Annotated in this window: 56 protein-coding genes and 1 tRNA gene (2 of these 57 running past the window's edge); 20 read left to right on the top strand and 37 right to left on the bottom strand. The window is 64.4% G+C overall.

From position 1 onward, the window contains the following. Together PF049_13560 and ubiB are read left to right on the top strand one after the other, a co-directional pair. Positions 1-616: the 3' portion of a class I SAM-dependent methyltransferase gene (locus PF049_13560; GenBank protein ID WBY16590.1), read on the top strand. It extends 128 nt beyond the left edge of the window; the window shows 616 of its 744 coding nt (coding positions 129-744); the start codon falls outside the window, past its left edge; it ends in the stop codon at positions 614-616. 4 nt (positions 617-620) lie between these two features. Next, a complete protein-coding gene (gene ubiB / locus PF049_13555) occupies positions 621-2,183 on the top strand; it encodes a 2-polyprenylphenol 6-hydroxylase (GenBank protein WBY16589.1) in 1,563 nt (520 codons plus the stop codon). Here ubiB and PF049_13550 read toward each other — a convergent pair. Next, positions 2,180-2,599 (bottom strand): DUF4345 family protein, encoded by a 420-nt coding sequence (locus PF049_13550; protein WBY16588.1) that lies wholly within the window; start codon positions 2,597-2,599, stop codon positions 2,180-2,182. The two genes, ubiB and PF049_13550, sit on opposite strands and share 4 nt — an antisense overlap. A 170-nt stretch (positions 2,600-2,769) precedes the next feature. Here PF049_13550 and PF049_13545 point away from each other — a divergent pair, with 170 nt between their 5' ends. Continuing rightward, the gene (locus tag PF049_13545) at positions 2,770-4,497 is read left to right on the top strand and encodes a bifunctional phosphopantothenoylcysteine decarboxylase/phosphopantothenate synthase (GenBank protein ID WBY17935.1); all 1,728 of its coding nucleotides are present in this window, start codon (positions 2,770-2,772) and stop codon (positions 4,495-4,497) included. After that, a complete protein-coding gene (gene dut, locus PF049_13540; GenBank protein WBY16587.1) occupies positions 4,490-4,948 on the top strand; it encodes a dUTP diphosphatase in 459 nt (152 codons plus the stop codon). The genes PF049_13545 and dut overlap by 8 nt, the downstream gene beginning before the upstream one ends. Positions 4,949-5,056: 108 nt before the next feature. Here the strand turns inward: dut and PF049_13535 are convergent, their stop codons facing one another. From PF049_13535 to secB, 4 genes are all read right to left on the bottom strand, one after another. Beyond that, positions 5,057-5,755: a DUF4136 domain-containing protein gene (locus PF049_13535; protein WBY16586.1), complete on the bottom strand. Its 699-nt coding sequence runs from the start codon at positions 5,753-5,755 to the stop codon at positions 5,057-5,059. Positions 5,756-5,929: 174 nt separating this feature from the next. Continuing rightward, positions 5,930-6,961, bottom strand: a complete 1,032-nt coding sequence (gene trpS / locus PF049_13530) for a tryptophan--tRNA ligase (protein WBY17934.1) — start codon at positions 6,959-6,961, stop codon at positions 5,930-5,932. A 41-nt stretch (positions 6,962-7,002) separates the two neighbouring features. Next, a complete protein-coding gene (murJ, locus tag PF049_13525; GenBank protein WBY16585.1) occupies positions 7,003-8,574 on the bottom strand; it encodes a murein biosynthesis integral membrane protein MurJ in 1,572 nt (523 codons plus the stop codon). 59 nt (positions 8,575-8,633) lie between these two features. Continuing rightward, positions 8,634-9,173, bottom strand: a complete 540-nt coding sequence (secB, locus tag PF049_13520; protein WBY16584.1) for a protein-export chaperone SecB — start codon at positions 9,171-9,173, stop codon at positions 8,634-8,636. A 264-nt stretch (positions 9,174-9,437) separates the two neighbouring features. On the opposite strand from secB, the gene PF049_13515 reads away from it, so the two are divergent. Genes PF049_13515 through PF049_13505 form a run of 3 tightly spaced genes read left to right on the top strand, consistent with a single transcriptional unit; the run spans position 9,438 to position 11,944 of the window. Next, positions 9,438-10,094, top strand: coding sequence for a Tim44/TimA family putative adaptor protein (locus PF049_13515; GenBank protein ID WBY16583.1), 657 nt, complete (start codon positions 9,438-9,440; stop codon positions 10,092-10,094). Between the two features lie 52 nt (positions 10,095-10,146). Continuing rightward, the gene (locus PF049_13510) at positions 10,147-11,343 is read left to right on the top strand and encodes a murein transglycosylase A (protein ID WBY16582.1); all 1,197 of its coding nucleotides are present in this window, start codon (positions 10,147-10,149) and stop codon (positions 11,341-11,343) included. A 10-nt stretch (positions 11,344-11,353) separates the two neighbouring features. Then, entirely contained in the window at positions 11,354-11,944 is a 591-nt protein-coding gene (locus PF049_13505; protein WBY16581.1) for a Smr/MutS family protein, read from the top strand. 4 nt (positions 11,945-11,948) lie between these two features. Here the strand turns inward: PF049_13505 and PF049_13500 are convergent, their stop codons facing one another. The 5 genes from PF049_13500 to aroC form a co-directional block, all read right to left on the bottom strand. Next, entirely contained in the window at positions 11,949-13,502 is a 1,554-nt protein-coding gene (locus tag PF049_13500; GenBank protein ID WBY16580.1) for a catalase, read from the bottom strand. A 136-nt stretch (positions 13,503-13,638) separates the two neighbouring features. Then, complete coding sequence (katG, locus tag PF049_13495; GenBank protein ID WBY16579.1) at positions 13,639-15,840, bottom strand: catalase/peroxidase HPI; 2,202 nt, start codon at positions 15,838-15,840, stop codon at positions 13,639-13,641. A 176-nt stretch (positions 15,841-16,016) separates the two neighbouring features. Next, positions 16,017-17,606, bottom strand: coding sequence for an alkyl hydroperoxide reductase subunit F (gene ahpF, locus PF049_13490; GenBank protein WBY16578.1), 1,590 nt, complete (start codon positions 17,604-17,606; stop codon positions 16,017-16,019). A gap of 100 nt (positions 17,607-17,706) precedes the next feature. Then, positions 17,707-18,273, bottom strand: a complete 567-nt coding sequence (gene ahpC / locus PF049_13485) for an alkyl hydroperoxide reductase subunit C (protein ID WBY16577.1) — start codon at positions 18,271-18,273, stop codon at positions 17,707-17,709. A 201-nt stretch (positions 18,274-18,474) separates the two neighbouring features. Continuing rightward, positions 18,475-19,557 (bottom strand): chorismate synthase, encoded by a 1,083-nt coding sequence (gene aroC / locus PF049_13480; protein ID WBY16576.1) that lies wholly within the window; start codon positions 19,555-19,557, stop codon positions 18,475-18,477. Between the two features lie 111 nt (positions 19,558-19,668). Here aroC and ruvA point away from each other — a divergent pair, with 111 nt between their 5' ends. Genes ruvA through ruvB form a run of 3 tightly spaced genes read left to right on the top strand, consistent with a single transcriptional unit; the run spans position 19,669 to position 21,873 of the window. Continuing rightward, positions 19,669-20,265 carry a Holliday junction branch migration protein RuvA gene (ruvA, locus tag PF049_13475; GenBank protein ID WBY16575.1) on the top strand — a complete coding sequence of 199 codons (597 nt, stop codon included), beginning with the start codon at positions 19,669-19,671 and terminating at the stop codon, positions 20,263-20,265. A 4-nt stretch (positions 20,266-20,269) separates the two neighbouring features. After that, positions 20,270-20,821: a DsrE family protein gene (locus PF049_13470; protein ID WBY16574.1), complete on the top strand. Its 552-nt coding sequence runs from the start codon at positions 20,270-20,272 to the stop codon at positions 20,819-20,821. Beyond that, a complete protein-coding gene (ruvB, locus tag PF049_13465) occupies positions 20,821-21,873 on the top strand; it encodes a Holliday junction branch migration DNA helicase RuvB (protein WBY16573.1) in 1,053 nt (350 codons plus the stop codon). Before PF049_13470 ends, ruvB begins: the two co-directional genes overlap by 1 nt. Before the next feature lie 602 nt (positions 21,874-22,475). On the opposite strand, the gene PF049_13460 is transcribed toward ruvB, so the two are convergent. From PF049_13460 to PF049_13445, 4 genes are all read right to left on the bottom strand, one after another. Next, a complete protein-coding gene (locus PF049_13460) occupies positions 22,476-23,597 on the bottom strand; it encodes a hypothetical protein (protein WBY16572.1) in 1,122 nt (373 codons plus the stop codon). A gap of 232 nt (positions 23,598-23,829) precedes the next feature. Next, complete coding sequence (locus tag PF049_13455) at positions 23,830-24,252, bottom strand: rhodanese-like domain-containing protein (GenBank protein WBY16571.1); 423 nt, start codon at positions 24,250-24,252, stop codon at positions 23,830-23,832. Between the two features lie 26 nt (positions 24,253-24,278). Then, the gene (gene acnA / locus PF049_13450; protein ID WBY16570.1) at positions 24,279-26,954 is read right to left on the bottom strand and encodes an aconitate hydratase AcnA; all 2,676 of its coding nucleotides are present in this window, start codon (positions 26,952-26,954) and stop codon (positions 24,279-24,281) included. A gap of 125 nt (positions 26,955-27,079) precedes the next feature. Continuing rightward, positions 27,080-27,952, bottom strand: coding sequence for a DMT family transporter (locus PF049_13445; GenBank protein WBY16569.1), 873 nt, complete (start codon positions 27,950-27,952; stop codon positions 27,080-27,082). 159 nt (positions 27,953-28,111) lie between these two features. Here PF049_13445 and PF049_13440 point away from each other — a divergent pair, with 159 nt between their 5' ends. Further along, positions 28,112-29,512: a L,D-transpeptidase family protein gene (locus PF049_13440; GenBank protein ID WBY16568.1), complete on the top strand. Its 1,401-nt coding sequence runs from the start codon at positions 28,112-28,114 to the stop codon at positions 29,510-29,512. 106 nt (positions 29,513-29,618) lie between these two features. On the opposite strand, the gene PF049_13435 is transcribed toward PF049_13440, so the two are convergent. After that, a complete protein-coding gene (locus tag PF049_13435; GenBank protein ID WBY16567.1) occupies positions 29,619-30,293 on the bottom strand; it encodes a murein L,D-transpeptidase catalytic domain family protein in 675 nt (224 codons plus the stop codon). Positions 30,294-30,368: 75 nt separating this feature from the next. On the opposite strand from PF049_13435, the gene PF049_13430 reads away from it, so the two are divergent. Continuing rightward, positions 30,369-30,899, top strand: coding sequence for a hypothetical protein (locus PF049_13430; GenBank protein ID WBY16566.1), 531 nt, complete (start codon positions 30,369-30,371; stop codon positions 30,897-30,899). A 38-nt stretch (positions 30,900-30,937) separates the two neighbouring features. Here PF049_13430 and PF049_13425 read toward each other — a convergent pair whose 3' ends face one another. From PF049_13425 to PF049_13380, 10 genes are all read right to left on the bottom strand, one after another. Beyond that, positions 30,938-31,471, bottom strand: a complete 534-nt coding sequence (locus PF049_13425) for a retropepsin-like aspartic protease (GenBank protein WBY16565.1) — start codon at positions 31,469-31,471, stop codon at positions 30,938-30,940. Between the two features lie 34 nt (positions 31,472-31,505). Then, complete coding sequence (locus tag PF049_13420) at positions 31,506-32,387, bottom strand: histone deacetylase (GenBank protein ID WBY16564.1); 882 nt, start codon at positions 32,385-32,387, stop codon at positions 31,506-31,508. 33 nt (positions 32,388-32,420) lie between these two features. Beyond that, the gene (locus tag PF049_13415) at positions 32,421-32,897 is read right to left on the bottom strand and encodes a thioredoxin family protein (protein WBY16563.1); all 477 of its coding nucleotides are present in this window, start codon (positions 32,895-32,897) and stop codon (positions 32,421-32,423) included. 20 nt (positions 32,898-32,917) lie between these two features. Then, entirely contained in the window at positions 32,918-34,066 is a 1,149-nt protein-coding gene (gene ispG / locus PF049_13410) for a flavodoxin-dependent (E)-4-hydroxy-3-methylbut-2-enyl-diphosphate synthase (GenBank protein ID WBY16562.1), read from the bottom strand. Positions 34,067-34,133: 67 nt separating this feature from the next. Next, positions 34,134-34,409 (bottom strand): hypothetical protein, encoded by a 276-nt coding sequence (locus PF049_13405; GenBank protein WBY16561.1) that lies wholly within the window; start codon positions 34,407-34,409, stop codon positions 34,134-34,136. Between the two features lie 65 nt (positions 34,410-34,474). Next, the gene (locus PF049_13400; protein ID WBY16560.1) at positions 34,475-35,122 is read right to left on the bottom strand and encodes an NrsF family protein; all 648 of its coding nucleotides are present in this window, start codon (positions 35,120-35,122) and stop codon (positions 34,475-34,477) included. Continuing rightward, positions 35,119-35,649, bottom strand: coding sequence for a sigma-70 family RNA polymerase sigma factor (locus PF049_13395; GenBank protein WBY16559.1), 531 nt, complete (start codon positions 35,647-35,649; stop codon positions 35,119-35,121). The genes PF049_13400 and PF049_13395 overlap by 4 nt, the downstream gene beginning before the upstream one ends. A 117-nt stretch (positions 35,650-35,766) precedes the next feature. Further along, the gene (locus PF049_13390) at positions 35,767-36,735 is read right to left on the bottom strand and encodes an SDR family NAD(P)-dependent oxidoreductase (GenBank protein WBY16558.1); all 969 of its coding nucleotides are present in this window, start codon (positions 36,733-36,735) and stop codon (positions 35,767-35,769) included. 24 nt (positions 36,736-36,759) lie between these two features. Further along, positions 36,760-37,308 carry a GNAT family N-acetyltransferase gene (locus tag PF049_13385; GenBank protein WBY16557.1) on the bottom strand — a complete coding sequence of 183 codons (549 nt, stop codon included), beginning with the start codon at positions 37,306-37,308 and terminating at the stop codon, positions 36,760-36,762. A gap of 58 nt (positions 37,309-37,366) precedes the next feature. Continuing rightward, on the bottom strand, positions 37,367-38,533 hold the full coding sequence (locus tag PF049_13380; GenBank protein ID WBY16556.1) for a mechanosensitive ion channel: 1,167 nt from the start codon (positions 38,531-38,533) through the stop codon (positions 37,367-37,369). A gap of 137 nt (positions 38,534-38,670) precedes the next feature. Here PF049_13380 and PF049_13375 point away from each other — a divergent pair, with 137 nt between their 5' ends. Further along, positions 38,671-39,786 carry an isoaspartyl peptidase/L-asparaginase gene (locus PF049_13375; GenBank protein ID WBY16555.1) on the top strand — a complete coding sequence of 372 codons (1,116 nt, stop codon included), beginning with the start codon at positions 38,671-38,673 and terminating at the stop codon, positions 39,784-39,786. A 26-nt stretch (positions 39,787-39,812) separates the two neighbouring features. On the opposite strand, the gene PF049_13370 is transcribed toward PF049_13375, so the two are convergent. After that, positions 39,813-40,715, bottom strand: coding sequence for a prephenate dehydratase (locus PF049_13370; protein WBY16554.1), 903 nt, complete (start codon positions 40,713-40,715; stop codon positions 39,813-39,815). Positions 40,716-40,911: 196 nt separating this feature from the next. Here PF049_13370 and PF049_13365 point away from each other — a divergent pair, with 196 nt between their 5' ends. Then, complete coding sequence (locus PF049_13365; GenBank protein ID WBY16553.1) at positions 40,912-41,604, top strand: cytochrome c family protein; 693 nt, start codon at positions 40,912-40,914, stop codon at positions 41,602-41,604. A gap of 37 nt (positions 41,605-41,641) precedes the next feature. Here PF049_13365 and PF049_13360 read toward each other — a convergent pair whose 3' ends face one another. Both PF049_13360 and PF049_13355 read right to left on the bottom strand, forming a co-directional pair. Then, positions 41,642-42,307 (bottom strand): RlmE family RNA methyltransferase, encoded by a 666-nt coding sequence (locus tag PF049_13360; protein WBY16552.1) that lies wholly within the window; start codon positions 42,305-42,307, stop codon positions 41,642-41,644. Next, the gene (locus tag PF049_13355; protein WBY16551.1) at positions 42,304-43,539 is read right to left on the bottom strand and encodes a Ppx/GppA phosphatase family protein; all 1,236 of its coding nucleotides are present in this window, start codon (positions 43,537-43,539) and stop codon (positions 42,304-42,306) included. The genes PF049_13360 and PF049_13355 overlap by 4 nt, the downstream gene beginning before the upstream one ends. A gap of 218 nt (positions 43,540-43,757) precedes the next feature. On the opposite strand from PF049_13355, the gene PF049_13350 reads away from it, so the two are divergent. Then, positions 43,758-43,831, top strand: a tRNA-Gln gene (locus tag PF049_13350). Here PF049_13350 and PF049_13345 read toward each other — a convergent pair. Then, the gene (locus PF049_13345) at positions 43,818-44,738 is read right to left on the bottom strand and encodes a LysR family transcriptional regulator (GenBank protein ID WBY17933.1); all 921 of its coding nucleotides are present in this window, start codon (positions 44,736-44,738) and stop codon (positions 43,818-43,820) included. The genes PF049_13350 and PF049_13345 overlap by 14 nt on opposite strands. A 96-nt stretch (positions 44,739-44,834) precedes the next feature. Between PF049_13345 and PF049_13340 the strand changes: the two genes are divergently transcribed. Further along, on the top strand, positions 44,835-45,332 hold the full coding sequence (locus PF049_13340; protein ID WBY16550.1) for a lactoylglutathione lyase family protein: 498 nt from the start codon (positions 44,835-44,837) through the stop codon (positions 45,330-45,332). 182 nt (positions 45,333-45,514) lie between these two features. Here PF049_13340 and PF049_13335 read toward each other — a convergent pair whose 3' ends face one another. Then, the gene (locus tag PF049_13335) at positions 45,515-46,372 is read right to left on the bottom strand and encodes a DMT family transporter (GenBank protein WBY16549.1); all 858 of its coding nucleotides are present in this window, start codon (positions 46,370-46,372) and stop codon (positions 45,515-45,517) included. 175 nt (positions 46,373-46,547) lie between these two features. On the opposite strand from PF049_13335, the gene PF049_13330 reads away from it, so the two are divergent. Continuing rightward, positions 46,548-47,420 carry an LOG family protein gene (locus PF049_13330; GenBank protein WBY16548.1) on the top strand — a complete coding sequence of 291 codons (873 nt, stop codon included), beginning with the start codon at positions 46,548-46,550 and terminating at the stop codon, positions 47,418-47,420. A gap of 51 nt (positions 47,421-47,471) precedes the next feature. Here PF049_13330 and thiD read toward each other — a convergent pair whose 3' ends face one another. The 3 genes from thiD to glmM are packed head-to-tail and all read right to left on the bottom strand — an operon-like array spanning position 47,472 to position 49,869. After that, a complete protein-coding gene (gene thiD / locus PF049_13325) occupies positions 47,472-48,311 on the bottom strand; it encodes a bifunctional hydroxymethylpyrimidine kinase/phosphomethylpyrimidine kinase (protein ID WBY16547.1) in 840 nt (279 codons plus the stop codon). After that, positions 48,308-48,532, bottom strand: coding sequence for a DUF1272 domain-containing protein (locus PF049_13320; GenBank protein ID WBY16546.1), 225 nt, complete (start codon positions 48,530-48,532; stop codon positions 48,308-48,310). Before PF049_13320 ends, thiD begins: the two co-directional genes overlap by 4 nt. After that, entirely contained in the window at positions 48,532-49,869 is a 1,338-nt protein-coding gene (gene glmM / locus PF049_13315; GenBank protein WBY16545.1) for a phosphoglucosamine mutase, read from the bottom strand. Before glmM ends, PF049_13320 begins: the two co-directional genes overlap by 1 nt. Before the next feature lie 192 nt (positions 49,870-50,061). Between glmM and PF049_13310 the strand changes: the two genes are divergently transcribed. Together PF049_13310 and PF049_13305 are read left to right on the top strand one after the other, a co-directional pair. Further along, positions 50,062-51,306 (top strand): cation:dicarboxylase symporter family transporter, encoded by a 1,245-nt coding sequence (locus PF049_13310; GenBank protein ID WBY17932.1) that lies wholly within the window; start codon positions 50,062-50,064, stop codon positions 51,304-51,306. A gap of 96 nt (positions 51,307-51,402) precedes the next feature. Further along, on the top strand, positions 51,403-52,017 hold the full coding sequence (locus PF049_13305) for a superoxide dismutase (GenBank protein ID WBY16544.1): 615 nt from the start codon (positions 51,403-51,405) through the stop codon (positions 52,015-52,017). Between the two features lie 109 nt (positions 52,018-52,126). Here the strand turns inward: PF049_13305 and PF049_13300 are convergent, their stop codons facing one another. From PF049_13300 to PF049_13290, 3 genes are read right to left on the bottom strand one after another with little or no spacing between them, the layout of a single operon-like run. Then, positions 52,127-53,317: an AI-2E family transporter gene (locus tag PF049_13300; protein WBY16543.1), complete on the bottom strand. Its 1,191-nt coding sequence runs from the start codon at positions 53,315-53,317 to the stop codon at positions 52,127-52,129. Between the two features lie 48 nt (positions 53,318-53,365). Next, entirely contained in the window at positions 53,366-53,977 is a 612-nt protein-coding gene (locus PF049_13295; protein ID WBY16542.1) for a sigma-70 family RNA polymerase sigma factor, read from the bottom strand. Next, complete coding sequence (locus PF049_13290; GenBank protein WBY16541.1) at positions 53,974-54,141, bottom strand: NepR family anti-sigma factor; 168 nt, start codon at positions 54,139-54,141, stop codon at positions 53,974-53,976. Before PF049_13290 ends, PF049_13295 begins: the two co-directional genes overlap by 4 nt. Before the next feature lie 224 nt (positions 54,142-54,365). On the opposite strand from PF049_13290, the gene PF049_13285 reads away from it, so the two are divergent. Beyond that, positions 54,366-56,036: a CHASE domain-containing protein gene (locus tag PF049_13285; protein WBY16540.1), complete on the top strand. Its 1,671-nt coding sequence runs from the start codon at positions 54,366-54,368 to the stop codon at positions 56,034-56,036. Positions 56,037-56,136: 100 nt separating this feature from the next. Here the strand turns inward: PF049_13285 and PF049_13280 are convergent, their stop codons facing one another. Next, positions 56,137-56,537, bottom strand: the 3' portion of a protein-coding gene (locus tag PF049_13280; protein WBY16539.1) for a response regulator. The gene runs 406 nt beyond the window's last position; 401 of the gene's 807 nt are visible here — the last part of the coding sequence; its start codon lies beyond the right edge, outside the window — the gene reads right to left on this strand; it ends in the stop codon at positions 56,137-56,139.

Here is a 56,537-nt window from a genome sequence, read left to right as displayed (position 1 = left end):
GTCGGGCGGGATGCACCGGCTGTGGAAGGACCGCTTCGTGCGCCGCGTGAAGCCGCAGCCGGGCGAAGCCATCCTCGACATGGCGGGCGGGACGGGCGACATCGCCTTCCGAATGGCGGCGAAGGGGGCGGACATCACCGTCGCCGACATCAACCAGGAAATGCTGGACGTGGGGGTCGAGCGGGCGATGGACCGGGGTATCTCGGGCCTCGTCTGGTCGCGGCAGGATGCCGAGCAACTGGCCTATGGCGACCGGCAGTTCGATGCCTACACCATCGCCTTCGGCATCAGGAACGTGACCCGTATCGACCGTGCGCTGGCCGAGGCATACCGTGTCCTGAAGCATGGCGGGCGCTTCTATTGCCTCGAATTCAACGGCACGAAATGGCCGGGCTTCAAGGAAATCTACGATGCCTATTCGCATCGCCTGATGCCCAAGATCGGCAAGGTCATCGCCGATGACGAGGACAGTTACCGTTATCTCGCCGAATCGATCCGCCGTTTCCCCTCGATGGAGGCGTTCGAGGGCATGATCCGCGATGCCGGTTTCGCGCAAACGCGGGTGGAACCGATCCTGGGCGGGGCGGTCGCAATCCATTCCGGCTGGAAGATCTGACCGGGTGACACGGCCAGCGACCCATATTTGGCGGCTCCTGAAATGGGGCCGGACCGCCGCGCGGCACGGCGCCCTGCGCGGTATCGAGAGCGATCCCAACACGCCCGATCCGGTTCGCCGGCTGACCCGCATCGCGCGGCTCGGGACGATCCAACCCAAATCGCCCGACTATGCCGGGGCGTTCCGCGAGATCGGACCCGCCGCGATCAAGCTGGGCCAGTCCCTCGCGACGCGGCCCGACCTGGTGGGGGACGAGGCGGCGCAGAACCTGCTTTCGCTGCAGGACAATCTGCCACCTGTTCCCTTTTCCGAAATCGAGGCTGCCGTGGCAGCCACGTTCGAGCAGCCGCTGGACACGCTGTTTTCCGAGATCGATCCCGATCCCGTGGGCGCAGCCTCCATCGCGCAGGTCCACCGCGCGGTGACGAGCGACGGGCGGCAGGTCGCGCTCAAAGTGCTGCGGCCCGGCATCCGCGAGAAATTCGCCCGCGATATCGCGACCTACGAATGGGCGGCGGCGCATCTGGAGGCGATGGGCGGCGAAGCCGCGCGCCTGCGCCCGGCGCTGACCATCGCCAATTTCAAGCGCTGGACCAATTCGGAACTCGACCTGCGGCGCGAGGCTGCCTCCGCCAGCGAACTGGCCGAAGCGATGCACGGTTTCGAAGGCTTTCGCGTGCCCGCGATCGACTGGGATCGCACCAATGGCCGGGTGATGACGGTCGAGTGGATCGACGGTATCAAGATATCCCGGCGCGAAGACCTTATCGCCGCCGGTCACGATCCCGCCGAACTGGCAGAACGGCTGGTGCTGGCCTTCCTGACGCAGGCCATCAGCGGCGGTTTCTTCCACGCCGACATGCACCAGGGCAATCTGTTCGTGCAGGCCGACGGTACCATTGCTGCGATCGATTTCGGGATCATGGGCCGCATCGACCGGCGTGCCCGGCAATGGCTGGCGGAGATCCTCTATGGCCTGACGACGGGCAATTACCGCCGGGTCGCGGAAATCCATTTCGAGGCACAATACGTGCCCAGCCACCACGATGTCGGCGAATTTGCGACCGCCCTTCGCGCGGTGGGCGAACCGATGCGCGGCAAGCCGGTGAGCGAGTTGTCGGTTGGCCAGATGCTGGACGGACTGTTCGCCATCACCCGCGATTTCGACATGCAGACGCAGCCGCATCTGCTGCTCTTGCAGAAGACGATGGTGATGGTCGAAGGCATCGCGACCTCGCTCAACCCGCAGATCAACATGTGGGACGTCAGCGCGCCCTATGTCCGCAGCTGGATCCGCGACGAACTGGGGCCGGAGGCGGCGCTGGCCGATGCGGTGAAGGAAAACCTGTCGACCCTGCTGCGATTGCCGGACCTGGTGCGGCGGGTGGAAGATCGCTTCCCGCCCCGTGGCGGCGCGCCCGAGGCGGCGCCCCTGCCCGAGATCGAGCTCATCTGGGAACGGCGGCAACGTGAGGCCAGGTCGCGCGGCTGGGCCGGCTACATCGTATCAGCCGCGCTGGGCGCAGGCGCCGTTGCCGGCGCGCTGGCACTGGGCTGGGTCGGCTAGAACCCGGACCGGTCCTGACGCAGCAGGTCGCCCGCCGGTTTGCGATCGGGAAGGATCCACCACGCCGCCAGACAGACGACGACGGTCACCAGTTCGATCAGCATCGGTCCCGTCCATGCAGGGTAGGGTCCGTCCGCGAAATAGCTGACGAGGCGACCGATGAAGGCGATGGCGAACAGGGCCGCCGAAACCAGCAACGGGTCGCCGCGCCGTTTCCATGCGCCCCAGATCATGGCACCGCCCCCGACATAGAAGAAGGCGGTCATGTCGGCCCTCATGGTCGAGAGGCCTTTCGCGCCATCGCCGGTCAGTCCGAAATCGATGCCGGCCGCGACCGGATTGACGATGAATCCGGCGCCCACGAAAAGGTAGAACAGCCCCATCACGAACAGGACAGCGGACAGTATCAAACGCATCGTTCCCCCCTTTATCGCGGACTGTTCTAAAGCTTCGGATGGGACCATGCTAGGCAAATCGTAACCATTGGAAGGGCAGGCCTTCCCCCGAATGCGCGCTGCCGCTAGGCATGGACGGCAAGACTGACAAAGGGGGCGGTCCCGCCGTGGACCCGGACAATGACATTGGAATGGCGACCATGACCGGGGCGGGGCCCCGCATCCTGCTGGTGATCGGCGGAGGCATCGCGGCGTATAAATCGTGCGAGCTGGTGCGCCTGATCCGCAAGAATGGCGGCCATGTCACCTGCGTCCTGACAGAAGGCGGGGCGCAGTTCGTGACCCCGATGGCCCTCGCCGCCCTCAGCGAGAACGAGGTCCATACCACGCTGTGGGACCTCAAAAACGAAGTCGAGATGGGGCATATCCAGCTCAGTCGGGAAGCAGACCTGGTAGTGGTGTGCCCCGCCACCGCGAACATGCTTGCAAAGATGAGTGCCGGGATTGCCGACGATCTGGCCACCACGCTGATCCTTGCGACCGACAAGCCGGTGCTGGCCGTGCCGGCCATGAACGTGCGGATGTGGCAGCACGAGGCGACACAGCGCAATATCGGGTGGCTGCGCGAGGCGGGCGTGGCCGTGATGGAGCCGGACACGGGCGCCATGGCCTGCGGCGAATTCGGCCCCGGACGCCTGCCGGAACCGGTCGATGTCTGGCGGGAAATCGCGCGCCAGCTGGATATGGAGCCGGGCGATGGTCCGGCCCTGCAAGAGGTTTACGAAGTCGAGGCGCTGGAGCCGGAGCCGGAAGTCGAGCCACCGGCGCGGGGCGGCCTGGGCGGATTGCTGTCTTCCATCATCCCGCGCACGACCCGCAGGCGCTCTGCCGAGGAAATCGAGGCCGACTGGGAACAGCCGGCCGAGCACGAAGCGGCGGACGTGCCGGACCCCGACGAACAGGACGAGGGCGTGGTCGAAGAGCCGCCGGTTCCGGCCCCCGATCCGGTCCCGGCCCCCGATCAGGCCCCGGGAGCGCTGCTACTCGCGACCAAGGGCAAGGCGCTGTCCGCACCGCCGACGGACCGGCATGCCATCAATCACGAGGTCGCGACCGGCACCGGTGGCCAGGCACCGCAGCCATTTTCGGCGGAAGGTCCATCGCTCGAGGGGCCGCTGGTCGAGGAAACGCCGCTGGAAGCGGACCCGCTGGCCGGGCAACCCGATTTCGAGGCCGAACCGGATCATCGCCCGCTTTTCGGCCGGCATGTCCTCATCACGGCAGGCCCCACGCGCGAGGCCATCGATCCGGTCCGCTACATCGCCAACCGGTCGAGCGGGAAGCAGGGCTTTGCCATTGCAGCCGCCGCCGCCGCGGCAGGGGCCCGGGTCACTCTGGTGGCAGGCCCGGTGCATCTCGAGACGCCTCCTGGCGTCGACCGGATCGATGTCGAATCCGCGCGGGAAATGAACGACGCGGTGCGCAGCTCCCTGCCGTGCGATGTCGCGGTTATGGTTGCTGCCGTGGCCGACTGGCGCACGCGGGATGTCGCGGGGGAGAAGATGAAAAAGCGCGGATCCGCGCCGCCCGCCCTGCTGCTGGAAGAAAATCCCGACATCCTAGCCAACCTGGCCGCGCACAAGCAGCGCCCCGAATTGCTGATCGGCTTCGCCGCCGAAACCAACGACGTGATCCAGAACGCGAAGGCCAAGCGCAAGCGCAAGGGCGTGGACTGGATCGTGGCCAACGACGTGTCCGGTCCCGTCGGGAAAAGCGTCATGGGGGGGAGCCACAATGCCGTCCACATCGTGCGCGGGCAGGGGGTGGAGGCTCTGCCCGAAATGCCGAAGGACGAGGTCGCCCGGCAACTGGTCGATCGCATAGCTAAGACATTGGAAGGAGATGCGGGCAATGACTGACGCCGTACCTGTCCGGATCAAGCGCCTGCCCCACGGGGAAGGGTTGGACCTGCCCGCTTATGCCACGGACGGTGCAGCCGGCATGGACGTGGTGTCGGCCGAGACGGTCGCACTTGCCCCCGGCCACCGGCACGCCGTGGCAACCGGCCTGTCCATCGCCATCCCTGCCGGATACGAAATACAGGTTCGCCCACGTTCCGGCCTGGCTCTGAAACACGGTATCAGCGTGCCCAATGCGCCCGGCACGGTCGATTCCGATTACCGGGGGGAAGTGAAGGTCATCGTGATCAATCACGGGGAAGAGGTCTTCAATGTCGAGCGCGGCGACCGGATCGCGCAGCTCGTGCTGGCACCTGTCACGCGCGCCGCTTGGAAAGAGGTCGAAAGCCTGGACGATACGGCGCGGGGGACGGGCGGCTTCGGTTCGACCGGCGGTTCGTCAGCGCTCTGATCGCTACGGAACAGCCCGCCAGAAAGGGTAAGAGCGGGCCCATCTTGCGATGGACCCGCTCCCCCTAACGCTTAGGTGCGACCCGAAGCGCTCAAGTTCCGCCTTGTCTCAATCGACGCGGCGAACCTTTGTCTCTTCCGGCTTTATCGAAATACGAAGCGTTTCGCCAGAGCGGCCGGGAAAATCTGTGAACATCGCCTCGACGAGGTTCGGGACCAGGTATTGCAGGCGGTTGCTGGTCGACAGGGCCTGCGCTTTGCCTTCGAACAGGCGTTCGCCGCTGCCGGTATCGTCGATCTTCATGTCGATACCGCTGGTATAGACGGTGTAGCTGCGAACATCGTTCGCGCCGAACCACGGATCGTAATACCCGTAACCCCATGCTGCGGTCGGGCGATAGAAGCCGCGATGGCGATAGAGACGGGTGCGGTAATAGGGGCTGTACCCGTACCACGGATCGAAGAACGGATCGCGTGCGAAGCCGGTGGAGCGAACCCGCTCCCGCCCGTTATCGACACCGTAGTCGAACCGGACCAGAAGACTGGCGGTTTCCGGCGATGCTGCAGGGGTATAACCCAGTGCACTCATCTCCTCGCCCACGAGAGACGCGTATTGCGAGAACTCGAGGCCGCCGGCGAGCGACGGATCGTCCGCCACGACCGCATAGGTCTGTCCCTGCGGCGCGGGGAGCTGGGTGGCGAAGCGCGAAACATCGGCATTGAAGCCGGTCGCACAGGCGGACAGGCCGGCCAGCATCAGGGGTGCGGCGGCAAACTGCATCAGGCGTTTTCTGGATATCGAATTCATCACACGGCCCTCGAAAAAGAAACAGGCAGGACGCCTGGACTTCCCCCCGCCCGGCGTCGACTTACCCTTGAACTGGTAACGGTCTACGCGAAGCGGCCTGAACCCCCATTGAACCCGCCGCCTATCAAATGTTTCCCAAGGTCCCGGAAATACAAGCAATTTCAGTGACGTGAATCAGGGGCGAAGCAGACCCAGCGCATCATAGGCCGCCGACAGCGTAGGCGCAGCGGCCTCGCGGGCGCGGGCGGCACCGCGGGCGAGGATCGCATCGAGCGCTTCTCGGTCGTCCAGCAGGTCGTTGAGCCTGCCCGAAATGGGCTTCAGCGTCTCGACCATCAATTCGCCCAGGGCAGGCTTGAACTTGCCGAAACCTTCGCCGCCGAAATCCGCCAGGACACCTTCGGGCGTCGTATCGGCGAGTGCGGCGTAGATCGTGACGAGGTTCAGCGCCTCGGGCCGATCGGCAAGGCCACCCAGTTCGGACGGCAACGGTTCCGGATCGGTCTTGGCCTTCTTCACCTTCTTCATGACGGTGTCGGCATCGTCGACCAGCTCGATCCGGCTCATTTCCGAGACGTCGGACTTGCTCATCTTCTTCGAGCCGTCGCGCAGGCTCATGATCCGGGCGGCCTGCGGCGGGTTGATCGGTTCGGGTAGGGTAAAGACCGGGGCCTCGTTCCCGTCCGCATCGCGCGGTGCGAAGTCGTGATTGAACTTGGCCGCGATATCGCGCGCCAGTTCCAGATGCTGCTTCTGGTCCTCGCCCACCGGCACGTGGGTCGCCTGGTACAGCAGCACGTCGGCCGCCTGCAGCACCGGATAGGTGAACAGGGCCGCGCTCGCCCCTTCGCGGTTCTTGCCGCTCTTGTCCTTGAACTGCGTCATGCGGTTGAGCCAGCCCATCCGCGCGGTGCCGTTCAGCAGCCATTGCAGCTCTGCATGGGCAGGCACCTGCGCCTGGTTGAACAGGGTGGAGCGGGCCGGATCGATACCGCAGGCCACCAGCGCGGCGGCCATTTCCAGCGTGCCTCTTTTCAACTCTGCCGGGTCGTGCGGCATGCTGATGGCGTGCAGGTCGGCGAGGAAGAAAAAGCATTCCTGCCCGTCCTCCAGCTCGTCCTGCATCCGCACCCAGTTGCGGATCGCGCCGAGATAGTTTCCGAGATGCAGATTGCCGGTGGGCTGGATGCCGGAGACAACTCGCATTGTGGGGCGCATAAAAAATCCGTTCGAAGGGCTGTTTGGGGTCAGGTCTGCCGGCGCATTAGGCGCAGGACCGTCGCCTTGTCGAGAACGCGCAGGGCCGCAGCCGCCAGTACGAAGCTGACGAGGCCGACCAGCATGATGCCGATGATGGCGCCCGCACGTTCCAGCGCGGAGCCTGTGAACAGGCCTTCGCCATAGGGCATGGCGAACCAAAGGACGACGCCCATTGCCAGCGCCGACAGCGCGATGCGGGCCAGTCGCCAGAGGATCATCGGCTGGAGGCGGAAGAAGCCGCGCCTGGCGAGGATAGCGTAAAGCAGGGCGACGTTCACCCACGCCCCGATAGAGCCTGCGACGGCCAGCGCCAGCACGCCGATGCGGGGCACGAGATAGATGTTGAGGGCGATTGTCACGACCAGCGATGCAGCCGCCGTATAGACCGGTGTGCGCGTATCCTTGCGCGCGAAGAAATTCGGCGTCAGCACCTTTACCAGCACATAGGCCGGCAGCCCGATGACGAGGCCGGAGACGACCGTGCCCGTGACCAGTGCATCTTCCAGCGTGAAGGCGCCGCCGACGAAGAAAACGCGGGTAAACGCGCTGCCGGTGATGAACAGGGCGACTGCGCTCGGCAGGGTCAGCAGCATCGCCAGTTCGACCGCGTTGGATTGCAGGCGCTGCGCCTCGTCGCCTTCGTCGCGGCTGACATGGCGGCTGAGCGCAGGCAGGATCGCCGTGCCCAATGCAATGCCGATGATGCCGAGCGGCAACTGGTTCCATCTGTCGGCCATGGCGAGGTAGGTGATCGACCCTTCGGGCAACTGGCCCAGGAAGAACAGGTCGATGAAGCGGCTGATCTGGTAGACCCCGGCGCCGAACACGGCCGGCAGGATCAGGATCCCCAGCTGTTTCACATCGCCGGTTATGCGGGGACGGGCAAGGCGGATATGGAAGCCCGCCTTCCTCATCCAGTAACCCAACCACAGCAATTGCAGCAGGCCGGAAACGGACACCGCCACGCTCAGGAAAAGACCCGTGGACTGGCGCGTTGCTTCGCTGTCCGATTGCAAGGCGCCCCATGCAAGCGCGCTGATCAGGCAGATGTTGAGGAGGATCGGTGCTGCCGCCGCTGCGCCGAACCGCGACAGGGAATTGAGCGTGGCGCCCACCAGCGTCGCAAGGCTCATGAACAGCAAATACGGGAAAGCGATCCGGCCCATCGTGACGGCCAGTTCCCAGTTCTGCCCGTCGGCTCTCAGCTCGTCGCTGGCAAAGGCCTGCAGCACCCACGGCATGGCCAGCATCATGAGCGCGCCGAACACGACCAGGATCGGCAACAGCACGGCGAGCACCTGGCTGGCGAACCGTTCCGCGTCGGACCAGTCGTCGCCTTCCTTCATGTGCCTGTTGAACAGCGGTACGAATGCGCTGGCAAAGGCGCCTTCCGCGAACAGGCGGCGGAAGATGTTGGGCAGCTGGAACGCCAGCTGCCATGCATCGGCCACGCCGCCCGCGCCCAGCACGCGGGCCAGCATGACGTCGCGCACGAAACCGAAGATGCGGCTGACCATGGTCAGGCCGCCGATGGTTCCGACATTCTTGAGCAGGCTCATGGCCTTACGCCTCTCGCGGTGGGCGGTTGGGAAAGCGGGGGCGCGTCAGGCGGCCCGGATCAGGCCTGTCCGGCCGGCGGGGCGGTATCGCCGCCCGCAGCCGCTTCCTCGCGCGCCTTTTCGTCCAGACGCTGCATGTAGAGCGCGTTGAAATCGATGGGGTCCAGCATCAGCGGCTGGAAACCGGCATCGCGCGAGGCGTCGGAAATGATGGCGCGGGCGAAGGGGAACAGGATGCGCGGCGCCTCTGCATAGAGGAAGGCGTGGGCCTGTTCGTCGGGAACGTTGCGGATGGCGACGAGGCCGGCATAGACCAGTTCGATCGCGTACAGGACGCCGCTGTTGGACCGCGCGCTGGCATTCAGCTTCAGTTCGACTTCGTGGACGCCATCGCCCGCTTCGTTCGCGCCGATATTGAGCTGCAGGTCGATCTGCGGCTGCTCGTTCCACTGGAAAGATGCCGGCGCGTTCGGATTCTCGACCGAGAAGTCCTTGATATACTGGGTCAGGAACCCGACCGAAGGCTGGTTGTCGGCGCCGTTGCCGGTCGCTGCGGGATCGAGATCGAGATCGGTGAGGACGTCGCCTTGGTCGGCCATGGCTTGTTCGCTTTCTTCTGGGTGTTCTGGTGATCTGGAATGGCCTGCGCGCCTAGCACCATGCAGCGGGGGCGGCAACAATTCGCGCTGGCCGGTCGGTGCGCCGTCGGCCCGCCCATCCGGCGCGCGCCACGCCCCGTCCGCACGGCCAATAGTTCACGTTGTGGAATTGTCGCCATTTCCTATGTATGGAGGGTCTGAGGGCAAAGGCCCGGATGGCTGCCGCCCGGCCTGCGATTGGGCGATGAAAGTTAAGGGTAAACAGTGATTGTCGAGATCGTAATCCTTGCCATGATTGCCGCCTTCCTGGGATTGCGGCTCTATTCCGTGCTGGGCAACCGTGCCGAGCACGAGGAAGAGGCGATCCCGCGCCGGTTCGATGCCGGTGACGAGCCTGCGAAAGACAATCCCCCCGTGGTCCAGCTGAAGCCTGCGGCGGCCGACGAACAACCTGCCACGGCGATGCTGCCGGTCGTCGAACAGGGCGTGCGCGCGATTTCCGCAGCAGACCGCAATTTCGATGTGTTCGGCTTCATCGAGGGGGCCAAGGGCGCCTATGGCATGATCCTCGAGGCGTTCTGGAACGGCGACAAGGAAACGCTGCGCGAGCTGTGCGACGACGACGTCTATGCAGGCTTCGCAGGCGCGATCGACGCGCGGACCGACGCGGGCGAAACGATGGACAATACGCTGATCCGGATCGAAGACGCGACCATTCGCGACGCCGAGCTGGATGGCCGCGAGGCGCGCGTTACCATGCGTTTCGTCTCGGATATTGCCGCCGTCACGCGCGATCGCGACGGCAATGTGGTGGCCGGCTCGCTCGACGATGCGATCGAAAGCCGCGACATCTGGACCTTCGCCCGCAATGTCGATGCCGCCGGTCCCGACTGGCAGCTCGTCGAAACCGACGAGGGCTGAGGCAAGGCCAGGCTCCATCGGAGCCGGAATTCAACGAGGGGCCCCTGGGACTATGCGTCACGCGCTGAATGGTCTGGCACTGGCAGCGCTGGCGGGGCTAGTCAGCTGCGTCGGTGCCGGGACCGATCCGAAACCGCCAAGTCCGGTCATCGCGCCGCCACCTGTCCCCGAAGTGCAGAGCGCCGCGTTTCTTGGCGTAGAGCGCGGGCCGCCTGTGTCGAGCCTGCCGGTCACCGATGCCGACGCCAATGCCGCACTGGCGGCATTCCTCGAAAGCTGTAGCTGGGCAACGGGCAAGGACGACAAGAGCGGGCTGACGCGGCCTGCCGACTGGCAGGCTGCCTGCACAGCGGCGCGGACGGCCCGATACGACCGGGGCCGCGCATTCTTCGCAGAACATTTCGAAACCGTGCGTATCGGCAATGGCGAGGCATTCGCCACCGGATATTTCGAGCCGGAACTGCGCGGCAGCCGCACCCGTGCGCCGGGCTATGACGTGCCGGTCTACCGCGTGCCGGACGACCTGACGCGCGCATGGCCAGCGGACATGGCGGCAACCGAGCGAACGGGCACCCCTCCGCGGGGCCGCTATGACGAGACCGGCGCCTTCGTTCCCTATTGGGACCGCGAGGCGATCGAACTGGGCGCTCTCGCCGGACGGGGGCTGGAGATAGCCTGGGCTGCTGATGCGATCGAGTTCTTCTTCCTGCAGATACAGGGCTCCGGCCTGCTGCGCCTGCCGGACGGATCGTTGATGCGTATCGGTTATGCCGACCAGAACGGACGTGGATACACGGCCATCGGGCGTACACTGAAGGATCGGGGCGAGATCGGCGAAGGCACGGACTATGCCGTCAGCATGCAGGGCATCATCGACTGGCTGCGCGATCATCCCGCACAGGCGGCCGGTGTCATGCGCGAGAACCAGAGCTGGATATTCTTCCGCGAACTGGTGACGGACGGTCCGCTCGGCTCCATCGCGGTTCCTGTGCGGGGCCGCGACAGCGTGGCGGTCGACCCCCGGTTCGTGCCTTACGGCGCGCCGGTCTTCCTCGACATGGACACCGATGTGGCCGACGGCCTGTGGGTAGCGCAGGACACGGGCGGAGCGATCAAGGGCGCGAACCGGTTCGACACCTTCTGGGGCAATGGTGACGATGCGCGCCGCATCGCCGGCGGTATGTCGAGCGGCGGGCAGGCGCTGATCCTGCTGCCCAAGGGCTCGGTCGCACGCCTGCTGGCACGCTGAGGCGCTCGGCGTGACCCATCCGGGAGGCCTGAGCCAATCCGAGGCGGAAGCGTGGGAGAAGCTGGCGAAGACAGTGGTTCCCCTGCACCCCCGCATTTCGCACAAGCCCACGGCGACAGAAGGCGGCGGGACACCGGGCAGTATCGTCAAGACGCCGCCAAAATTCGTGAAGCCGACCCGCCGCCTGCCATCGTCCGGCAAGTCAGCGAATACGCCGATGTCTTCACCTCCCTCCGCTGCGGCGCGGAGCCCGCGCGGCAATCTGGACTCGCACTGGGACCGAAAGCTCAAGAGCGGCGACATCGTGCCGGATTTCTCCCTCGACCTGCACGGGCACGGCCTCGATGCTGCATACAGGCGCCTGATGGACGGTATGTTCCAGGCACGCGCGACCGGGGCGCGGGTCGTCATGATCGTGACCGGCAAGCCGCGTCCCGTCGATGCGGCCGACAGGGGCACCAGCCGCGGCGCAATCCGGGCGAAGATCCTCGACTGGCTCGCGGCGAGCGAACATGGCGCGTCCATCGCCGCCATACGAAAGGCGCACCGCCGCCACGGGGGCGACGGTGCGCTCTACATCGTTTTCAAGCGCGGAAGCTGAGGGTCTACTCGGCGGCTTCCTTCATTGCCGCGCCTTCACCGGAGATGGATAGTGCGCTTGCCATGCCGGGCGCTTCAGATTTTCCGCCGATCATGTCGCGGACCGTCTTCTCGATCCGCTCGCCGATGTCGGCATCGACGTTCTTCCAGTAGTCGAACGCCCGGACCAGCACCTTCTCCGACACGCCGTCAGCAAGGTGTCCGGAGACGTTGGAGACGAAACGGTCGCGCTGTTCGTCGTCCATGACCTCGCGCACCAGCGTGCCTGCCTGCGACCAGTCATCGTCCTTCGGGCGCAGCTTGTAGGCCGTGCGGACCATGTCGCCATCGGCGTGCCACAGTCCCGCGTCCGGCCCGAAATCGGGCTGGGCAGCCGGTCCGCCGTATGAGTTGGGGGAATAGACAGGGTCTACCGAGTTCTCGACGCGCATTGCACCGGCGCGGGAATAGGAATTCACCTGCGCGTTCTTCGCCGAGTTTACCGGGATCTGCTTGTAATTGACGCCCAGACGATGGCGATGTGCGTCGGCATAGCTGAAACCGCGTGCTAGCAGCATCTTGTCGGGCGACAGGCCGATGCCGGGAACCATGTTGTTGGGTTCAAAGGCAAGCTGTTCGATCTGCGTGTCCCAATCGACCGGGTTTTCGTCCAGCACGAGCTTGCCGACCTCGATCAGCGGGTAATCCTTGTGCGGCCAGGTTTTGGTCAGGTCGAACGGATTGATATCGTAGGTCTTGGCGTCCTCGTAAGGCATGATCTGCCATTTCAGCGTCCAGCTGGGATAATTCCCTTCATGGATGGCGTCGAACAGGTCGCGGCGGTGATAATCGCTGTCTTCGCCCGCTTTCTTGACCGCCTCGTCCTGCGTCAGGTGGGCATTACCCGACTGATCGCCGACATCGGTGTGGAAGTGGAACTTGACCCAGAATTTCTCGCCTTCGGCATTCACCAGGCTGTAGGTGTGGCTGCCATAGCCGTTCATCTCGCGCCAGTTCTTCGGCACGCCGCGATCGCCCATCAGATAGGTAACCTGGTGCGCGCTTTCCGGGCTGAGCGTCCAGAAATCCCACATCATGTCGTGATCCCGCAGGCCGTTATCGGCGCGCCGTTTCTGGCTGCGGATGAAATTCTGGAACTTCAACGGGTCGCGGATGAAGAAGATCGGCGTGTTGTTGCCGACCATGTCGAAATTTCCGTCCTCGGTATAGAACTTGACCGAAAAGCCGCGCGGGTCGCGCCAGGTATCGGGGCTGCCGCGTTCCCCGGCGACGGTCGAGAAGCGCATCGCGACATCGGTCTTCACGCCCTTCTGGAAAAGTGCGGCCTTGGTGTATTTCGACACGTCCTGCGTGGTTTCGAAATAGCCGAACGCGCCTGAACCTTTCGCATGGGGCTGGCGCTCGGGAATGCGTTCCCGATTGAAATTCGCCATCTGCTCCAGCAGGTAATGGTCGTTCAGGACGATGGGGCCATCGCTTCCGACGGTCAGGGAATGCTCTTCGCTCTGGACCCGGATTCCGGCATCCGTGGTGGTGGGCGGGACGGTCTTTTTGCTCATGATTTGAACCTTTTATCGCGAGTACCGGGATTAACGCGGCAAGGCCTCTTTGGGTCCGTCCGGCGCATAAAAAAGCCCCCGGCGTAAACGCCGAGGGCTTTCTGCGACCCGAGGGTTTTCCCTTCAGGAAGGTCCATCACGCAATGTCGAAACGATCGGCATCCATGACCTTTGTCCAGGCACTAACGAAGTCGCGCACGAAGCGTTCCTCGCCGCCGGTTTCGGCATAGGTTTCCGCAACCGCGCGCAGCTGGGAATTCGAACCGAAGACGAGATCGGTCCGCGTGGCGCGGAACTTCTCCTCGCCCGACGCACGTTCCTTGCCGACGAATTCCTCGTCGCCGCTCTCGTCGACGACTTCCCAGACCGTGCCCATGGAGAGCAGGTTGACGAAGAAGTCGTTGCTGAGCGTGCCGACGCGGTCGGTCAGGACACCGAGCTTGGAGCCGTGTACGGAGTGGGTGCTGTTTGCACCAAGCACGCGCATACCGCCGAGAAGCGCGGTCATCTCCGGGATGCTGAGGCCGAGCAGGTGCGCCCGGTCGATCAGCATGTCCTCGGTCTTCACGTTCGCCTTGGTCTTCAGGTAATTGCGGAACCCGTCGGCGAAGGGTTCGAGCGGCTCGAAACTTTCCGCGTCAGTGTGCTCGTCGGTCGCATCGCCGCGGCCGGTCGTCACATCGACGCTGACCGAATGGCCGCCATCCTTGGCCGCCTTCTCGATTGCCGCTGCACCGGCCAGCACGATGGCGTCAGCCATCGACAGGTCGCCGCGGATTTCGTCGAGCTTCGAGAGGACCTTCGACAGTTCCTCAGGGTCGTTGACCTTCCAGTCTTTCTGCGGAGCGAGGCGGACGCGGGCACCGTTGGCACCGCCGCGGTGGTCCGAATTGCGATAGGTCGAGGCCGAGGCCCATGCCGCCTTCACGAGTTCCGAAACGGTCAGGCCGCTATCTATCACCTTCGACTTGAAGTCGGAAACGGCGCTGTCGGACGGCTTCGTGCCGGCCGGGACCGGATCCTGCCAGATCAGGTCTTCTTCCGGCACTTCGGGACCGTGGTAGCGGACCTTGGGGCCCATGTCGCGGTGGGTCAGCTTGAACCACGCGCGGGCGAAGGCATCGTCCAGCGCCGCCTGGTCGTCGCGGAAACGCTCGGAAATCTTGCGATATTCCGGGTCGCGCTTCAGCGCCATGTCGGCCGTCGTCATGATTGTCGGGACCTTCTTGGACGGGTCACGCGCATCGGGAGCCATGTCGGCTTCTTCCGGGTCGACCGGGGTCCATTGGTTGGCCCCGGCGGGCGACTGGGTCAGCTCGTATTCGTACTTGAACAGCAGGCGGAAATAGTCGTTGCCCCACTCGGTAGGATTGGGCGTCCAGGCGCCTTCGATGCCCGACGTGGTAATGTGGCCCTTGCCGATTTCCTCGGGGTCGGTCAGCCAGCCGAAGCCCATGGTGTGCAGCTTCTCGCCCTCGGGCGCCTTGCCGAACGTGTCGGACGGGGCCGCGCCGTGACACTTGCCGAAGGCGTGGCCGCCGGCGGTCAGGGCCACGGTTTCCTCGTCGTTCATGGCCATGCGGGCGAAGGTTTCGCGCATGTCGCGGGCCATGCCTTCGGGATCGTGCGGATTGCCGCCCGGACCTTCGGGGTTGACGTAGATGAGGCCCATCTGGATCGCCGCGAGCGGGTTTTCCAACGCCTTGCCTTCGTCGGGGATGATGCGGGTTTCGACGCCTTCGTCGACCCATTCCTCTTCCGTGCCCCAATAGGTGGTTTCAGGCTCGAATACGTCGGCGCGGCCGCCGCCGAAGCCGAAGACCGGGCCGCCCATGCTTTCGATGGCGACATTGCCGGTCAGGATGAAGAGGTCGGCCCAGCTGATATGCTTGCCGTATTTCTGCTTGATCGGCCACAGCAGGCGGCGCGCCTTGTCGAGGTTGCCGTTATCCGGCCAGCTGTTGAGCGGGGCGAAACGCTGCTGCCCGCTCGACGAGCCGCCGCGCCCGTCGCCTGTGCGATAGGTGCCGGCTGCGTGCCATGCCATGCGGATGAAGAATGGGCCGTAGTGGCCGTAATCCGCCGGCCACCAATCCTGGCTGTCGGTCATCAGCGCCTTCAGGTCGGCCTTCAGCGCATCGTAGTCGAGGGCATTGAAGGCCTCGACGTAATTGAAGTCTTCGCCCATCGGGTCGATGCCCTTGCCACCCTGCGTGAGGATGTCGAGCTGCAGCGAGTCCGGCCACCAGTCGCGGTTGGTCCGGCCCAGAAGGTCGCGCACTCCGCCATTGCCGGTGAAGGGGCATCCACCGCTGATATCGCCTGTCTTAGCATCCATTATCGTTCTCCATTCGCTCGGAATCGTATCTGTGATGGAGACGGTATGCGACTCGCGTTATGATTAGTCCAATCGATTAAACTGGCGAATATCATCGGATTGCTGATTGTACGGACATGAAAAAGGGCGCGAATGGCCGAACCATCCGCGCCCCTGTTTTCGTACCGCGGGTAAAATCAGGCTGCCTGCGCAATCTCTTCGGCTGGCTCCGTGCGGATCAGGTAGTCGAAGGCGGACAGGGCCGCCGTCGATCCGCCGCCCATGGCGACCACGATCTGCTTGTAGGGAACGGTGGTGCAATCGCCCGAGGCGAAGACGCCGGGTACATTTGTCGCCCCGCGTTCGTCGACCACGATCTCGCCATGCGGCGAGAGCTGCAACGCGCCGTCCTTCAGCCATTCGGTATTGGGAACGAGACCGATCTGGATGAACGCACCTGCCAGGTCCAGCGTGTGCATTTCGCCGGTTTCGCGGTTTTCGTAGGTCAGGCCGCTCATCCGCGTACCGTCGCCCGTGATTTCGGTCGTGCGAGCGGAGGTCAGGATGGTGACATTGTCGAATTCACGCAATTTGCGTTGCAGCACTTCGTCCGCGCGAAGCTGGCTGTCATATTCGATCAGGGTCACGCTGCCCACGATATTGGCTAGGTCGATGGCCGCCTCGACACCGGAATTGCCGCCGCCGACGACTGCGATGTCCTTGCCCTTGAACAGCGGGCCGTCGCAGTGGGGGCAATAGGCAACGCCCTTGTTCCGATACTCGTCCTCGCCCGGCACGCCGAGCGAGCGCCAGCGGGCACCGGTTGCAAGGATGATCGAGCGCGCTTCGAGCGCAGCGCCATTTTCCAGTTCGACCCGGTGCATTCCGCCATCATTGGTCGCGGGCACGATCTTTTTAGCCCCGGCCATTTCCAGCAGTTCGATGCTGTTGTCGCCGACCTGCCGGCGCAGTTCGTCGGCAAGCTTGGGCCCCTCCGTGTAAATCGTGCCGGGAAGGTTCTCGATGCCCAGCGTATCGTTCAGCTGACCGCCGAAACGCTCTGCTGCGATGCCGGTGCGAAAACCCTTGCGCGCCGTGTAGACGGAAGCGGCAACGCCCGACGGACCGCCGCCGATGACGAGCACTTCATACGGATCGAGCGCGTCGAGCTTCGCCGCTGCGCGGTCCGCCGCGCCGGTGTCCACCTTGGCGAGGATCTCGGCCAGCGTCATCTTGCCATTGAAGAAAGTTTCGCCGTTCAGGTAGGTCGCGGGCACGGCCATCACGTCGCGTGCATCGACTTCGTCCTGGAACGTGCCGCCTTCGATCAGCGTGGCCGTAACACCCGGATTTTCCAGCGCCATCAGGGTCAGCGCCTGCACGACATCCGGACAGTTGTGACAGCTGAGCGAGAAATACATCTCGAAATCGAAGCGACCTTCCAGTGCGCGCGCCTGGTCGATCAGGTCCTGCTCCACCTTCGGCGGGTGGCCGCCGGCCCATAGCAGGGCGAGCACCAGCGAGGTAAATTCATGCCCCATCGGCAGACCGGCAAAGCGCACCTGCCGGTCCGCATCCTTGCCGCGCCGGATCAGGAAGCTGGGAACCCGCGCATCGTCACCATCGAACTTCGCCTCCACCAAATCGTGCAGGGCCGCGATCTCTTCGAGCAATTCGCGCGTCTGCTGCGACTTCGCATCGTCGCCGAGAGTGGCGATCAGTGTTACCGGCTCGCGCAGATTGGCGAGATAGGTCTTGAGCTGCTGGGTCATCGTCTGGTCGAGCATGGGAACTCCTGGAGGAATGGCGGGGAACGGGAGGGGGCGGGCAAGAAAAAGGGGCGGCGCGACACCATGCGCGCCGCCCCTTTCCTTCAGCGTTTACCGGTTAGATCTTGCCGACGAGGTCGAGCGAGGGTGACAGCGTGTCGCTGCCTTCTTCCCACGCGGCCGGGCAGACCTGGCCGGGGTTGGCGCGCACATACTGTGCAGCCTTGATCTTGCGGGCGAGTTCGTTGGCATTGCGGCCCACGCCTTCGCAGGTCTGTTCCATGATCTGGATCACGCCGTCGGGATCGACGACGAAGGTTGCACGGTCGGCAAGGCCGACGCCTTCGCGCAGAACGTCGAAATTACGGGCGAGAACGTGGTTCTGGTCGCCGAGGAACGGGAATTCCAGCTTGCCGATCTTTTCGGACGTGTCGTGCCATGCCTTGTGGCTGAAGTGCGTATCGGTCGACACGCCGTAGACTTCGACGTCCATCTTCTGGAGCATGGCATACTGCTCGCCGAGATTTTCCAGCTCGGTCGGGCAGACGAAGGTGAAGTCGGCCGGATAGAAGAAGAAAACGGCCCACTTGCCCTTCACGTCCTCGTCCGTGACGTCGAAGAAGTCCTTGCCCTTCTGGAAGGCGGAGGCGGTGAACGGTTTGATCTGGCTTCCGATGATACCCATGGGTGTTCTCCAATAGTCGGGTTGAAACTTGTCAGAGCCAGATAGGGGCTGTTGCAGCGCACAAAAGTGAGATGTTGCGATTGCGAACATCGAAATTTTCAATCTAGAATTTGGAACTTTCGGAAAGCGCAACCAACGCGCCGTTTCGTTGCGTTTGACGCAATCGTGGCGCGGCGAGATGGGCTCGTCAGGGTTCGCCTGCTAGCCGCACTGCGCCCGGTGCAGCAGTTTGTGATCGGCCAGGACAAGGGCCATCATCGCTTCCACGACCGGAGTGCCGCGGATGCCGACACAAGGATCGTGCCGGCCCTTCGTGCGGACATGTGTCGCATTGCCTTCGCGGTCGATGCTGGGAGTGGGCGTCAGGATCGAACTGGTCGGCTTGAACGCGACGCGGCACACGACCGGCTGGCCGGTAGAGATTCCGCCCGCGACCCCGCCTGCATGGTTGGCGGCGAATTCCACGCCGTTGGCGCCCGGCGACATGGCGTCCGCGTTTTCCTCGCCGGTCAGCCGTGCCGCGTCGAAGCCATCGCCGATTTCCACGCCCTTGACCGCGTTGATGCTCATCATTCCTGAGGCAAGATCGCTGTCGAGTTTCGCATAGATCGGGGCGCCCCATCCGGCGGGTACACCCGTGGCCACGCATTCGACCACCGCGCCGAGAGAGGATCCGGCCTTGCGCGCGTCGTCCACCAAAGCCTCCCATCGCTTGGCCGCGTCCGCATCGGGGCACCAGAAGGGATTGCGGCCAATTTCCCCAGCGTCGAAATTGGCGGGGTCGATCCGGTCGCCGCCGATCTCGCTGACATAGGCCAAGATCGACACGTCACCGATCACCTTGCGCGCAACCGCACCGGCCGCCACCCGCATGGCGGTTTCGCGCGCGCTCGACCGCCCGCCGCCGCGGTAGTCGCGAAATCCGTATTTCGCGTCATAGGCATAGTCGGCATGGCCGGGGCGGTAGGTGTTCGCGATTTCGGAATAGTCCTTGCTGCGCTGGTCGGTATTCTCGATCAGCAGCGACAGCGACGTGCCCGTGGTGCGCTGTGTTCCGTCCTGCCCCTCGAACACGCCGGACAGGATGCGGACCGCGTCCGGTTCCTGTCGCTGGGTCGTGAACTTGTTCTGGCCCGGCTTGCGTGCGTCGAGGAACGGCTGGATGTCGTCTTCCGACAAGGCGATACCCGGGGGGCATCCGTCCAGTACGACACCGATTGCCGGCCCGTGGCTTTCCCCCCAGGTGGTGAAGCGCAGGACGCGTCCGAATGTATTCCAGCTCATGCCAGCTCCCTGAAACCAGCGCCTCTTGCCCACAATTGTGGGAGCCTGTCCATTCCTGCTGGACCAAACTTCTCTTGTGCCCCAAGAACAAACCATGCCCGGAAAGACGACATGATTGCAAAGCTGAAAGGCCTGCTGGACGAAACCGGAACCGACTGGGCCGTCATCGATGTCGGCGGCGTGGGCTATCTCGTCCATTGTTCCGCTCGCACGCTGAGTGCGCTGGGCGAAACCGGGGAAGCGTGCACGGTCTACACCGACCTGCAGGTGAGCGAGAACGATATGCGCCTGCTGGGTTTTGCCGAAGGGAGCGAGCGGGACTGGTTCCGCCTGCTGACCAGCGTGCAAGGCGTGGGCAGCAAGGTGGCCCTGGCCATCCTTTCCGCCTTGTCCACGGCCGAAGTGCAGCAGGCCTGCGCAGGCGGCGATGCAGCGATGGTTGCGCGGGCAAATGGCGTGGGCCCGAAACTGGCCGGCCGCATCGTGAACGAATTGAAGGACAAGGCCGGCGGATTGCCCGCAGGCGAAGGGGGCGTCGCTTTGGCTCCCAAAGGCGGGGCGAGCGCGGATGCCGTTTCGGCGCTGGAAAATCTGGGCTTCAAACCGGCTGTGGCGGCGCAGGCCGTCGCTGCAGCGCAAGGCGAATTGGGTGAAGGCGCGGGCGAGGGTGAACTCATTCGCATCGCGCTCAAAAAGGCAGCAGGATAGGGCGATGGCGATGAAGCTGTTCATGGCAATTACGGCACTGGCCGCATCGGGTGCCGCGCTGGCGCAAACGCCGGATGCGAGCCGCTTCGGTTATGGCCCGGTGTTTTCAGAGCATGGACCGCATGCGTCGGTCGAGGCGGATGTCGTCATCCCCGAAGGAACGGTGTTCAGGCACAGCTTCGACTCTGCGGAGCGGGCGGAAGACGGCCAGAACCGCACACTGATTTCCGCCGCGCGCTTCCTCAACATGCACGCTGCTGCCGGTGTCCCGCGGGAGAACATGGCATTGGCGGTGGTGGTCCACGGGCAGGCAGCGCAGGACCTGTTGACTGCTGAAGCCTATGCCTCCCGCTTCGAAGGCGCGGCCAACCCAAACGCGCCGCTGATCGCTGCGCTTGTGGGCGAGGGCGTGCGCATCATCCTGTGCGGCCAGAGCGCCGCGGGCCTCGGCCTCGACGAAACCGCCGACCTGCTGCCCGGCGTCGAAGTCGCATTGAGCGCCATGACCGCCCACGCCCTCCTCCAACAGGACGGCTACACGGTGAACCCGTTTTAGTGACCGACCCCGTACCCCTCCACACACCAGACCGCCAGCCGGAGGACCCGGACGCGGCACTGCGGCCGAAATCGCTCGGCGAGTTCGTCGGCCAGCAGGGCGCGCGGGAGAACCTGCGGGTCTTCATCGAGGCCGCCAGGAAGCGCGGCGAGGCGATGGACCATACGCTGTTCTTCGGGCCGCCGGGGCTCGGCAAGACGACGCTGGCGCAGATCGTGGCGAAGGAACTGGGCGTCGGCTTTCGTGCCACCTCGGGTCCGGTGGTGGCCAAGGCGGGCGACCTGGCCGCCCTGCTGACCAATCTCGAACCGCACGATGTCCTGTTCATCGACGAGATCCACCGCCTCAATCCCGTGGTCGAGGAAGTGCTCTATCCGGCGATGGAGGACCGCGCGCTCGACATCATCATCGGCGAGGGACCGGCGGCGCGCAGCGTGCGGATCGACCTGCCGCCCTTCACGCTGATAGGCGCCACCACGCGGCAGGGCCTGCTGACCACGCCGCTGCGCGACCGCTTCGGCATCCCGGTGCGGCTCAGCTTCTATACCGAGGAAGAGCTGGAACGCGTCGTTACCAGGGGGGCGGGATTGATGGGCCTGCCGATCGAACCTGCAGGCGCGCGCGAAATCGCCCGCCGCAGCCGCGGCACACCCCGCGTGGCAGGTCGCCTGCTGCGCCGGGTGCGCGATTTTGCGGAAGTCGCCAGCGCCGATATCGTGACCGCCCGGATAGCCGACGAGGCGCTGACCCGGCTGGAAGTGGATTCGCTCGGCCTCGATGCCATGGACCGCCGCTATCTCACCATGATCGCAGACATCTACGAGGGCGGTCCCGTGGGGGTGGAGACGCTGGCAGCCGGCCTTGCAGAGCCGCGCGACACGATCGAGGAAGTGGTCGAACCGTTCCTGATCCAGCTGGGCCTGGTCGCACGCACGGCGCGGGGGCGCTGCCTCAACGACCGTGGGTGGACGCATCTGGACAGAACGCCGCCAGCACCGACTCAGCGCGCCGCAGGGCCGTCGCAAACAGGCCTGTTCGACAAGGAAGGTTAACCGCCTGGGCAAGATTCGCCGCCTGAACGGTTCCAGAACGGGACATGTTGGCCCAGCATGCGGTTTTCAGGTCATTTATTTCGCCTGCCACGAGGATATTCATAGTTAACCGCATTGCCGCTCAGGCGAGTGGGCTGTTCCTAGAAGAGGACGGGGATACACCCAAGGCCGGACCCGCCGGCTGATGGGAAAGCCCCAGTTGGAACAGAGAGTTTGCCCATGTCGGTAAAAATGGCCCTGGCGAAATTGTCCGCGACTGCCGCGGGCGGTGCCCTTCTCGCAGGCGGTGCAGTGCACGTCGCGGAGAAGCCCATCACGGACAATCCGCAGTACAAGTCTTCGACGAAGTCCGTGAGGGCCCAGCCCGTCAAGTACGTCAAGGAACGCACCACGGTGGAGCGCCGTGTGCCCAAGACCGTAAAGCGCAAGCGCCGGATCGTGAAGCGCGTGGTCGAATGCGAACCCGTCGGCAGGCTCGGCGGCGCAGGCATGGCTCATCATGGCGCGGCAGCGGGTGCCCAGCATGGTGCGCCGATTGCCGGCGGGGCCTATGGCTACGGCGCGCATGGCGGCCAGATCGGCTACGACGAAAACGGCTGTGCCTACGCGACTTCGGTTGCCGTCGTTCCGACTGCGATCCCCCTTCCTGCAGCGCCTCCGTTCGTTGGCGGCAGCGGCGGTGATGGCGGTGTGACGGTCATCGGCGGAAGCGGCGGCTTCGGCGGCGGTTTCGGCGGCGGCTTCTTCGGTGGCTTTTTCGGTGGCGGCGGGTCGAGCGGCGGCAGCGTCGTCGTCAGCTCCACGACCACGACCTCGGGCGGCGGCACGTCCGGCAGCTCGTCCAGCAGTTCGGGCGGGACCAGCTCGTCGAGCGGGAATGGCGGCGATGGTATCAATATCGATATCGATATCGACAACACCTCCGGCGGAAGCACCACGACCACCGGCGGCGTCAGCACGTCGACCGGCGGGGTAAGCACCTCGACCGGCGGAATCTCCAGCACATCGACGTCGGGGAACGTCTCCAGCTCGTCCGGTAACGTGTCCAGTTCTTCCGGTAATGTTTCCAGTTCTTCGGGCAACGTTTCGTCCAGCTCGGGCAACGTCTCCAGCTCGTCGGGCAACGTCTCCAGCTCGTCGGGGAATGTCAGTTCCTCGTCGTCGTCTTCCAGCTCGTCGTCGTCCTCGTCTTCGTCGTCGTCCAGCTCGAGCTCGTCGAGCTCCGGTGGTGGTACGTCCGGCACGACAACCAGCGGCGGCATGGACCCGCATCCGCCGACCACGAGCGGCGGCGGTTCGGGTTCGTCCTCCGGCGGCTCCGGCTCCTCCTCGAGCTCTTCCTCGTCCTCATCGTCCTCCTCTTCCAGCGGCAGTTCCGGTGGCAGCGGCGGCTCGGGCGGAAGTGGCAGCTCCGGCAGCAGCTCGTCCTCGAGCAGTTCTTCCTCGTCCTCCTCGAGCAGCAGCTCGGGCGGTACGAGCGGCGGCGCGACGTCGAGCGGCAGCAGCGGTTCGTCCTCCAGTAGCTCGTCTTCCTCGGGCTCCAGCTCCAGCTCCGGCGGCACGACGGGCGGCGCGACGTCCAGCGGCAGCAGTTCGTCGTCCGGCAGCAGCTCCGGCTCTTCCTCGTCGAGCGGCGGTACGTCCGGCGTGCTGACGTCGAGCACGAGCTCCTCGAGCAGTTCGAGCAGTTCCAGTTCGTCCTCGAGCAGTTCGAGCGGCAGCACGAGCGGTACCCCGGTCCCCGCTCCACCGATGACGATCCTGTTCGGCGCTGCGGCTGCCGCAATCCTCGGTCGCCGGAAATGGGCCGTGAAGAAGGCCGCGAAAACCGCTTAAGGCCTCGGCCTCACGTCACAAAGCAAAGGGCGGCTCCTCCAAGCGGAGGGGCCGCCCTTTTGCTGTCCGGTCGGGAATGATCCGGCTGCCGTGCATAGGAGCGCCCGGAACCAGGCTGCCTTATCGCTCTTGTGGAACGACTACCGGAAGCCCCGCATCCTTCCATGCGACAATACCGCCCTCCAGATGCCGGATGGATAGCCCGGTCGCCTCACCATACTGCCTCGCCGCTTCGCCGGAACGCGCGCTCGACCGGCAGTAGAGAATTACCTCGCCCTCATCGGGATCGGGCAGGGCGAAGGGATCGAAACCGGCGAGCGGCCGGTTGACCGCGCCGGTGATATGTCCGGAGGCATATTCCAACGGCGTGCGGACATCGACAAGCACGATAGTGCCAGCGCTTACCAAGGGCGCAAGTTCGGCCGCGGTCAGCGTGGTGACCTCGCCCGGTATCAGAGCGCCTATGACTTGCGACGTGTCGCCTGTTCCATGCGCAGCGGGGGCTGCGCCATAACCGGCGCAGCCCCCAACACTTGCTGCCAATGGCAGCGCAAGAAGTGCAGTCAGCCTCAATCGGCAGCCAGCTTGCGGATCACGTACTGGAGGATGCCGCCATTGCGGTAATAATCCAGCTCGTTCTCGGTATCGATGCGGCACAGCGCGGTGAAGGTGGCGGTGGACCCGTCTTCGTGCGTGACTTCGACCTCGACGTCCTGACGCGGATTGAGGCTGGTGAGCCCCTTGATCGAGAACGTGTCGTTCGCGCCCAGCTTCAGCGTTTCGCGCGTATCGCCATCCTTGAACTGCAGGGGCAGCACGCCCATGCCGATCAGGTTGGAGCGGTGGATACGCTCGAAGCTTTCGACGATCACGGCGCGCACACCCAGCAGGATCGTGCCCTTGGCCGCCCAGTCGCGGCTGGAGCCGGTGCCGTATTCCTTGCCAGCGACGACCACCAGCGGCGTGCCGTCTTCCTTGTGCTTCATCGCCGCGTCGTAGATCGGCATCTGCTCGCCGTTATAGACGGTGTAGCCGCCTTCGACGCCCGGGACCATTTCGTTGCGGATGCGGATATTGGCGAAGGTGCCGCGCATCATCACGTCGTGGTTTCCGCGGCGCGAGCCGTAGGAGTTGAAGTCCGCCTTCGCCACCTGGTGATCGCGCAGATATTCACCTGCGGGCGAGTCTTCCTTGATCGAACCGGCGGGCGAGATGTGGTCGGTCGTCGTCGAATCCCCAAGGATCGCCAGCGGCTTCGCGTCGGTGATGTCGGTGATCGGCGCCGGGGTCATCTCCATGCCTTCGAAGAAAGGCGGGCTGGCGATGTAGGTGCTGCCAGGGTTCCAGCGATAGGTGTCGGACGCCTCGACCTTCACCGCCTGCCAGTGCTCGTCACCCTTGTAGACGTCAGCGTAGCGCTTCTCGAACATTTCGCGATCGATATTGGCCGCGCGGTGTTCGGCGATTTCCTGGTTGGAAGGCCAGACATCGGCCAGCATCACGTCATTGCCGTCCTGGTCCTGCCCCAGCGGGGTGGTCGTGATGTCTTCCGTCACCGTGCCGAGGACAGAATATGCGACGACCAGCGGCGGGCTGGCGAGGAAGTTGGCGCGCACGTCGGGCGATACGCGGCCTTCGAAGTTGCGGTTGCCCGACAGGACGGAAGCGGCGACGATGTCATTGCCGTTGATCGCCTTGCTGATCTGCGGGGCCAGCGGGCCGGAATTGCCGATGCAGGTCGTACAACCATAGCCGACGAGATCGAAGCCCATGGCGTCCAGGTCGTCCTGAAGACCGGACTTCACGAGGTAGTCCGTGACCACCTGCGAACCGGGCGCGAGACTGGTTTTCACCCAGGGCTTGGGCAGCAGGCCCTTCTCGCGTGCCTTCTTGGCGACGAGGCCTGCGGCAATCAGCACGTCGGGGTTAGAGGTGTTGGTGCAGCTGGTGATGGCCGCGATCACCACGTCGCCGTCACCGATGTCGTGATCGGTATCCGACACGTCGACGCGGTGCGGCGTGTCCTTGCCGTACAGCTTCTTGAGGTCGGAATTGAACAGTTCGTCCACTTCCGGCAGCGCGACCTTGTCCTGCGGACGCTTCGGTCCGGCGAGGCTGGGGACGACGCTGTTCATGTCGAGGCTGAGCGTTTCGCTGAACACCGGCTCGTTGTCGGGTTCGATCCACATGCCCTGTTCGCGGCAATAGGCTTCGACGAGGGCAATCTGGTGCTCGTCGCGGCCCGTCAGGCGCAGATAGTCGAGCGTCTTGTCGTCGACGCCGAAGAAGCCGCAGGTCGCGCCGTATTCCGGCGCCATGTTGGCGATGGTCGCACGGTCGGCGAGGCTGAGATTGCCGACGCCGGGGCCGTAGAACTCGACGAAGCTGCCTACCACGCCGACTTCGCGCAGCATCTGCACGCAGGTCAGCACGAGGTCGGTCGCGGTGACGCCTTCGGCGAGCGCGCCTTCAAGCTTGAAGCCGACCACCTTGGGGATCAGCATCGAGATCGGCTGGCCGAGCATGGCTGCCTCTGCCTCGATCCCGCCAACGCCCCAGCCAAGGACGCCAAGGCCGTTGATCATCGTGGTATGGCTGTCCGTGCCGACGCAGGTGTCGGGATAGGCAACCATTGTGCCATCCTTGTCCGCGCTCGACCACACGGTCTTGCCGATATGCTCCAGGTTCACCTGGTGGCAGATGCCGGTGCCCGGAGGCACGGCGGAGAAATTCTCGAAGCTCTTGGAGCCCCATTTGAGGAAGTCGTAGCGCTCCGCATTACGGGCATATTCCAGTTCGACGTTCTTCTCGAACGCCTTCGGGTGGCCGAATTCGTCGACCATGACGGAGTGGTCGATCACGAGGTTCACGGGAACCTGCGGATTGATCTTGTTGGTGTCGCCGCCGAGCGCGGAGATGGCATCGCGCATGGCAGCGAGGTCGACCACGCAGGGAACGCCGGTGAAATCCTGCAGCAGGACGCGGGCAGGCCGGTACTGGATTTCATCGCCGGTGGTCGGGTTCTTCATCCAGTCGACGATCGCCTGCGCGTGATCGGTCGACACGGTGTGGCCGCCGTCTTCGAAGCGGAGCATGTTTTCCAGCAGGACCTTCAGGCTGAACGGCAGGCGCGATACGTCGCCCAGTTTCTCCGACGCCTTCTTGAAGGAGTAGTAGGCGTATTCCTTGCCATCTACGTTGAGCGTGCTGCGGGTGCCGAGCGTGTCCTTGCCGACCTGGGTCATATGCGTCCTTTCGAAAAGCGAATCTTCCGGGGCCTCTCACCCGTAACGGACGGGCGCACCGAATGTGCCGCGCACCTGCGACACGAAGCCCGTTTCGTCAAGGGTCGCAGGCGGTAGAAAGCCCTTCAAACAGCCCTTTTTCGCCGCCCTGCGATGAAACTGCCGATGACGATCAGGCCGGTTCCCAGCAGAGTCGTGACCGTGACCTCCTCCGCGAAAAACAGCCACCCGAACAGGACGGCCCACAGGAAGCCCGAATACTCTATCGGGACCAGCACCTGCGCCTCTGCCCGGGCATAGGCCCAGGCAAGCAGCATGGCGCCAGCCACCGTCAGGACAGCGGCGCCTGCAATATCCGCCATGGCGGGCCAGCCGGGCATCACGAACAGCCACGGTGCGGCCAGCGCAATGAGGATGGCGGAGACGCCGCCGTGGAACGTCGCGACCTCCGCCGGGCCTGCGGCCTGCGACTGCAGGCGGATGATGATGAAATTGACCGCGTACAGGATCGCGGACACCAGTATGGCGGCGATCCCGAGAACGGTATCGTCGCCCGCATCGCCCTGTCCAAGCCTGCCGGACACGATCACGATGGTCCCGGCAAATCCCAGTATCGATGCGTAGACGGCCTCGCGCCGGACGGTTTCCTTCAGCACCAGCGCGGCAAGATAGAGCGCGATGAGCGGCGCGACGAAGGAGATCGCGATAGCCTCTGCAATGGGCAGGACGGTGATCGCGTAGAAGAACGTGAGCGCCATGCACGCCGATACGCCGCCGCGCACCAGGTGGAGGCGCAGCGCCCGCTTCCCGGGCCAGCGACCGCCCGTGCCAAGCCAGATGGGCGCGGCCATGGCGGCGGACAGCGCCGCGCGCATCAGGGTGGCGCTGTAAACGCCCGCTGCCAGCGCCGCGCCTTTCATCAGCGCATCCATAAGGGCCAGGGAGCCCACCGCCGCAAAGGTCGCCAGTACGGGCAGCAGGGCCAGGTTTCTCGTCATCTCCCGCCTGCCCTAGCGATGGATGAGGCGCAGGTCACCGATGCAAACCGGGCGCAGGTGGCGATAATTCAGCTTGCGCTAAGCGCAGGTGCTTGATGGCAGCACGACGACGCGGCAAAATGGCCGCAACAGGTGGGACCAACCATGCGAACGATGACGATGAAAACACACCTCCTCCTTGCAAGCGCGGCTCTCGCGCTTCCTTTCACTGCCGCCGCGCAGGGCTCGCCGGCCAATCTGCTACCGGAAGAAAAACCGAAGACGGTCGCGGAATCCTTCGCCGGTGATCCCGATTACGATACGCCGACCACGGGCACGGCGCTCGCGGCTCCCGCCGCGCAGCCCGCCGCTGCGGACGAGATGCGGACCGTTCAGCAGGTGACATCCGACGTTCAGGAATGGCCCGTCGAACATGCGATGGCTCTCGCCGATCTGCTCGACGGCATCGACGCGGAAGGTCTCGATCCCGCCGACTACGACATTGCCGGTTTGCGGGCGATTGCGCTGCAGGGGCCGGGGGCGCAGCTCAATGCCGAGGCAAGCAAGCGTTTTGCCTGGCTGGTCGAGGACATGCGCGACGGCCGCACGCCGATGGCCGCGCGCAAGCAATGGTTCGTGATGGACCCCGATGCCGACCGCTACCGCACGGGCGATATCATGGCGCAGGCGCTTTCCTCCGGCGACCTTGAGGCGGCGCTTCAGTCGATCGCGCCGGAGCATCCCGATTACGCCCGCCTGCGAGAGGAACTGGCGAAGGTCGATGCCGGCTCTGCCCGTGGCAAGCTGATCCGCGCGAACATGGATCGCTGGCGCTGGCTTCCGCGCGATCTGGGCAGCCAGTACCTGATTACGAATGTCCCGGAATACCAGCTGCGGCTGACGGTGAACGACAACATCGTGCGCACCTATCGCACGATCGTCGGCAAGCCGGGGCGCACGGCGACCCCGCAGCTTGCCGAAAGCGTGGAGGGCGTGATCCTCAACCCCACCTGGACCGTGCCGCAGAGCATCGTGAAGGGCGAAGGGCTGGGTGCGCGCGTGTTGGGCAATCCTGCGTGGGCCAAGGCCAAGGGCTATACCGCGACCAAGGGTGCGAATGGCTGGGTATCGGTCGTCCAGCAGCCGGGGCCGACCAATTCGCTCGGCAAGATGAAGCTCGACATGCCGAACAAGCATGCGATCTTCTTCCACGACACGCCTTCGCGCGGCCTGTTCAAGAACGCACAGCGTGCGCTCAGCCACGGCTGCATCCGCACCGAACGGGCAGACGAGCTGGCATTGACGCTGGCCATCCTGCAGGCGGGCCTGACAGCGGAAGAAGGCGTGGAGAAGCTGGCGAGCGGGAAATACACCCGCGTCGGCTTCGAGAAGAAGATGCCCGCCTACATCACCTATTTCACGATGGCGCAGGACATCGACGGCAAGCTGACGACGTTCAACGACATCTACGGGCGCGACCAGGCGGTGCTCGATTCGCTCGATGCACCCCGCGTCGCCAATCGCAGCCGCGTTACCGACGAACAGATCATCGTGATAGAGGACGATCCGAGGGCTACCTGACGCACCAGCCGATCGCGCACGAAAGCGGGTAACCTGCGGGCCTGTCGTTCAGGTCCGCAGGCTCCTTACGCCATATCGGAACCGGATATTCCGGCGCGCCGGTATCCTAAAATTGCACGGATGGCTGCGAGGCAGGCGCGGCAATCGTGCTGCCATCCTCGCCCAGGCCCAGGCTGTCGGCGTATAGCAGGCGTCCGCCCGACAGGTTCAGCAGCGCGATGCGGAACTGTTCCTCGCCCATGGCGAAGCAGCCATTGCTGCGGCCGAGACGTCCCCAGCGTTCGAGGTGGGACTGTTCCGCATAGGCGGCGCGGTGCATCACGATATAGCGTCGCAGCGCGTTGTCGTTCGTGCTGTCGAGACCGCCGAGGCGGACCGACGTGCCGTAGCGCCCCTTGTACCATTCCCACGTGACATAGGCCCCCTTGCTGGTCGCATTGGAGCCCTCCACATTCGAATAGGAATTGAGCCAGCCGTCATGTTCCGGATCGGACCCGGTGCCGTGGCTGACGTGATAGGATTGCACTTCGCCAAGGCCCAGATTGACGAAATGGAAGCGCGGTTCGCTGGAGCGAAGGCCGTAATCGGCAATGCCGACGATGTCCTTCTTCCAGATGACGCTTCCGGCCTTGTCCAGCTCGCGCTTGGCGATGTCGAACAGGGCGCGGTCGCGCAGGCTGCCGGTCTTCGGTTGGGCGAAGGTCGTCGCCAGCGCGCGGCCGGGTACCGCGGCCAGGGCGCCTGCCGCAAGAGTGCCCTTGATAAGATCGCGTCTGTTCATTCTTGCTGCCTATCATAGCCAAGCTTAATCGCGGCTTGAAGCGGGAAACCGCCGGAATCGACGAAGGAGCCCACCATGCGTCTTATTGCTGCCTCCATCTGCCTCCTGCTGACCGCCGCCTGTGTGTCCGCGCAAGGGGAGGGAGCCGATGCGACCCAAGTCCCGTCGCCGCCCGATCACGCGGAAGAGGGTGCTGCCGAGGCCAGCGAGATTCACGACGGAAAACCGGTCCCAACGACCGTCCTGAGCGCGGCGGACGCGATCAGGCTGCGGCAGAACTCCGGCATCACGCTGCAATGGATCGGCTGGGACGAACGCGGCGATGCCACCGTCGGCGTCGATGCGTTCGGCACCTATCGCCTGTATGGGCGGCAGGAGGGGCCGAAGGGCGAATTGCTGATCGTGCTGGGGCGGATCACGGAAATCGGGCCCGACTATTTCCTTTTCGACGGCCTGATCCAGATCGCCTATGCGCCGGACCCGGACCGCGAATGCTACGGCAACAGGACCTGGCGGTTCGAGGCGACGCAGGGGCGCAAATATTACCGCCTGCGCGAATTCGAATGGTGCGACGGTCTGACCGATTACATCGACATCTATTTCTGAAGGACCAGAGCCGCCGACCGCCCTATGCGCGAACCGGGCTATTGTACGCTCAGCACCATCCGGTCTTCGGCAATCGCGACATTTCCGACCGAGGAAAGGTAGGACTGGCCGAGCAATGACACATCGAGGCCCTCTGGCACGATGACCGCCTGCACGCCGCGTGCGGTGATGCCGCCTACATCCACTTCTGTCAGCATGGCCGGCACGCCCATCACTTCTCCGCTCGCGCCCCTTCCGATGACGCGCACATCGGCGGGCGACCAGTCGAGCCCTGCGGCCAGCGCGTCCGGCGCGGTCAGGGCGATGACGCTGGCACCGGTATCGACCATCATCCGCAGCGGTGCGCCGGACACGGTGACGTCGGCATAGAAATGGCCGTCGCTTTCGCGGTTCAGCGAATGGTCGCCCTGGTACCACGATGCGGACTCGGCGTCGGCACCCTGCGCATCCGGCATGTTCGCAGCCGGCAGGTCGTTTTCCCCGGCATCCCCACCCGGCTCGTCGGCAGAGGGAATGAGCGCGGCCGTCACCGCGCAGACCCCGAAAACCAGCAGGAGCGAACGTCCGATCATCCGGCGACCCTAGCGCCGGGGTGCTTAAGCGGACCTAAAGAGGACCGAAGCACGTATTCTCGTCAGCCATGGCCAGCATGGACCGGGCATGGCGTCCCGCGACCTCTGCGGGATCCTGTCCGTATCCGCCGCCAAGGGCGCTGGCGATCGGCAAGCCGCGCTGCCGGACCTGCGCCACCACATAGCGATCCCGCGCCTCCAGTCCCTCCCCCGTGAGGGAAAGTCGCCCGAGCCGGTCACCTTCGTGCGGGTCGACCCCGGCCTGGTACAGCACGATGTCGGGTTGCACGCTGGTGAGCAGGTGCGGGAGATGCTGCGCCAGCACTTCCAGATAAGCCGCATCATCCGTTCCGTCGGGCAGGCCGACGTCGAGGTCGGAGCGCGCCTTGCGGACGGGGAAGTTCTTCTGCGCGTGCATGGAGAAGGTGACGATATCCTCACGCCCCGCAGTCAGGCTGGCCGTGCCATCGCCCTGGTGGACGTCGAGATCCACGATCAGGACGCGCGCGGCGTCCCCTTGCGCGATGAGCCTGTTCGCCGTCACCGCCAGGTCGTTGAACACGCAATATCCCGCGCCGGTATCGTACACCGCGTGATGGCTGCCCGCTGCGCTGTTGGCGGCATAGCCATGCTGCATAGCGAGGCGCGCGGCGAGCCATGTGCCGCCATTCGTATGCTGCACCCTTTGCGAGATATGCGCGGTGACCGGGAAGCCGATGCGCCGCTCCTTCTCTCGCGGGACGGTCTGGGTCAGGACCTGTTCGACATAGTCCGGGTCGTGCACCGCCTCCAGCCATTCGCGCGGGCACGGCTCGGGCGCGTGTTCGGTGATCGCCGCCCCGCTTTCCCGCAAAAGGCGCATGACGAGCTGGTACTTGTCGAACCGGAACGTCCCGCGTGTCGGCGGCGGGGCCATGTAATCGACATGGTGGACGACGTGGAGCAGGAGTTACAGTCCCGCTTGTGCGAAGCGGAACAACTCCATGTAGACAGCGTCCGGATTGCGGCTCGCAGCATCGCGCCACAGTTTCGCGGTTGCTACGTTCAGAGTCGCGCCTCTCCGGCCGATCACGATGACTGTCGGCGTGCCCTCTATACCCTCGACGCCCAGTTCGGCGCCAAGTTCGAGATTACGGCCCTTACCATTCTGAGGGGTGCCGACATCGACGAACACCATCTCGTAATGCGCGTCTGTCAGCGCGCGAAAGCGTTCGGTTTCGAGGAGACCGGCGAGGGCCCGGCTGTCGTGACACCAGTTTGCACCAAAGACCGCCAGCGTCAGCTTTCCATCAGCTTTCGCACGTTCGAGCGCCGTTTCCAGTTCGGGTCGAGCCGCTGCAGCAGCTTCGAACGGGCGTGCCTCGTACGGATGAGCGCTGTGCGGGTGAGAGGTCGTGGCGCAGCCAGCGACCGCTATCGCCAACATACCGGCGAGCAAGGCGCGCATCACTCGGCAGCTTCGGCCGTATGCGGATCGAACGCCTGTGCTTCGCCTGCCTCGATGGCAGCGGCCTTTTCCTCCACCAGCTTCACGATGTGGCTAAGCATATCTTCGCTCTCGATATGGTGGTCCTTCACGCCCGACAGATAGACCATGTGCTTGCCGTTACCGCCGCCGGTCAGGCCGATATCGGTTTCGCGCGCCTCGCCCGGGCCGTTGACCACGCAGCCGAGGACCGAAAGGCTCATCGGCGTCTTGATGTGCTCCAGCCGGGCCTCCAGCGCCTCGACCGTGCGGATGACGTCGAACCCCTGGCGCGAGCAACTGGGGCACGACACCACGCGAACGCCGCGCGTACGCAGCCCCAGCGCCTTCAGCATCTCGAAACCGACTTTCACTTCCTGCTCCGGCTCAGCGGAGAGGGACACGCGGATCGTGTCGCCGATGCCTGCCCACAGCAGGCTGCCGATGCCGATGGAGGACTTGACCGTCCCGCCGATCAGGCCGCCCGCCTCGGTAATGCCGAGATGGAGCGGACAGTCCACCGTCTCTGCCAGCGCGTGATAGGCAGCGACGGCAAGGAACACGTCGGACGCTTTCACCGCGACCTTGAACTCGTGGAAATCGTGGTCCTGCAACAGCTTGATATGGTCGAGCGCGCTTTCCACAAGAGCTTCCGGGCAGGGCTCGCCGTATTTTTCCAGCAGGTCGCGTTCCAGCGACCCTGCATTGACCCCGATGCGGATCGCGCAGCCATTGGCCTTCGCCGCGCGGACGACTTCGGCCACGCGTTCGCTGCTGCCGATATTGCCGGGATTGATCCGCAGGCAGGCAGCGCCCTTGTCCGCTGCTTCCAGCGCGCGCTTGTAATGGAAATGGATGTCGGCGACGATCGGGACCTGGGCCGCCTTCGTGATTTGGTCGAAATGCTCGGTCGATTCCTCGGTCGGGCAGGACACGCGGATGATGTCCGCGCCCACATCCTCGCAACGGCGAATCTGGTCGATGGTCGCGCCGACATCCTCTGTCGGCGTATTGGTCATCGTCTGGACCGAAATGGGTGCATCGCCGCCCACGGGCACGCTGCCGACCATGATCTGGCGGGACTGGCGACGCTCGATGGAGCGCCAGGGGCGGATGGTGTTCGTGCTCATGCAGCGTCCCTTAGCACTGCCGGGCAGGCGTAGGAACAGCCCAAGGGTCAGGGAAAGGCGGCGCCGGTCAACTTTGGCTGTCGTCCCGGTCCGCGCTTTCGCCGGGCGTTGGCTTGGATGAGGAAGTGTTCATGTCCTCTTCGAATTCGATGATGGCCATCGCTACGGGCAGGGTCCTGCTCAATTCTTCCAGCATGTCGCGGCACTGGGCGATATCGCCGTCATAGACATGCTGCAGCGCCTCGGCGAGCTTGCGATCCACCGCGGCCAGCATCTGGCGGCAATTGTTCGCCGAATGGAGAAGCTGCACGATGCGCTGCTCGTCGGACATTGGCTGCGTCATGCGAATCCCCCGATTGCACCTGTCGTATCAGGAGCTTGCACCAAGTCGGCAGCGGTGACAAATCCTCACCACCTGATGATACGCGGTAGCGAGATCCGTCCCAGAAAACCGCCCAGCAGGGCCGGCGCGACGTGCCAGATGCTAAGATGGGTCAGGGTGTCGACAGGGCAGGAAAGGCCGTAGCGGAAACTGCCGGCCGCACCTGCCGCGATCCCGGCGCTGGTTCCCGCCAGCGCGATCGATACGGGCGCCGAGCGCCTGAGCCAGATGGCGAGACAGGCAAAAACGAGCAGGCCCGCAGCAAGGGCGGACGCGAGGCACGACAGGGCATGCGGATCGACAATGGATGTCATTCCCGCCCCCGGCACCGTTGCGGCGACCAGCGCTGAAACCGGCAGGACGCACAGCATCGCCAGCGTCCAGCGCGGGCCATCCTGCCGGTTTCCGACCGACGGGGTCGCAAGGGCGATGGTCGCACCGACGCTGGCAAGGGCGACCAGCAGCAGCAAGCCATTGGCGATGATGTAGAAGGGGGACGCCTCTCCGGTGATTACGCCGTCCCACAGGCCGGCGGCGACCCAGACGCACAGGAAGGTCACGAGAGCAGCCAGTCCGATCAGCAGGTAACCGCCGCGCGCGCGCATCTGACGCACCGGCTCCAGTTCATCCGACAGCTGCGCGATCAGCGCGGCATGGCTACGGTTCATCGTCATTCTGCCTTTTCGACCATGGCGGACAGCTTCTTCAGGCCGCGATGGATGTTGACCTTCACCAGGCTCTCGCTCTGGCCCGTCCTGCGCGGCGCCTCTGCGATGGACAGGCCCTCGATCGTGACCAGTTCGATGACATCGGCCTGTTTTTCGGGGAGTTGGACGAACAGGCGGTCCAGGCTCATGCGCGCCATGACGGCTTCTTCCTCGCTGTCATGGGGAGCGTCGGCATCGCGCAGCTCGTCTTCCGCCGAGCGATAGACCCGGCGCAGGTGATCGACCCAGCGATAACGTGCAATCGCGGCCAGCCACGGCATGAAAGCCCGGTCGGGATCCCAGCTTGCACGCTTGCGGTGGAGCGAGACGAGCACGTCCTGCACCAGGTCGTCGAGCTGGTGCCGCGGAACCCGCTTTGGGAAATTCCGCTGAAGCCACGCCGCGCATTCGTCCAGCAGGACGGCGTAGGCTCGCTTGTCGCCGAGCTGCGACTTGCGCATCAGGTGCGACATCGTATTCTCGTCGGCAATCATGGCGTGCGCATGTCCCTCGGGCAGGTTCCGTGGATGCAGTTCGCACGAACCGGCCCGAAGGTTACACGTATTTTCTCAACCAGCGCCGCTACCGGCAGGAAAGGCTGGCGGGCGAATTCAGGCCTGCGCGACCAGCGTTTCGGACAATTGCCAGAGCTGTTCGGCTTTGCCTTCGTCCACCGCATAGCTGCGAACACCGCCTACCGCGTTCTCGTCATCGACTTCGGCGACATGGCAATTCTCGGCATAGAGGCCGCCGCGGCCTTCCAGTTCGTCGCTGGTGGCGACCCAGCAGGTAGTGGCTGCGCCCTGCGGGATCGTCTTGAAGCCTTCCGGTTCCTCGCCCGCTTCCTCGGCGCGTTTCTGGATCCGTTTGCGCAGGGCGGTCATGTCGTCCTGCGTCAGGTGGCGGCCAAGATTGGTCATGATCCCGCCGGGGTGGACGGCATAGGCGTGGATGCCCTTGTCCGACAGGCGCTTTTCCAGGCCGACGGCGTGAAGGATATTGGCCGTCTTGGCATGGCCGTATGCCTGCCATTTCTCGTAATCGCGGTTGTCGAAATTGGGATCGTCCATGTTCACCGGCGCGAAGTGATGGCCGCGGCTGGACAGGTTGACGATACGCGGATGGCTGTCGCCGCCCGCGGCGTTCTCGACCAGCGGCAGCAATTCGTTGGTCAGAGTGAAATGGCCGAGATGATTGGTGCCGAACTGCATTTCGAACCCGTCGGCGGTTTCGGCATAGGGGCACGCCATCACCCCGGCATTGTTGATCAGCAGGTCGATCTTGCCCAGCCGCTCGCGCGCCTCGGCCCCGCAAGCCTTGAGCTGCTGCTGCGAGCCGAGGTCGCATTCGATTGTCTCGATGCTCTCATTGCCGGTCGCCTCGCGGATTTTCGCGGCTGCCGCATTCGCCTTGTCCATGTCGCGCCCGGCAATGATGACGTGGGCGCCGCGCGCCGCCATGGCGCGCGCGGTTTCCTTCCCCAGCCCGGAATATCCGCCAGTGATGAACGCCGTTTTGCCGCTGAGGTCGATGTCCGACAGGACCTCGTCTGCCGTGCTTTCGAAACCGTAGGTGCTCATCGTGACGTCTCCCAATCCTTGTTCTTAAAATCTCGCCTCGTACAGGAACTCGTGGTCGACATGGTCGCCGACATGAAAGTCAATATCCGCGATCTTGCCGAAGCCGTAGCGGTGGTAGAAACGCTGCGCGCCGTAGTTCTCGCTCCAGACCGATAGCTGGATGGCATCGTGCCCGCGCTGGCGCGCCTCGGCAATGGCCCAGTCCATCAGGGCAGCGCCAATGCCCCGTCCGGTGGCGTCCGGCTGGGTGTAGAGCTGGCCGAGCGCGATAGGATCGGCCGCGTCGCTGTGCTCGGCATACCAGCTGGGATGGCGCAGCTTGACGAAGCCCAGCAGGCGGCCGCGCTGTCCGGCAGTCTCCGTGCCTTCGTCGCCCCTCTGCTCCCACGCGAGGCGGTGAATGCAGTGATTGTCCACGATTTCCTCCGCCACGGCATCTTCGGAATAGACCTGCTGGAGGAAGGCATCGAGATCGGCCTGGCGGTAAAGATGCGCGAACGCGGCGCAGAAGCTTTCGCGGCCAAGGCGGGCGAGGGCGGAGGCGTCCTCCAAGGAAGCGGGGCGCAGGATCATATCGACCCTGCGCCCCGTATCGTGTTCACCCGTGAAGGTGAAGCCTTGGCCTGTCGGATTACACCTTGGGCGGCGTCTTGGACTTGGCGTCCCACTCTTCCAGCTTGCGGCCGGCCCATTCGCGGCCACCCAGGCCGAAAGCCAGCGCACCTGCCACGGCCAGGCCGATGACGATGGCGCTGAAGGCGGTTTCGGTGATGATATCGCCGACACCGGTGTAGCTCAGGCCCATGAAGGTGAAGATCACGATCGTGGCATAGCGCACGATGGTGCCCGCCGTGCCGCCGATCAGCTTGCCCAGCATGTTGGCGATCAGGAAGCCTGCGCCGATGACGACCGCGCCGAACACCACGCGTCCGGCCAGTTCCAGCACCTCGTTCAGGATATTGGTCAGTTCCGGGAAACCCAGCATGCGCGTCGCCGCGATGGCGAAGAACACCAGGATGGCGATCTGGACGACGCGGGCGATGATGCCGCTCGCGCTGGTGCCTTCGCGGACGAGGCCAGTGGCTGCGATCGAGCGATCGACGCCGAAGCCGGTCAGAAGCTGGGTCAGGATGTTCACCACGAACTTGCTGATGACATAGCCGATGCCGAGCAGCAGCGCGGCAGCGATGATGCGCGGGATCGCGTCGAAGATCATGCCGAGCATTTCACTAGCAGGCTGCGAGATCGACTCGATGTTCAGCACGTTCAGCGCCGCAATCGCGACCGGGATGGCAATGAGGATGTAGACCACGGTGCCCAGCGTCTTGCTGATCGCGCTGTTGCCGGTGACATTGTCTGCCCCCGCCTTGTTCATCCACTTGTCGAGGTCGATCGTCAGCATGGCGGTGACGACGATGTCGCGCACGATGCCGGCAATCATCAGGCCCACGAACAGCAGGATGCCCGCGCCGATCAGGTTCGGGATGAACGCGACGACGTTTTCGAGCAGCGCATTGATCGGACCGGCCACGGCGTTGAGGCCGAGGACCTGCAGGATGGCGAGGAGGCCGAACAGCCAGATGAAGAGCGAGACGATCTTGCCCAGTGCCATGCCCACGCTCTGGCCGCCGCCCGTGCCGCGCTGGAGCAGGGGAACCGCATCGACGAGCTTGGCGAAGGCCCATTTGGCCGCCTTGGCGAGGATCCATGTGACGATCAGGATGCCGATCGCTAGCAGCGCCTTCTCGAGAAGTTCCATCGCCAGGCCCTGATCGAACCTGTAATTTCCTATTGGCATGTGCATACCCCCTTTTTTGGCAATTCTACTGCATACACTTCGGGGCATAGCACGCTTGGCTGTCATGCCAAAGGGTGTAGGTACCGGATGCACACGGTGTTCTGTCGAGGGACGCATCACGACGAAGGAATGAGGCCATGACCCGATTTGCCCCCCTGGTCTGCGCGCTCGCGCTGGCGATCACGCAAGGCGCCGCTGCGCAGGAGATCGTCACCGGCGGCAGCGGTGCGGGCGAGGACCGTGACGCGGGCTGGTCGTTCGCCATCCATGGCGGGGCGGGCGTGATCGAACGGGAAAACCTGACCGACGAACAGGAAGCGGCCTACCGCGCCTCGCTGGGTGCGGCGCTCGACGCTGGGGCCGGGATCCTGGCGGCTGGCGGGACGGCCATGGATGCGATCAAGGCGGCCATCGTGCTGATGGAGGACGATCCGCTGTTCAACGCCGGGCGCGGCGCGGTCTATACCTGGGACGGCCAGATTGAACACGATGCCGCGATCATGGACGGATCGGACCGCAGTGCCGGGGCGACCACGGGCACGACGACGATCCGTCATCCGATCCTGCTGGCCGATGCCGTGCGGCGGGACGGGCGCCATGTTTTCCTGTCGGGCGAGGGCGCGGAAACCTTTGCCGACGAATTGCCGGAAGGCGAACAGCTGGAAACCGTCCTGCCCGACTGGTTCGGAACCGAGCGGCGCCTGGAATCGCTGGAGCGGCTGAAGGCGGAAAACCTCTCGGCCATCGATGTCGACGTGAAGTTCGGCACCGTCGGCGCCGTGGCGCGCGACATGGCCGGAAACCTCGCGGCAGGCACTTCGACCGGCGGGATGACCGGCAAGCGCTGGGGCCGCATCGGCGATGCCCCGATCATCGGCGCGGGCACCTATGCCGACAACCGGTCCTGCGCCGTCAGCGCGACCGGGCACGGCGAATATTTCATCCGGGTCGGCGTGGCGCGCGAAATATGTTCGCGGCTGCGGCTGGTGCGGCCACAGGCTTCACTGGCCGGTGCGGACGATGCGGCGCATCTCGAATGGCTGCGGAGCACCAACTACGTCCGCAAGACTGCCGATGCCGTCCTGGCAGAAGTTGCCGAGATGGGCGGGGATGGCGGCGTGATCCTGGTGACGTCTGACGGGGAGGAAGTCTTCAGCTTCAACACGCCCGGCATGTATCGCGGCCGCGCGGACAGCGACGGCTTGCGGGAAATCGCGATCTTCGAAGAACCGGGCAGCGAAGCCGGCGAATAGCGGCAGGTGTTACCGGGCCTGGCCGGTCAGCCCCTCTCGCGCGCGACCGCGTAGCTGCCCAGAACGCGAAGTTCGCGGCAGTGGAAGGCCAGTTCCTCCATCGCGCGATCGACTGCGGGGTCGCCGGGTACGCCCAGAATATCGGCGTAGAACATGCTGGCGGAAAAGCTCGTGCCCTTCTGGTAGCTTTCCAGCTTCGTCATGTTGACGCCGTTCGTGGCGAAACCGCCCAGAGCCTTGTACAAGGCGGCGGGAATGTTCTTCACTTCGAAGATGAAAGTGGTCATCGTATTGTCGGGGTCCAGCGTCGCAGGATCGAGCTGTTCCTGCGCCAGCGCGACAAAGCGAGTCATGTTATCGGACGCATCCTCCACCCGGCTCTCGGCAATCTCCAGCCCGTACAGCTCGGCAGCAATGGCCGGGGCAATCGCGGCAAAGCGCTTCTCTCCCATTTCCGCGACATAGGCCGCCGCGCCCGCCGTGTCGGCATGGGCAAGGGGCACGAGACCGCGCTCGGCAAGGAAGTGACGCGATTGCCCGAGTGCCTGCGGATGACTGTAGACCGCTTCCAGTTCGCCCATGTCCGTCCCCGGCAGCACCATCAGCGCGTGATGGATCGGGAGGAAATGTTCCGCCACGATGGCGAGACCGCTCTCGGGAAGCATGAAATGGATGTCCGCCACCCGGCCGTGCTGCGAATTCTCGATCGGGATCAGCGTGCGCCCGGCAATGCCCGTCTTCACCGCCTCGATCGCATCGTTAAAGCCGTAACAGGGGAGGGGCAGGCCATCCGGCGCGTACTGGCCCATTGCGCGGTGCGAATTGGACCCGGGCGCGCCCCCGAACGACACGGCGTCGGCGGGCGACGCCTTGGCGGCAAGGCGCATGGTTTCGACAAGCTCTCGGGCGGGGGCTGCAAATTTACGCATGACTGCCATGCCGGGTATACCCGCGCCCTGAACGGGGCAAGCGCACTTGCGATATGGCACGGTGAAGGCACGGTTGGCGCTCGCGCGGATTTGGGGCAGCCTTTGGTCCGTCGCTATCGCCCTTGCGAAACGGGGGCAGGCTGACTAGAGCGCAGGCGATATTCTTTGACCGCATCCACCGGACATAGCCTTACCCATGCAAGACAACCGCAACACCGCCTTTGGATGGATCCTCTTCGCAGGGATCATCGCGCTCGGTTCTTCCTATCTCAGCAGCAAGGTGTTCCACGCGGACAGCCCCGAATCGCCTGAGCAGCCCGGCTATTTCATCGACGCCCCTGAAGAGGGTGCGGGCGCCGAATCCGGTCCGACTATCGCGCAGGCGCTCGCCGCCGGTTCGGCCGAAGCGGGCGAGAAGGTGTTCGCGAAATGCACCGCCTGCCACACGATCAACCAGGGCGGTGCGGCCGGTATCGGTCCCAACCTCTACGGCATCATGGGCAAGCCCATCGGTAAGCACGCGGCCGGGTTCGCCTACAGCTCCGCACTCTCCGAAAAGGGCGGTGTCTGGGACTTCGACGCCATGAACGAATGGCTTAAGAGCCCGCGCGGTTTTGCAGCCGGCACGAAGATGAGCTTCGCCGGTCTCGGCAGCATCGAAGATCGTGCGAACGTCATACTCTACATGCTGGCCAACGGTGGCGGTCCGCCGTTGCCCGAACCCGAAGCCGAAGAAGCAGCCGTCGAAGGCGAAATCGATGGCGCGGGTGAAGGACCCGGCCCGGCGGAAGGTGCAGAGGCAAGCGCCGTCGAGGCAGCCGGCGCGATGGGCGACGAACAGCCTGTCGTCGACCAGAGCCCCGTGACCGAGGCCGACGGCTCCCAGTAAGACGGATCGTTAAATCCAAGGTTGGATCACGGGGCGCCTAGCTGCGTCCTTTGAACCCTTGCGCCACGACATACCATTCCGAAGAGCCCTTGCGGCTCGCAGGCGGCTTCGCGTGCTTGACGCTGGTGAAATGCTTCTTGAGCAGGGATAGCAGCTCGGTATCCGTGCCGCCTGCCAGAACCTTGGCCAGGAAGGTCCCGCCTTCGTCCAGCGTCTCGATCGCGAACCATGCCGCGGCCTCGACAAGACCCATCGTGCGCAGATGGTCGGTCTGCTTGTGGCCCACGGTATTGGCGGCCATGTCCGACATGACGAGATCCGGCGGTCCGTCCAGCGCCGCTTCCAGCCGCTGGGGCGCAGCATCGTCCATGAAGTCCATCTGGAAAATCGTGACGCCGTCCAGCGGCTCCGTTTCCAGCAGGTCGATACCGACGATACCGGCCTTGGGCCGTTTCTTGCGCACCACTTGCGCCCAGCCGCCCGGAGCAATGCCGAGGTCGACGACCCGGTTTGCGCGCGAGAGAATGGCGAAACGCTCGTCCAGTTCCAGCAGCTTGTAGGCGGCCCGGCTGCGATAGCCGTCGGCCTTCGCCTGTTTGACGTAAGGGTCGTTCAACTGCCGCTCCAGCCAGCGGCGGCTCGATTCGGTGCGGCCCCTGGTCTTGCGAACGCGCTTGTCGGGATCCCTGCCGGACCGGCTCATTTTGCGGACCCCTGGTCGGCTGTTTGCGGCGGCGTCAAATCGGCGGCCATCAGGCTGCGCAGGATGCCTTCGCGAATGCCCCTGTCGGCAACGCCGAGTTCCGCCGTGGGCCACAGGTCGAGGATGGCCTCCAGAATGGCGCAGCCTGCAACGACCAGTTCGGCGCGGTCGTGACCAATGCAGGGCAGGTCCGACCGCTCGGCCCATGTCATCCCGGCAAGGCGCTGGCATATCTCGCGCATCGAATCCGATGGCACGATCAGCCCGTCCACCGCCTGCCGGTCGTATTGCGGCAATTCCAGGTGCAGGCTCGCCAGTGTCGTGACGGTTCCGCTGGTTCCCAGAAGCCGCGGATCGGCCTTGCGCCTCCACGGGGCGACGCGCTCTGCGAACGGTGCGAAGCTGTCGCTGACCAGCTGGCGCATCTGTGCGTAGCGGCCCAGCCGGCTGGCATCGTCGTCTCCGCGCCGGGGGACGGTGTCGCTGAGAGAGACGACGCCCCATGGCACGCTCTGCCAGTCGAGGATGCGCGGCACGTTCTCGCCCGGTTCGATCAGCACCAGTTCGGTCGAGCCCCCGCCGATGTCGAAGATGACCGCGGGTCCGTGACCCTGTTCCAGCAGGACGTGGCAGCCCAGCACGGCAAGGCGCGCTTCTTCCTGAGCGCTGATGATGTCGAGGACGATGCCGGTTTCTTTCCGGACCCGGTCGATGAAATCCTGTCCGTTGCTGGCCCGCCGGCACGCCTCTGTCGCGACCGACCTGGCGAGGAAGACGTTGCGGCGCCGAAGCTTGTCGGCGCAAATCGTCAAGGCACCCAGTGCGCGATCCATGGCCTTGTCGGATAGCTGCCCCGACACGGCCAGTCCCTCGCCCAGCTTCACCACGCGGCTGAAGGCGTCGATGACCGTGAAGTTCTCGCCAGAGGGGCGCGCGATCAGCAGCCGGCAATTGTTCGTGCCAAGGTCCAGCGCCGCGTAGGCCTGCCTGCCGCGATGCCGACCGGTGCGGCCGTTCGCCTGCCGTGGAGGCAGGGGTGGAGGGCCGCCTTGAACTTTTGCCGCAGCGCGAGTGCGCGCGCCGGTGCCGGGCGCACCTGTCACAGGTGGTTCTGGTGGCTTCTGGTCGGGCGGCGGGGAAGGCTTGTAGCGAAAATCGGCTACGCTGCCGGACTGTATCTTCCCACCTGCGCTCGCCCTGCTGGCTTTGTCCGGCGGAATATTGTCCGCCATCTAGGCATGTCTCTTTCAATTTTCCTCTCGCCGGGCAGTCGCCCTGCGAGGACCTGTCGACGATGCTAGCGTGGCAAGGCCCTTTCGGCAAGCGTGCCACCCTGCGCATGATGGTGACGGGTGGCGACAGGACTTGACCTATGCTGCGACCGCTCATAGATGCCGCGCCTCGCAACAAGGTCTGCGAATGCAGTGATTCTGATCCTGCATACCGGTAATGCCCCGTCGTCTAATGGTAAGACTACGGACTCTGACTCCGTCAATTGAGGTTCGAATCCTCACGGGGCATCCATTCTCTCCAGCCGATCGAACAGCTCTACCTGGTCCCGCACCAGGCGTATCAGCTTGGCCAGGCGCGGGATGTGCGTCCGCCCTTTCAAACAGATTGCCTGCAGCGGGAGGCTGCACGGAAGCGGCATGGTGGGCACGAACAGCCGGTCGGCACGGGGAAAGGTAACCACACCGCTGCGTGGCAGGATGGTGTAGGCCAGCCCCGATGCGACGGCCTCCGGTATCTGCCCGATCTGGTTGATGGCAGTACGAACGGCGATGGCCTCGGACCCTGCATAGTCGACCGGAAAATTCGCGTCGAACACGATGTCGGCTAAAGCCTTCCCGTCGGGGTGATCGACGAAACCCAGCGACTGGAGTCCGGCGAAGTCCGGCGATCTCCCTTGCCAGGCTGCGGGCAGCAGCAGGTCCAGTGGCTCGTGACCGAGCACGGTGGTTTCGATACGGGGGTGCCGGAAGGACCCGGTGACGACGCCAAGGTCGAACTCTCCATCCACCACGCCGGAGCAGATCCGGTCGACCGGGGCGGCGGTAAGCTCCGCGCGAAGGTCCGGCGCTTCGCCCATCCATTGGATCAGCAACGGATAGAGGAGCATGGCGAAGCTGCCGGACGATGCCACGCGAACAATTCCTGCGTCCTCGTGCCCCGCAGCCATCGTTTCCCGCAGCGCCTGCTCCTCGCGCCAGCGTCTATCCGCAAGCTCGCGCAGGGCCGCGCCGGTATCGGTCAGGGTGAAGGAAGGGGCGTCCCGGTCAACCAGTTGCTGGCCGACCTGTCCCTCCAGCTTGGCAAGATGCTGCGATACACCGGGCTGCGTCATGTTCAGACGCTTGGCCGCCCGCGTGAAATGGTCTTCTTCGCAAAGAACGCGAAACGTGTTCAGCCAACGGGAATCGAGCGGGATCATAAGCAAATGTGATGTCTAGCATCGGTATTGATAATTTTCAACAATCGGATGCGCGGACCATGTCGGAGGGCATCGAGACACGAAACGGAGAATACGATGACTACTCCCCCCAAGTCCTTTTCGCATATCGGCCTGTCAGTGCCCGATCTTGACGCCGCCGTGAAATTCTACACCGAGGTTCTCGGTCTTTACGTCATCATGGAACCGACCGAGATTACCGAGGACGACAGCCCGGTCGGCATCATGTGCACCGACGTGTTCGGCCCCGACTGGAAGCGGCTGAAAATCGCGCATCTTGCCACGGCTGACCGGATCGGGATCGAGATCTTCGAATTTCCGGACAATTACGCGCCTGACGAGAACCTCGACCACAAGCGCCATGGCACGTTCCATTTCTGCGTGCAGGATCCCGACGTGGAAGGCCTGGTCGAGAAGATCGTGGCGGCCGGCGGCAAGCAGCGCATGCCGATCCGGGAATATTTCCCGGGCGAGAAGCCTTATCGCATGGTTTATGTCGAAGACCCGTTCGGCATCGTCTTCGAAATCTACAGCCACAGTTACGAGCTGACCTATTCGGCCGGCGCCTATTCCTGAGGTCGCCGTCGCACCGGAAGGGGTGGCAGCCATTGCGGCTGCCCCTTTATTGCTGCCTTACCGAGACCTGGAAGGCTCCCCGGCAAATTTCCGAAACGGTTCATCGACCGGCGTTTCGGCGAGGTGGTTGGTGCTATTGCTGGTCACCTCAGCGAGAGGCCGGGCGCGATGTCGATTGCAGCCTAGCGCCGCCGCAGAGTGAGGGCGATCCCGCCGAAGATTATCGCGCCCCCCGCAGCAAGCCGCCAGCCGATGGGTTCGGCAAGGAACGCCGCAGCGCCCAGTGCCGCGACCGCGGGGGTGGCGAGCTGGACCGCGCCGGTGGTGGCATGGCTCAGATAGGGAACGGTGCGATACCAGATCGTGTACCCGATGCCCGAGGCCAGCGCGCCGGACGAGATCGCAAGCACCAGTCCCTCTGCGCTGACGCTTCCCATACTTCCCGACACAAACGCCCAAGCGAATATCGGCAGGCCAAGAAGCAGCGCCGCCCATGCGAAATTGGCGGCAGTCGCCAGTGCGGGAGCCTGCGATTTGCGCCCCCGGACGGTGTAGAGCCCCCATGCCACACCGGCGAGGGCCATGGTCAGGACCGCCCCTGTAGAGCCAGCCTGCAACCCATCTCCGCCGACCAGCACGAACAGTCCCGACATGGCAAGACCGACGCCTGCCACATCGAGCGCGCGCAGGCGCCGCTCCTCTAAAAACCCGTGTGCCAGTATCGTGGCCTGCACGGCGGCAAACAGGATGAGCGCTCCTGTCCCCGTGCCCAGCATGACGTATGCGAGCGCGAATGCGCCCGCATAAACGGCGAGCGATGCCACGCCCACCGGATCGGGGTTGCGCAAGGCGGCCAGGCCCTGCACCCGCATGACGAGGGGCAACAGGATGAGCGCCCCCGAACCGAGCCGGAGCGCGGTGAAGACCAGTGCATCCATTCCGGCGCCTTCGATCGCAGCGCGCGCCAGAACCGAATTCGCGGCAAAGGCGAGGAGGGAAAGCGCGACGAGCGCTGCGAGGGTTGTCGGTTTCGGGGGCAAGGTGCCGTTCGCTCCGTTCGACGGGCAGGCGGGAGTGGCCTCACGCTCCGCTATACAGTCGGGCGCTTGTCGCCAAGGATTGCGTTGCGGGTCGGATATGGTTCGCAAATAAGGCGGCTCGGCACATCACGTCCAGCGGCTTGCCCACCGCCCCGGCGCGCCCTAGTGGAGCCCCATGACCGAGAAAGACCTGAAAGACCGCCGCTTCTACCGTGCCGAACAGGAAGCGAAGTTTTCCGAATCGTGCCCCGACGATACGCCGCAGACGCGCCATCCGGCCTATCGCCTCGCCTTCCAGGACACCGAGTTCCTCCTGCGCGAGGAATTGCGGCCGGTGCGTTTCCAGCTCGAGCTGCTGAAGCCGGAAATGCTGCTGGACGAGGCCGGGGTCGGGTCGACGATGGTCATGTATGGCTCTGCGCGCATTCCCTCTCCGGAACAGGCCGAAGCCCGGCTGGAGGCGGCAAAGGATGGCGACGAATTCGAGCAGAAGGTCGCCCAGCGGCTGGCCGACAAGGCGAAATATTATGCCGAGGCGCACAAGCTGGCCAAGCTGGTGAGCGAGAAGTCCATCGTGGAAGACGGCAAGCGCCAGTTCGTCGTCTGCACAGGGGGCGGGCCGTCGATCATGGAGGCCGGCAATCGCGGCGCCAGCGATGCCGGAGCGGAGAGCATCGGGCTGAACATCGTCCTGCCGCACGAACAGGCGCCTAACCCCTATGTCACGCCGTATCTGTCGCTCAATTTCCATTATTTCGCGCTGCGCAAGATGCATTTCCTCCTGCGTGCGCGCGCGGTCGCGGTCTTCCCCGGCGGCTTCGGCACGTTCGACGAGTTTTTCGAGCTCCTGACGCTGATTCAGACCGGCAAGATGAAACCGATGCCGATCCTGCTGTTCGGCAAGGATTTCTGGACGCGTGTCGTCGATTTCGAGGCGATTGCCGAGGAAGGGACAATTTCAAGGAAGGACCTCGATCTCATTACCTGGGTCGAGACCGCCGACGAGGCGTGGGCGCATATCTCGCAGTTCTACGACCTGAACCGCTGACGCCCTTACTTTGAAGGAAAGCCTTTAAAGGAACGCCGCTCCCCGGGCGGCTCAGTCCTCTCCGGCCAGCCGCACTGCCTGATGCCCCAGCGGGCCGGCCCCGGTACCGAAATCGGGCGCCTTCCAGATTGCCTCGCGGACGAATTGCCGGGCGAGCCGGACGCTGTGTTCCACGTTCTGGCCGTGGCCCAGCAGGGTGGCGATGGCAGCCGACAGCGTGCAGCCCGTGCCATGCGTATTGCGGCTGTAAATCCGCGCATCGGTGAAGCTGGCCATGGACCCGTCCGCCATCTGGAGCAGGTCGATTACCTGCGACCCCTCGTTCTCCTCGTCTCCGGTATGACCACCCTTGGCGAGCACGGCGCAGCCATGGGCTGTGGCCAGCTCCTGTGCCGCTTCCCGGGCCAGAGAGGTGTCGCGCAGCTTGCGGCCTGACAGCAGCTCCAATTCCGGCAAATTGGGTGTCAGCATCGTGGCGAGCGGGAAGAGGCGGGTGCGCATCACGTCGATCGCATCGCTTTCCAGCAGGCGCGCACCGGATGTGGCGACCATTACAGGGTCGAGGATGACGGGGAGGTCGCCGGATAGCCCCTCCAGAACGGCGGCGACGTGACCGATGATATCGGCGTTCTGCAACATCCCGATCTTGATTGCATCGACCCCGATATCGTCGATGCAGGACCGGATCTGCGCGGCGACGAATTCGCCTTCCAGCGGCGTGATGCCCTGTACTCCGATCGAGTTCTGGGCGGTGACCGCAGTGATCGCGGTCATGGCATAACCGCCGAGCATCGTGATCGTTTTCACGTCCGCCTGAATGCCCGCGCCGCCCGAGCTGTCCGATCCGGCGATGCTCAGGATGCGGGGCGGGGGAAGACCTTGCGCCTTCATGCCCCGTGCTTTCTCTCAGTGCTGGCGGGGTAGTCGGCCAGCAGGGCACGGCTGCGGATGGGGCGATCGGTCAACTCGCCCCCGCAATTGGGGCACAAGTCGTCGAGCGTATCGGCGCACGGCGCGCAGAACGTGCATTCGAAGCTGCAGATGAACGCGCCCGGGCCGTCTGCCGGAAGGTCCGTTCCGCAGCGTTCGCAATCGGGGCGCATCTGCAGCATCAGGCGGCGTCCTTCACCGCGTCGCAGATTCGGTCGACGACGCTTTCGATCTGCGCTGCATCGTCGCCTTCCGCCATAACGCGGATCAGCGGTTCCGTTCCCGATGCGCGAATGACGAGACGTCCTGCGCCGGCGAGTTCCCCCTCGGCATCGGCGATGCATTCCTTGACTGCCGCGTCGTCCAGCGGAGAACCGCCGGAATAGCGCACGTTCTTCAGCAGCTGCGGCACCGGTTCGAACTGGTGCAGCAATTCGCTCGCCCGCTTGCCGGAACGCACGAGGCTGGCAAGGACGCGCAGGGCGGCGACCGATCCGTCGCCGGTGGTCGCATGGTCGAGCAGGATCATATGGCCCGACTGTTCGCCGCCGACATTGAAGCCGCCGCTGCGCATGCGTTCCAGCACGTAGCGGTCGCCGACCTTGGTCCGCTCCAGCGTCAGCCCTCTGCCTTCGAGATATCGTTCCAGGCCCAGATTGCTCATCACGGTGGCGACCAGGCCGCCGCCCTTCAGATTGCCGCGTTCGGCCATGCGGGTGGTGATGAGGGCCATCAACTGGTCGCCATCGACTTCCTTGCCCTTCTCGTCGATCACGATGAGGCGGTCGGCATCCCCGTCGAGCGCGATGCCGATATCCGCGCCCACTTCCACCACCTTCGCCTTGATCGCGTCGAGCGATGTGGAGCCGACGCCGTCATTAATGTTCGTGCCGTTGGGCGACACGCCCAGCGTGACGACATCCGCGCCCAGTTCCCAGATGGCGGACGGTGCAACCTGGTAGGATGCGCCATTGGCGCAGTCGATCACGACCTTCAGATCATCGAACCGGATATCGTCGGCCACCGATTGCTTGATCGCGTGGATGTAGCGGCCGCGGGCGTCGTCGATGCGGCGCGCCCGTCCGATTTCGCCGGCGGGAACCAGGTCCGGCTGTTCGTCGATCAGCGCCTCGATCGCCATCTCGGTATTGTCGTCCAGCTTGAACCCGGTGGGGCCGAACAGCTTGATGCCGTTGTCCTGATAGGGATTGTGGCTGGCGGAGATCATGACTCCCAGGTCGGCCCGCATTTCCCGTGTCAGCAGGGCAACCGCCGGGGTCGGCAGGGGGCCGGTCATGATGACATCCACCCCGACGCTGGTGAAGCCTGCGACCAGCGCGCTTTCCATCATGTATCCCGACAGGCGGGTGTCCTTGCCGATCACGACGCGGTGCCGGTGATCGCCGCGGCGGAAATGGTTGCCCGCAGCCTGCGCCACGCGCATGGCCGTGGTCGCGGTCATCGCGCCTTTGTTGGTTTCCCCGCGAATGCCGTCGGTACCGAAATATTTGCGTGTCATGCGTTCCCCTGCAAAGGCCCGTTCCAGATGCGCCATTGGCTTTGCTGTGCTGTGACGCGGGCGGGGCGCAAAGGAAAGAGGGAAGGGGCAGTTTTGGCAAGCACGAACGACAGGCAGGGCCATGCGCAGGCTGCCCCGACCGGTGCCATCCCCGCTGCTGCCGGAACCGGCGGAGATGGCGGCCTTGTCCGTATTACGCTGCCCGTCTGGTGGACGTTCGGCGGACTGGTCGCCGGCCTGGTGCTGGGCGGGCTGGTGCAGGGAAGCGGGATAAAGAATGCGGCCTCGTCCGTAGCCGCGCCTGTCGGAACGCTCTGGCTGCGCGGCCTGCAGATGACCATCATCCCGCTCGTCGCCTCGCTGCTGGTCATGGGGATCGCCCAGATGATCGCGGCGGCACGCGCCGGGGCGACCGCGCGGCGAATGCTCGGCTGGGTTTTCGTGATGCTGGTGTTCAGCGGCCTTGCCAGCGCCGTTTTCATGCCGCTGCTCCTGAATGTCTTCCCGATCCCCGAAGCCGCGACGGCGCTGCTGGCCAACGGCGCAGCCATGGAAGCTCAGGAAGTTCCAGGCCTCGGCGATTTCGTTTCCTCGCTCGTCGCACCCAACCTTTTCGCCGCCGCGGCAGAGACGGCGATGCTGCCACTGACGTTGTTTTTCGCGGTACTGGCGATTGCCATCACTCGCTTGCCGGACGGGCAGGGCGAAGTGTTGCTGCAATTCTTCCGGGCGCTCGGCAACGCCATGCTGGTCATCATCGGCTGGGTCCTGTGGCTCGCCCCGCTGGGCGTGTTTGCCCTGGCATTCGGCGTTGCCCTGCGTGCAGGCGGGGACGGTGCCTTCGCCACGCTGATCCATTACATCCTGACCGTTTCGGCCATGGGCGGGATCGTGCTGCTGGCGGCCTATGGTCTCGCGGTGACGATCGGACGCATCGGGCCTGTGCGATTTGCCCGCGCCGTGCTGCCCGCGCAGGCCGTCGCCATCAGCACGCAAAGCTCTCTCGCCAGCCTGCCCGCCATGCTCGACAGTGCGCGGCGGCTGCGTCTCAGGGAAGACACGGCCGATTTCGTCCTTCCTCTGGCGGTCGCCATTTTCCGTGCGACGAGCCCGGCGATGAACATGGCGGTCGCGATCTACGTCGCGACGCTGGTGGGTATCGAACTGACCCCGCTGACCCTGGCCACCGGCATCGCGGTAGCCTTCATCATCAGCGTCGGTTCGGTCAGCCTGCCTGGCTCCATCAGCTTCGTCATCTCGATCGGCCCCATCGCGCTGGCCATGGGCGTGCCGATCGAACCGCTGGCGCTGCTGGTCGCGGTGGAAATGCTGCCCGACATCATGCGAACACTGGCCAATGTAACCATGAATGTCGCAGTGACGGCGGCAACCGATCGCGGCGCTGGCGAGACCGGCGTATCGGAACAGGAAAATTGAGACCACCTGCAACCACCGGCCTTCCGGAGCGTTGCTATCCCGAACCTTTCATCCCCGTTCAGTCCACGGGCCCATCAAACCAAGGGAGAACCATCCATGGCTTTCGAAGTAACTCCGCTGCCTTATGAAGATAACGCACTGGCTCCGGCCGTATCGGCCGAAACGCTGAGCTATCATCATGGCAAGCATCACAAGGCCTATATCGACAAGACCAATGCCGCGATCGAGGGCACGGACCACGCGGACAAGAGCCTGATCGAAGTGATCTCCGCCGCACGCGGCAGCGACCAGGGCCTGTTCAACAATAGTGCGCAGAGCTGGAACCACGGCTTCTACTGGCACTCCATGGCTGCCGACGGCGGCGAGCCGACCGACGAGTTGAAGTCGATGATCGACGACAGCTTCGGCTCGGTCGACGAACTCAAGAGCCAGCTGCAGGAACGCGGTGCCGGTCACTTCGCCAGTGGTTGGGTCTGGCTCGCGGAGAAGGGCGGCAAGCTTACCATCGAGGAAACGCATGACGGCGACACGCTGGCCGACAAGGACGGTGTCAATCCGCTGCTCGTGATCGACCTGTGGGAACACGCCTATTATCTCGACCATCAGAACGCGCGTCCGGCCTATCTGAAGGCAGTGACCGAGAACAAGCTCAACTGGAGCTTCGCCTCGGAGAACCTGGCGCGCGGCTCGACCTGGAGCTACAACAGCTAAATCCCGACAATTGATCGAGAAAAGCCCGCCCGGAGACGATCCGGGCGGGCTTTTTCATGCGCGTAGCAGGTAGGGGTCTGGCACCGCCAGCCCGGCCGTGCGGTAGCGGTCAGGCGGGTTTATCCTTTACCGGCTTTTCCTCGCCCAATGTCATGATGTCGTGATTGAACAGCGGTTCCCCGAACACGAAACCGACCAGGTTGGGTCTGCCGACATGGTCGAAGAACGCGGTCAGCATCAGCAGGATCGGCACGGACAGCAGCGCACCGAACACCCCCCAGATCCAGCTGAAATAGGAAAAAGCGATCAGGATCATCACCGGGTTCATGGTAAAGCGCGCGCCCAGGATCGATGGCGTTACGATGTTTGCCTCGATCGTATGAAGGACGAGATAGGCAGCGGCCGGAATGATTCCCAGCAGGACGGTGTCGCTCGTCCCGACGCCGAACAGGGTCAGCACCATCGTCATGGCGAGTGGCCCGATATAGGGAATGAAATTGCACAGCGTCGCCAGCCCGCCCCACATCAGTGGCGCTTCCACACCGAGCGCCCATGCGCCGCCGGCCACGATCACACCGACGCCGATGTTGATCCAGGCGACCGTCAGGATGTAACTTGCCACCTTGTCCTGCACTTCGCGAAGGACGCGCGCGGCCTTGAGGCTGGTGCCGAAGCTCGCGCGCCCGAACAGCAGGTTGCGGCGCAGGCGAATGCGGGCCTCGACCATGAAATAGGCCATCAGGAAGGTCAGCAGAACCTTCAGCACCACGTTCGGTGCGCCGACGGCGAGCTGCTCGAAAATACTGGGTCCGGCCAGCGTGACCTCGTTCGTACCGGTATAGCCGACCGCTTCCGCGAACCGGTCGTTCGCGGCGGCAAGCCAGGCAAACCGGTCGCGCAGTTCGGTAAATCGCGCGGCAACCTGGTCGGCAAGGCGGGGCAATTCGTCGAACAGGGCAATGGCAGGTTGCAGGATGACCGCAAATGCCAGCAGCACGATGGCGAAGAACACCAGCAGCGACAGAAGCGATGCCAGCGTGTTCGGCACGCCCCATCCCGCCAGCTTGTCGGCGAGGGGGGCCAGCAGGATCGACAGGATGATCGCCGTGGTCAGCGGGAGGAACACGACCGACCCAATCGACAGGACGAAGGGCAGGGCGAGGAACAGCCCCATGCCGATCAGCAGGACGAGCGTGCTGATCAGGCGCAGTTCCTGCTGCGCAAACCCCATCCGCCGCCGCGTCGGCGGTGCGTCGTCGCTGCCGGATACGGGCGGGGAAGGTTGGACTGGCGTGCTCATGCAGACGGGAATAGCACGGGCCGGCCTTTCAGCGCGAACCCCGCCTTGTCAGTTGTTCGCCGCCGCGATGCCATTGCCCGCAGCCACATCGTCCAGCTCTTCCAGAATTGCGCGATGCGCGGTGTCGTCGTCGATCGAGCGATTGGGAATGTTGCCCTCGGTCAGCATCGTGTTCAATGCCGACCGCGCGCGGCCAACCCGGCTCTTGATCGTACCGACGGCGCAGCCACAGATATTGGCCGCTTCTTCATAGGAGAAACCACCCGCACCGACCAGCAACAGCGCCTCGCGCCGTTCCGGAGGCAGGGTCAGCAGCGCGCGGTGCATGTCCGAAAGGTGCACCGGCTCTTCCTGCCCGGCTGGTGCGGTCAGGATGCGTTCTGCCACCCCTTCGTCATACTCGCCGCGGAACCGGTTGCGCCGCATGTCCGTCAGATAGGCATTGCGCAGGATGACGAAGGTCCAGGCACGCATGGACGTGCCGGGTTCGAACCGTTCCTGCGCGGCCCAGGCCTTCATCAGGGCTTCCTGAACGAGATCGTCGGCCATGTCCGGCCGCCCGCACAGACCGCGAGCAAAGGCGCGCAGGTGCGGGACCACTTCCTCCAGCTCGCGCTTGAAATCGGCCTTCTCGGAAGCCGTGCGCTTCGTTTCGCTCATTTGGAATCGTCCAGCTTCGAGAGAAGATCCTTGAAGCTGTCCGGAAGCGGCTCGTCGACCACTGAATCGTAAAGCTGCCTCAATCCGTTGGCCCATTGCGGGTCCTTGGCCTGCCGTGCCGTAGTTTTCGTGGCAGCAGGTTCTGTAGTTTTCTTGTCGTTCACCAACACGCCCTTCGGTGCGGGGCCTCGTACCAATCCCGTTGCGGGAGACCCTGTTTCAAACTGTCCGAGCCTTCGGAACGAATGCCCTGATGCATGGTTCCCCGTTGCATGCGCGAGGAAATCATACCACTCTCGCGCCCGGTTACAGCGTCGACCTGCGAATAACAACGAGCACCTACTTGTCCCAGCACAATGCAACTCAAAACCGCAGGACCAGGCGTTGGTTGGTTCAATACCCTCGCGCATTGCCGGTAGCGATCTTCCTGCTGATCCTAGCTATTACGGCGGTCAGTGTTTGGGCGATCGAACGCGGCGACAGGGCGAGCGAAAGGGCGCGCCTCGCGCGCTCGGCCGAGGCGATATCGTCCGCCCTTGATCGGCGAGGCAACACTACGACATCTTACCTGCGGGCCGGTGCAGCCCTCTTTTCCACCGTGGAGGGTGTTCCCGCACCCCTGTTCCGGCGGTTCGTTGCCGAACTGCGGCTCGATGCGGACTACAGGGGTGCCGAAGGCATCGGATGGGCGCAGCGGGTCGACGCCGGCAACGTCGGTGAATTCGAGGAGCGTCTCAGGGCGGAGCAGCCCGGCTTTCGCGGCGTTACTCCTTATCCCTTGCAGAACCCTGACAATATTGTCGCAGTAACCTATTTGCAGCCCGATACGCAGCGGAACCGGCGCGCCCTGGGCTATGATATGTGGTCCGAGCCGGTACGCCGGGTTGCCATGCAGGAAGCATTGCGAAATGTGCGACCGACGGCGAGCGGCAAGGTTGTGCTGAAGCAGGAAGGCGGTGGAGACGGCCCCGGCTTTCTTGTCTACATGCCCGTTTTCGAAGCTGGCTCGCGCGATTTGAAGGGCTTTATCTACAGCCCCTTTTCGGCTCAGGATTTCCTGCAATCAGTAGCTTCGTCAGAGGGGATCGACGGGCGCGGCGTCCAACTGTTCGACGGTAATCCCGAACCGCAGAACTTGCTGGCATCCCTCTCGCCGGAAAAGTCGACCGGATGGTTTGCAACGCGCGAGTTTCGCCTCGCCAACCGGCCGATGACGCTGCAAGTGGAATCGACCCGGGGCAATTCCCTGTCTCTTCTCTCGATGCTGACTTTCCTGTTCGGACTGTCGGTTGCCAGCCTTTCGATGCTGGTCGCCCGCCTGTTGACCCAGCAGGCACATGAGGACCAGGCATCCCTGGATTATTTCGCCGAGCAGAATTCGATCCGCAATTCCCTGACCCGGGAGCTGAACCACCGGGTGAAGAATACGCTGGCGAACGTTCTGTCGATCGTTTCGCTGACCCGCCGCCGGGCCACCGACCTGGAAGATTTCGCCGACGGCCTCGACGGACGTATCCGGGCGCTGTCGGCCACGCACGACCTCCTGACGAAGTCGCAATGGGGCACGACCCCCATCTGCGACGTGGTCCAGACCGAAATGGCGCCATATGCGGATTCGGACGAGGTCGGGCTCTATCTCGAAGGTCCCGACGTGGAACTGGCACCAAACGATGCGCTATCCTTTGGTCTGGCCATCCATGAACTGGCGACCAATGCGTCGAAATACGGCGCGCTCAGCCAGCCTGGCGGGGATGTCTCCGTCACGTGGTCGCTTGTCGAGGACAAGCTCGCCCGGATCGACTGGGTAGAGACCGGAGGGCCACCCGTATCTCAGGATCGCAAGCGCGGCTTCGGGACCGAACTCATCGAAAAGATCGTGGCCCACGAACTCAAGCATCCGGTGAAGCTGGAATTCCACCCCGAGGGGGTGCGTTGCCAATTGCACGTGCCGGTACGCAAACTGTCCGCCTTCGCAATGCGGGCGCGTGGGAAGAATAGCGCGGATACGCGCGCGCACGAGGTCGTCGACGAAATATTGTCGGGCCGAAAGAAGGACTAGGTTTAGGGTCGGTCCATCCTTCGGTCCTGCTCATACAAAAAGCCCGCCGGACGTATCCACGTCCGGCGGGCTTTTGGGTTGAATACGAAGCGTTGGCCGGTCAGTCGAGTGGCTTGCTCGAATTGAAGAACAGCGCCTGGCTGATGGCGGCGCGAACCGTGGCTTCCTGAAACGGTTTCGTGACCAGATAGGTCGGCTCGGGGCGATCGCCGGTAAGCAGGCGCTCCGGATAGGCCGTGATGAAGATCACCGGTACATTGCTGATGGCCAGGATGTCATCGACCGCGTCGAGGCCGCTGGAACCGTCGGCCAACTGGATGTCCGCAAGGACAAGACCGGGAGTTTCCTTCGCCACGACTTCCTGAGCCTGCGTGCGCGTCGCCGCAGTGCCGCAGATGTCGTGACCGAGGCCCCGCACGAGGTCTTCGAGCTGCATGGAGATAAGCGGTTCGTCTTCGATAATGAGGACGTTGGTGCTCGATTCCCGGTCGATTTCGGCAA

The organism is Erythrobacteraceae bacterium WH01K, assembly GCA_027941995.1.
Classification (GTDB): domain Bacteria; phylum Pseudomonadota; class Alphaproteobacteria; order Sphingomonadales; family Sphingomonadaceae; genus CAJXSN01.
The sequence above is the reverse complement of the archived record's forward strand: the minus strand, read 5'-3'. Positions and strand labels throughout refer to the sequence as shown.

Bases quoted from the DNA above. Each gene is read 5' to 3' on its own strand.
- PF049_13330 (WBY16548.1), top strand. From the start codon at position 46,548: ATGACCGAGAAAGACCTGAAAGACCGCCGCTTCTACCGTGCCGAACAG.
- PF049_13360 (WBY16552.1), bottom strand. From the start codon at position 42,307: ATGAGCCGGTCCGGCAGGGATCCCGACAAGCGCGTTCGCAAGACCAGG.
- PF049_13420 (WBY16564.1), bottom strand. From the start codon at position 32,387: ATGGCCCCGCCGCCGACACGCGGGACGTTCCGGTTCGACAAGTACCAG.
- PF049_13390 (WBY16558.1), bottom strand. From the start codon at position 36,735: ATGAGCACCTACGGTTTCGAAAGCACGGCAGACGAGGTCCTGTCGGAC.
- PF049_13400 (WBY16560.1), bottom strand. From the start codon at position 35,122: ATGACGATGAACCGTAGCCATGCCGCGCTGATCGCGCAGCTGTCGGAT.
- dut (WBY16587.1), top strand. From the start codon at position 4,490: ATGACTGACGCCGTACCTGTCCGGATCAAGCGCCTGCCCCACGGGGAA.
- PF049_13305 (WBY16544.1), top strand. From the start codon at position 51,403: ATGGCTTTCGAAGTAACTCCGCTGCCTTATGAAGATAACGCACTGGCT.
- PF049_13375 (WBY16555.1), top strand. From the start codon at position 38,671: ATGACCCGATTTGCCCCCCTGGTCTGCGCGCTCGCGCTGGCGATCACG.
- ispG (WBY16562.1), bottom strand. From the start codon at position 34,066: ATGAGCACGAACACCATCCGCCCCTGGCGCTCCATCGAGCGTCGCCAG.
- PF049_13405 (WBY16561.1), bottom strand. From the start codon at position 34,409: ATGACGCAGCCAATGTCCGACGAGCAGCGCATCGTGCAGCTTCTCCAT.
- PF049_13550 (WBY16588.1), bottom strand. From the start codon at position 2,599: ATGCGTTTGATACTGTCCGCTGTCCTGTTCGTGATGGGGCTGTTCTAC.
- PF049_13435 (WBY16567.1), bottom strand. From the start codon at position 30,293: ATGAACAGACGCGATCTTATCAAGGGCACTCTTGCGGCAGGCGCCCTG.
- PF049_13445 (WBY16569.1), bottom strand. From the start codon at position 27,952: ATGACGAGAAACCTGGCCCTGCTGCCCGTACTGGCGACCTTTGCGGCG.
- PF049_13340 (WBY16550.1), top strand. From the start codon at position 44,835: ATGACTACTCCCCCCAAGTCCTTTTCGCATATCGGCCTGTCAGTGCCC.
- PF049_13470 (WBY16574.1), top strand. From the start codon at position 20,270: ATGGCGATGAAGCTGTTCATGGCAATTACGGCACTGGCCGCATCGGGT.
- PF049_13355 (WBY16551.1), bottom strand. From the start codon at position 43,539: ATGGCGGACAATATTCCGCCGGACAAAGCCAGCAGGGCGAGCGCAGGT.
- ruvA (WBY16575.1), top strand. From the start codon at position 19,669: ATGATTGCAAAGCTGAAAGGCCTGCTGGACGAAACCGGAACCGACTGG.
- PF049_13425 (WBY16565.1), bottom strand. From the start codon at position 31,471: ATGATCGGACGTTCGCTCCTGCTGGTTTTCGGGGTCTGCGCGGTGACG.
- PF049_13365 (WBY16553.1), top strand. From the start codon at position 40,912: ATGCAAGACAACCGCAACACCGCCTTTGGATGGATCCTCTTCGCAGGG.
- PF049_13395 (WBY16559.1), bottom strand. From the start codon at position 35,649: ATGATTGCCGACGAGAATACGATGTCGCACCTGATGCGCAAGTCGCAG.
- PF049_13300 (WBY16543.1), bottom strand. From the start codon at position 53,317: ATGAGCACGCCAGTCCAACCTTCCCCGCCCGTATCCGGCAGCGACGAC.
- PF049_13295 (WBY16542.1), bottom strand. From the start codon at position 53,977: ATGAGCGAAACGAAGCGCACGGCTTCCGAGAAGGCCGATTTCAAGCGC.
- glmM (WBY16545.1), bottom strand. From the start codon at position 49,869: ATGACACGCAAATATTTCGGTACCGACGGCATTCGCGGGGAAACCAAC.
- ahpC (WBY16577.1), bottom strand. From the start codon at position 18,273: ATGGGTATCATCGGAAGCCAGATCAAACCGTTCACCGCCTCCGCCTTC.
- secB (WBY16584.1), bottom strand. From the start codon at position 9,173: ATGGCCGACCAAGGCGACGTCCTCACCGATCTCGATCTCGATCCCGCA.
- katG (WBY16579.1), bottom strand. From the start codon at position 15,840: ATGGATGCTAAGACAGGCGATATCAGCGGTGGATGCCCCTTCACCGGC.
- acnA (WBY16570.1), bottom strand. From the start codon at position 26,954: ATGACCCAGGTCGGCAAGGACACGCTCGGCACCCGCAGCACGCTCAAC.
- murJ (WBY16585.1), bottom strand. From the start codon at position 8,574: ATGAGCCTGCTCAAGAATGTCGGAACCATCGGCGGCCTGACCATGGTC.
- PF049_13500 (WBY16580.1), bottom strand. From the start codon at position 13,502: ATGAGCAAAAAGACCGTCCCGCCCACCACCACGGATGCCGGAATCCGG.
- PF049_13545 (WBY17935.1), top strand. From the start codon at position 2,770: ATGGCGACCATGACCGGGGCGGGGCCCCGCATCCTGCTGGTGATCGGC.
- PF049_13415 (WBY16563.1), bottom strand. From the start codon at position 32,897: ATGTTGGCGATAGCGGTCGCTGGCTGCGCCACGACCTCTCACCCGCAC.
- PF049_13380 (WBY16556.1), bottom strand. From the start codon at position 38,533: ATGCCAATAGGAAATTACAGGTTCGATCAGGGCCTGGCGATGGAACTT.
- PF049_13370 (WBY16554.1), bottom strand. From the start codon at position 40,715: ATGCGTAAATTTGCAGCCCCCGCCCGAGAGCTTGTCGAAACCATGCGC.
- PF049_13345 (WBY17933.1), bottom strand. From the start codon at position 44,738: ATGATCCCGCTCGATTCCCGTTGGCTGAACACGTTTCGCGTTCTTTGC.
- PF049_13385 (WBY16557.1), bottom strand. From the start codon at position 37,308: ATGATCCTGCGCCCCGCTTCCTTGGAGGACGCCTCCGCCCTCGCCCGC.
- PF049_13510 (WBY16582.1), top strand. From the start codon at position 10,147: ATGCGTCACGCGCTGAATGGTCTGGCACTGGCAGCGCTGGCGGGGCTA.
- PF049_13430 (WBY16566.1), top strand. From the start codon at position 30,369: ATGCGTCTTATTGCTGCCTCCATCTGCCTCCTGCTGACCGCCGCCTGT.
- PF049_13535 (WBY16586.1), bottom strand. From the start codon at position 5,755: ATGAATTCGATATCCAGAAAACGCCTGATGCAGTTTGCCGCCGCACCC.
- PF049_13320 (WBY16546.1), bottom strand. From the start codon at position 48,532: ATGCTGCAGATGCGCCCCGATTGCGAACGCTGCGGAACGGACCTTCCG.
- PF049_13440 (WBY16568.1), top strand. From the start codon at position 28,112: ATGAAAACACACCTCCTCCTTGCAAGCGCGGCTCTCGCGCTTCCTTTC.
- thiD (WBY16547.1), bottom strand. From the start codon at position 48,311: ATGAAGGCGCAAGGTCTTCCCCCGCCCCGCATCCTGAGCATCGCCGGA.
- aroC (WBY16576.1), bottom strand. From the start codon at position 19,557: ATGAGCTGGAATACATTCGGACGCGTCCTGCGCTTCACCACCTGGGGG.
- trpS (WBY17934.1), bottom strand. From the start codon at position 6,961: ATGCGAGTTGTCTCCGGCATCCAGCCCACCGGCAATCTGCATCTCGGA.
- ahpF (WBY16578.1), bottom strand. From the start codon at position 17,606: ATGCTCGACCAGACGATGACCCAGCAGCTCAAGACCTATCTCGCCAAT.